Raw genomic sequence first — 57,671 nt, 5'->3', positions numbered from 1 at the left:
TCCGTTACCTTATGCTAATATGGAAGCACTTAGGCAATCCCTGAATTATATGCTACATTAGTTTCGTAATGGTTAGGTACCCTGTTCGACGTTTTTCTCGACTCGAGAATAGTAAGATAGACTTTGCTATAGCTCATGTTCAGGTGATACATGGCTATTCCATCTTCATTGCCATATAACGATCGTAGACAATGGTGCACCCTACACCCTTCCGTCTAGGATTCAAGCAGTCTAGCCTTTACCATACATTACTTGGCCTGAAGAACGGACTCGACTAGATCGTTTTGCCGTCTCTTCTCCTTTTCCCATCATGCTATTGTCCCTTATTTCGTTTCCTCATAAGGTGAGAGGGTAGCCATAGAATCACGCAAAGAATTCTAAATCAATAGATTACTAATGAGGCATATCGTACAGGCGCACACCTGATGGGTGGTTATGCAAGCATATTATAGAAGCTGCTGAGCGTTTAAACGCTTCTTTGAACACCTCTCTTGGGTGCACAATGCTTGCATTCAAGCTACCAATGAAGACCGTTTTACGGAGGAGTACTTCGTTCTTAGTATTAAGGTAGAGACAATCAAAATGCTCTTGTTGAAGAAATCGCATATCTTCCATGACATAATTAGCGACATCTTCAGGAGAACGAATGACATATCGCTCTTCAGTCTTTAAGCAATGAATTCGTCGTCCAAGCTCGATGGCAGCTGCTAGTTCCACTGCCTTCGCTTCACCAATCCCATTAATAAGGCAAAGTTCTTCAATAGCGGCATCTTTTAATTGGACGAGACCATCAAATGAAGTAAGAACTCGCTGTGCTAATTGGAGTACGGATTCATTCTTCGTACCATTACGTAATAATATCGCAATAATCTCTTGATTAGATAGTGAACAAGGACCTAACTTTATCATTCGTTCTCGAGGTCTTTCTTGCCGAGGAACATCTTTGATTAGTAAGGTTGATGGGGGCAAATGGGAACACTCCTCTCAAATATTAGGCTGTCCCTTTGAAGGATGCGTTCGATTATTTTTTTAGGAGGGGAGTGATCGAAAAGGATTGTAATGCGCGTATCGTTTTGGCTAGCGGTAACCCCATTACTGTATAATAGTCACCTTCTATACGTTGCACAAAATAAGCTCCTAAACCTTGAATTCCGTAAGCGCCTGCTTTGTCAAATGGTTCACCACTTGTGATATACCACTCGATTTCTTTTCGGTTCAGCGGATAAAATGTCACATCGGTCTTATCAAAAAACGTCGTCACCATATCACGAGAATATATTGATACACCTGTATAGACTTGATGAGTTATTCCTGATAATTGAGTAAGCATTCTCTTAGCATCTTCTGCACTAGTTGGTTTACCCAGTATGCTTCCTCTGTCAGAAACAACCGTGTCAGCTCCTAATACAACATCTTGCTCGTATCGCCTCCAAACATCTTCTGCTTTTTGTTCGGCCAATTGCATCACAAATTCATGTGGTGGCAATGGATCTACAACTTTCTCTTCTTTTTCACTTGCTTTCACAATAAATGAAAGCTTCATCTGCTCTAGGAGTTCTTGTCGCCTCGGGGAACGTGAGGCTAAAATGAATGGCTTCATGAAGGGTCACCTCGACAATTGTTTTACTCTATTGTACAAGGTATTAATAAGAATACCAAATTATGTGAGAACAAACAATAAAAAATCGCTGAGAGTAACTGATTTCTTTCATAAAATAAAACACGCAGTAGCTTCCTATCTAAGCACTACGTGTTAACAATTTTATGATGTTATTATCCTCATATAATATTATATGCTAGATTAGTATCATCTATCTCATTGCTTGAATAAGTTCCTCATACGTTGTAATTGACTCTAGCAACGTTTGTTGGCCGTTCCATAGTTTCTCTTCATCGGCAGCATTTGTAAAATCCTTCAAATGATCCTTCGCTGTTATTAACTGATCACCGATCGTTAGAGCTAAAGGCTGTACCTCCTCGTTTAATTGAGCAAAAGCTTGATTCCGTTCCTCTTGTAGCGAATCAATTGATGCTGACAACTGCTCTATTCTCTCATTCGTAATCATCGTTCCCCCGTTCAGACCATCAATCGATAACTGCACCATATCGTAATAAAGGGTCAATGCATTTGTAAACCATTCATACACCTCTTGTGCTTGTCCGGTTATATGATCTCCTTCTACCCGATATGATTTCAAATACGTATCTTGACCATATCCTTCATAAATTTCGTTTATTTTCGTTGCTTGAGCACGATCTCCTGCAACCCCAATAAACATATAGATAGGATCAGTACTAGTCGTTATCGTTGCAGCAAATCCTTGTTCTTGAATGGATTGCACACTTTTTTCAGCTTGGTCCAATTCCGTAAATGCTGCGCCTTGTACCACTTCAATCGCTAAATTAGGCATTCCTTCTTTCTCCTCAGAGAAGGTTGGAACAGCACCTGTTGACTGTTCTGACATCTGTGAAACATTCATATCATTTCCTGTAAACATATTTAAAATGACAAGACCGAGGCTTACACCAACGATGATCGCAGATCCTAGTGCAGCAACTAGCATATAAGGGAACGTTTTGGATTGAGAGTGGGGCTTTTTCTTTCTTTTATATGGAATTTTCGGACTTTTCTCGCGATTCCCATCATCCCAATAAGGCTGCTCATTTCGCTGACGTACCTCCTGCTTTTCTCCAAAATCAATGACATTATCTGGGGGCGGAATAAAGGCATATTGGTTATCTTCTTTTTCGTTTGTAGCTGCGACTGTCCTTTCTTGAACATGATGTTCTTTACCGTTTAGACGTACAGAGATTGACCGCTTCTTTTGCTCCAACTTTCTTGCACCCCTTCCTATCATTTGATTAACAGTTATAATTCATTCTATTAATATAATCGAATTGATAGAACTATAATTTAAAATATTTATTGTGATCAGAGAAATATATCGTATGCTTATCGTTTATGTTAAGAGTTTTTTACACAAACAGAGCTAAAACGGATAATCCAAAATAATTGATATACAATTCTAATAGTGAAGAACCGTAAAAATAAGCTAAGATTGTTCCGATTACAATGAATGGTCCAAATGGAAAAGGCTGTCCTTTTTTCACCTTTCCTACTAACATTCCTATTATACCAATGATTGCCCCGATTAAACACGAAAAGAAAAAAGCTACTAATACTTGCTGCCAGCCAAGGACCATACCTATAACACCAAAAAGTTTCACATCCCCTCCTCCCATTCCACCTCTACTAGCGATTGCAATAATCCAAAGCAATAGGAAACCTATTATCCCACCTAAAAGAGGACTCCAATCCGAAGTCAGCGGAGCAATCGTATATCGCAAAATAATGAAAAGAGGAAAGAAAAATAGAAGCACTTGATCTGGAATAATCATATAGCTAATATCACTTACTACTACAATCATGAGAAGGGAAATAAATAAAAGAGCCACAAAAATTTCAGGAGTTAAATGAAAATTCCAATAAGCCAATACAAACAAGAAGCCCGTTAATCCTTCAATAATTGGATAAAGCGATGATATACGTTGCCTACACATTCGGCAACGTCCTTTCGTAAACAAAAAGGAAAACAGAGGAATTAAATCAACAATGATTAAAGGACGTTCACACGTTGGACAATGTGAACGAGGGCTCATGATCGATTCCTTCTTCGGAACACGTAATCCAACAACATTAACAAACGAACCTACCACCATTCCTAGCAGAATCAAGTAACTCATTATTACGATATTCATAGTGTATGTACCTCAAATAATTTTAATTAGGAAACTTTTTACTTGTTACTCTAAAATATTTGTTTGAATTATTACTAAAAAGGAAAAGAGTTAGTCATTCTTTACGAATGGGAGGAAAGGAAAAACGCGAGTTGTATACAATACAGATTCATTTCACGTCACAAAGTGTGACCATTACTGAGGATTCAATTGATGTGATGCTCATACGTTTACATTTAACTTACTATTTTTATTTTATTCTATTATAGAAAGTAATTACAAGCAATATGAGGCCCGATCATATTAGTTATAGAGAGCTTTTTCAACTTTAAGAAGAGGCTGGGACAAAGTGGTTTAACTAAAAGACACGCCGAACAATGATAGATGGTGGACGTAAACCGCTCCTGAAATATACTTCGCTACGTTCATCTTTTGTTCGGGTTTCCAGATAGACACTTTAGTTATGTCCCAGCCTCTGTCCCTTCACCTTTCCATTAACCATTTTCTTACTTCAGCTATGAAGTACAATGAACCACATATGATTAATAAGCTGTTATTATCTACGTCTTTTTCTCTTTCTAGAACGGCTTTTTTCCAATCGTCTTCAGCACGCACATCTCTGCCCATTAATGCAAATGGCTCGTACAAATCCTCTGAACTCGACGCACGAGGAAAAGGAAACGTTGTGAACGTCACATGCATTTGTTCATGAATGAATGGCTTCATTAACGATGTAACATCCTTTTCCTTTGTCATAGCAACAACCATATAACATGTATAGCCTGCATAGTGCTGTTTTAGCGTTTCTGCCAAAGCACGAAATCCTTCTTGATTATGTGCTCCATCCAATATAATCGTTGGATTCTGTTGAATGACCTCGAACCTACCAATCCATGAGGCCGACCTCATTCCGTCCATGATTTCTTGTTCACCAACCGGAAATCCTTTGTCCATTAACCGTTCAATGACTTGTATGGCAACAGCAGCATTATCACGCTGATGAGGACCTTTTAACTGAATCGTGATATCACGTTGACTTTTTCCACTATATTGGATCTGTTGATCGACTGGTGAGCTGTTAATCATCGCAACTGTAAAATGCTCTCCTAGCTCATAATACTTCGCTTCCTTGTCTTTTGCGATTCTTTTTATGACCTTTTTCGCTTCTTCCTGTTTCACACCTGAAACGATCATTCCTGCTTTTTTAATAATTCCTGCTTTTTCTGCAGCGATTTCTTCTAACGTATGACCAAGTACGTGCATATGATCATATCCAATGGATGTGATCACTGAGATGAGTGGTTTCACAACGTTCGTAGAGTCGAGCCTTCCACCTAATCCTACTTCTAGTAATACAAGATCCGTATGAACTCGTTCAGCAAAATAGACAAAGGCTATTAATGTAATCACTTCAAATTCAGTTGGTTGATCATCTGTTTTTGTGACTAACTCTTCGACAAAAGCTTTTACTTTATTCGTACAATAAACAAGATCCTCTTCAGATATCGGCTTCCCATTCATGGCAATTCGCTCTTCAAACCGTTCAATGAATGGCGAAGTGAATGTTCCAACGTTATATCCAGCCTTTTCATACACATGACGCATGAAACTAACGGTTGATCCTTTCCCGTTCGTTCCAGCCACATGAACGATTTGAAGATTTCTTTCTGGATGATCTAACTTCTCCAATAGCCATTCCATCCGCTCTAACCCTGGCCGAACACCAAATTGTAACAGCCCATGTATCCACTTAATCGCTTCTTCTCCTGTTTTCATTCAAGTCATCCTCCCAATGGCGCCTAGCAGAAAGCTTCCTGATAACGATAATATCTTTTTTAGAAAAAGGGATCGCACAACTATACTAGTCAAGACAAAGAGAGCATTGAAAACGTTCGTTTCTTCCTCTTTTTTGAAATCCTTTAAGCAGTGTGCGAAACCGTCATCCATTTTAAAAAGCTTGATACGATTGAGTTTCTCGTATCAAGCGGGTAACAAGTGAAGCCATTGCTAGTAACTCAAAGGCACTGAAAAAGATCGTTTTAATTCTTTCAGTGGTCTCATGACATCACCTTCTCACCTTAAATGATGATTAATCCTTCAATTCCGAAATACGTAATCGCACAGCAGCACGCTTTGCTTCATAATCTTCCTTCTTAGCCTTTTCCTCTTCAATCACTTTCTCAGGTGCTTTAGCTAAAAAGCCTTGGTTGTTCAATTTCTTTTCTACTCGTTCAACTTCTTTATCGAGTTTTTGCAGCTCTTTTTCTAAACGAGCGATTTCGGCATCCAAGTCAAGTAAACCAGCTAACGGCAGGTACAATTCTACTCCCGTTAACACTTGTGACATAGATTTCTCTGGAGCAGATAAGCCAACAGCCATCGTTAATGTTTCAGGATTACAGAACTTCTCAATATAGCTCTTTCCACGATTTAGTTGGTCCATCACTTCATCTGTTGAAGCATGAATAAGAAGCTCAATTTGCTTACTCATTGGAACATTTAGTTCCGCTCGTGTATTACGTACAGAACGGATAATATCTTTTAATAAGTCCATATCCTTTACAGCTTCATCAAAGATCCATTCATCCTTCTTAACAGGCCAAGAACTAACGGTTATAGATTTACCTTTGTGTGGTAGATGTTGCCATATTTCCTCGGTAATAAATGGCATCATCGGATGTAATAATCGCATCGTCTCATCTAAAACATACGCTAATACGGAACGAGTCGTATGCTTGGCTGCTTCATCCTCTCCGTATAATGGTAGCTTCGCCATTTCAATATACCAGTCACAGAAATCATCCCAAATAAAGTTGTAGAGAATTCGGCCCACTTCACCAAATTCATACGCGTCCATTAAACGAGTCACGTCACCAATCGTATGTTGAAGTCGAGTTAGAATCCATTTATCAGCAATTGATTTTTTACCTGTTAGATCAATATCCTCAACTTTTAACCCTTCCATATTCATTAAAGCAAAGCGAGAGGCGTTCCATATTTTGTTGCCGAAATTCCACGTTGATTCAACCTTTTCCCAATAAAAACGCAAATCATTTCCCGGGGAACTGCCTGTCGATAGGAAAAACCTTAATGAATCAGCCCCGTATTTTTCGATAACGTCCATCGGATCGACACCATTCCCTAACGACTTACTCATCTTTCGACCTTCTGAATCTCGTACAAGCCCATGGATTAATACATTCTCAAATGGTTTCTTATCCGTAAATTCTAACCCTTGGAAGATCATACGAGAGACCCAAAAGAAAATAATATCGTAGCCTGTCACAAGGGCGTTGGTTGAATAATAACGGTTATAGTCATTTGAGTCTTCATCAGGCCAACCCATTGTCGAGAATGGCCAGAGCGCAGAGCTGAACCATGTATCTAATACATCTTCATCTTGATCCCAATTTTCACTATCCTCAGGTGCTTCATGTCCAACGTGCACCTCTTCTGTTTCTTTGTGATACCAAGCCGGAATTCGATGCCCCCACCAAAGTTGACGTGAAATACACCAATCACGAATATTTTCCATCCAACGTAAGTACGTTTTCTCAAAACGATTTGGCACAAAGTTCACTTTGTCCTCTTCAGACTGTTGCAAATCGATTGCAGCATCAGCTAATGGTTGCATTTTCACAAACCATTGCGTCGACAAATACGGCTCAACAACCGCACCGCTTCGCTCTGAATGGCCAACCGAATGCATATGCTCTTCAATTTTGAAAAGAACGCCTTGCTCCTGCAAATCACGAACAAGCTGCTTACGACATTCAAAGCGGTCAAGACCTTGATACTGACCAGCATTTTCATTCATCGTTCCATCTTCATTCATGACGAGAATACGTTCTAAGTCATGACGATTGCCAATTTCAAAGTCATTCGGATCATGAGCGGGTGTAATTTTCACTGCACCAGAGCCAAATTCCATATCGACATAATCATCGGCGACAATTGGAATCTCCCTACCTGTAATCGGAAGCGTCGCCGTCTGACCAATAAGGTGTTTATAACGTTCATCTTCTGGATGAACAGCAACTGCTGTATCACCAAGCATCGTTTCAGGTCGTGTCGTCGCTACCTCAATCGAACCTGACCCTTCTGTTAATGGATAACTCATATGATAGAAGGCACCTTGAACATCTTTATAAATAACTTCAATATCTGATAAGGCGGTTCTCGTTTGCGGATCCCAGTTAATAATATATTCTCCACGATAGATTAACCCTTTTTCGTACAATGAAACGAAAACTTCTCGGACAGCCTTGGAAAGTCCTTCATCAAGCGTAAAACGTTCACGTGAATAATCAAGTGAAAGACCTAGCTTCGCCCACTGATTACGGATAAACGTCGCATATTCTTCCTTCCATTCCCATGATTTCTCTAAAAAGGCTTCACGACCAAGCTCATAACGGCTTGTCCCTTGTTCCTTTAGCTTCGCTTCAACCTTTGCCTGTGTGGCAATCCCCGCATGATCCATTCCAGGTAACCATAACGTATCATAGCCTTGCATTCGCTTCATACGAACTAATATATCTTGTAAAGTCGTATCCCATGCATGTCCTAAGTGTAGCTTACCTGTTACATTCGGTGGAGGAATGACAATTGAGTAAGATTCCTTATCTTCTCCTCCTGTTGCTTCAAAGAATTTCCCTTCAAGCCAATAAGAATACCATTTCGCTTCGGTTTCCTGTGGATTGTATTTCGTCGGCATTGAATGTTCTTGATTTTCCATATACACTTACCTCCAACCTTTTTCTATGTAGCTTATACTGAGAAAGCAAAGTGAGCTGAATCAGCATAAAAAAACTCCCTCATCCAAAGGACGAAGAGAGTTTGATTTCGCGGTACCACCTTTGTTTGTAGTCAAAAAACTACACACCTCAAACTGTTAACGGTCAGCTCCGGCTAGCCTACATTTACTTTCAGCATAGCAGCTCCTAGGCGACATTCAACTCATACATCTTAAGAAATCTCACAGCTATTGATTTCTCTCTCTGAAAGGTTCTGAGCTTACTCTTCCTATTCTTTGCAATCATTATATGTGATTATATTTTAGTTGATCTGTTTGTCTACGTCAAGAACAGCTCGATCCACATTATTACTTTCCTATACATCTTAATCACCCAAAGGAAACAAACCACATAATGTAGTAGTATGAGAAAGCTAGAAAGTGGGATGACCATGTTCAATAAACGATACCAACCGTATAAGCCTCCTTACCCTGGACGACCGAATTGGTGGTTAAAATGCAAGCTCATGTTTATGCAAATATTAGTTCCACTCATTATTTTCCAGCTCATTCGAACCTTATTATTTCCAACAACATTCGATGTCATTTTACTAACAATGATGATTGTCTTTTATTGTTCATTAAAGATGAAATTATTTTAGCATAACGCAAATAACGATAGACACAGAAAAGATCACCTTCTTTTCTGTGCCATTTTGTTAAATGAATCACTGCTTTTCTTCATCTGGAACGATGATCAACTTTTGTGTGATTCGCTGCACTCGGCGCATCGACATTAATCGTTTTTCTAAACGTTGAACGTGTTCTAGCTCTTTCATCGATCGATGTGAATGCACATAAGCTTCCACTGCAAAAGCAATCGGCTCTGGAAAGTTCAAATAGGCACACGTTAAGTATTTTTCTTCTTCAAGTAAAGGTAAATGTCCCTCATATCTCATAAACCAGGTCAAAATATCATCATCTGACCAGTACCCCTTTGAAAAGCTATATCGGCAAAAGCTCGCTAATTCTCGTGCTGGTGTGTCAATCGCTGCCCGTTCAAAATTCAATAACAATGGCTCATTTTCATTATTAAAAATCGCATGGGAGCGTTGCATTCTTCCATGACAAAGCACGGTTCGATACGTTTCCTTTTCTAAACATAGTTCATACCATTTCTTTAAGTGCTCCTTCGCTGTTTCAGCCATTTGATCTAACATATATGCATGCGTTAAAAACGTTAATTCAAATGGTGACATATAGGTTCTCTTTTCTGCTTGATCAGCAAATCGAGTTAATTCTAGTCTCCTAAGCTCCCATCGTTGTAATAGTTGATTATATGACTGTTCCACATTCTCTTTTAAAAAGGGCTGTGTTTTCACTGTTAGACGATGAATCGCTCCAAGCTGACTAGCTAGCCTTTCTTCCTTCGATTCTCGTGCTGTATATTCAACAGGCTCAATCCAAGGCATAACATAATAGGTGTGCTGATGTGTTGATACAGTGTATTCTCCATATTTTGTTGGTAAAACAGGAACAAGCTTGTTATAACCATGCTTCGTTAGCTTCTTTAAGGAATGTATAAATTCATCTGCCTGATGCCTTGAAATGTTTGATTCCTTTAAAGCGAACACTCCACGATTTGTAGTCACTTTTTTTATTTTTCCTAGCTCTTCAATTTCTTGTGGATATAAATCATAATAATACAAAATTGATTCGTAGCTCATGTTACAGACACCTTCTTTTTATCGATCATCTTACTCATCATACGAACTAGCTGTTTCGAAATATCCCATTCCTTCTTTACAAGCTGAAACCTTTCCTCAAACGACTCTCGATCGATCGCTCCATCTCCCACATTTATTTGCCAGTCGTTTAATTCATACGGTCTGAGCATTTCTGCAAGAATTTGAATCGATTGCTCTCTCTCAAGCTGATTGACTATTCCCTGCATTAGTTTCTTACAGGATTGCTCACCCTCTTCGACATACCAATTACGGAGGAATCGAGCTATATGTTCATATCCAACAACAGGTACTTCCATCGTACCAACCCAATATAGAACCTGGGCAACAGACCTCATTTGATCGGTGGACATCATTGGATCAAGATAAGGCAATGGGGTTGAATCTGTTAGTTCCATTAAGGCATTCGCTTTTTTCTCTCTCATTTCTCCTTCTCGGATGAGGAATTCACACTCCATTCGCCTATTTTCCTCTAAATGAGGAACATAAGAATCCCCATTTTCATAGAAGCATTTTGATACCGGTTGAGGAATAATGTTCGTCTCTGTTCTTAATCCATATTGAATGAATGAAACAATGGCTTTTGCAATGATTGGTTCTTGTCCGCTTATCGGATAGCGAGCAACCACTTCATCATGAGCCGTTATATAACCGTCTTCATGCTCAGCATATGGCTTGTGATTCCTCGTTCTTAGCATTCGATCCATTAGAATATAAGGCGTGTCACTGCAGTGATCACGCCAAGAAATATGCCATTCTAATAGTTGTTTATCTTCCCAATATCGAATTCGTTTTAAGCCTTTATCTGTTTTAATAAGCTCGTTATTAATGTACGAGACGTCTCCCCAGTTATAGTTTTCTTGTAAAAAGTCGATCAGCATGTTAAACGACCCCTTTATGATTCAACCGATATCGGAATATACAGAATCTGTCCTTCCTCTACTTGCTCTCCTTGAAGACGATTCATTCGAATCAATTGACTCATACTAATATCATAGCGTTGGGCAATCATTTCCAACGATTCATTCTCTTGAATGATACACATCTTCCACTTTGAAAATCGCTCCTCTCCCTTAGATAACATTTTCGTTAAGTAAAGAGCATTTTCCTCACGAGGCTTTTTTTCGTCGACTTCCTCAACATGACCATGATCTAATTCTTGCTCATTACTCGAAGTTGGTTGGTCGACCGTTTTTGGTTTCGCCAGCTCTTTCAATGGCGAGATGTGAATATTCATTTCCTTCTCTTGTTCAACCTCTTGCCATTCTTCTACAGGTTCTTCTAATTCATCATTAGAACGATCCACTTCTTCCACTTCTGCTTCACTAGCCAACTTGAGGTCATTTTCTGATTCACCCACGACTGAGCTGTTACTTTCTGAAGACGTTTCTTCTTCCTCCTGTAACTCATTGCCTTCCTCTTGATAAGCTTGCTCTGCAACCTGTTGTCTCACTTCCATTTCCTTTTCGATGCTTTGCTCCTTTTTCGCTTCAAACGAAAAAGCAGTCGTTGTCGCTTCCTCTTTTTCTTGCTCATCTTCCTTGACTCTATCAACTGCATCATCTTGTTTATACGTCATACCACTAATAGCAATATCAGCTGTTAACTGGATGCAACTCGGCTCAGGTAAATCGTAATCAAATGATTCAACTTGAACATAAACATCATCTAAATTTTGAATTCGATTACTTGGAATCGTTACGTCTATTGGGAAATAATGTTTAATTTCACCAACTCCGTTAGAAGACACCCTCACATCTCCTACTGATCGAAACGAAACCTGCTCTTCTAACGAACCTTGCTCAAGATCTACCTGTTCCTTTTCCGAAGAACGATATTCACCTAGCAGGCGTAACCCCCCTCGAATATAAACATGGGCATCGCGCTCTTCAATCATAATTTCGGGTTCTAATGACATCCCAATCACTTCTTCTACTTCTTCCCCTTTATTCAACCAAACGGATTCCTCAATTGAAAACGATAGTTTAGATGGATGTTCTAATGACACGCTTCATTCCTCCTTGTCATAATCATCTCGTGCACAGTATGATTCGTTCCCAGTCAGTACAATACCACTCTATGACAAGTCCCTTTCGTTTATGCTAACAAACGATATTTTTTATGAATAACCTTTTCAGAATGAAGCATTTCCAAGAAATTAATAAGCAGGTTTCTTACAGACAAACGTGTAACATACGAAGCAGATGGTACCCACAAATCCATTTCCAAATCCCATGTCTAAGCACCCATCTTATAAATTCTGAATCAAAAAAAAAGCGCATAAAAAGACCATTCATCTTTTCATGCACTCTTCTCATCTAGTTATTTTTCCAATAAAGCAAATGCCTTTCTTGCAGCTTCGATCGTCTGATCAATATCTGCTTCCGTATGCTTCGTTGATAAGAACATTCCTTCAAATTGTGAAGGTGGAAGGGAAATTCCTTGCTTCAGCATTTCTTGAAAGTAAGCAGTAAAATAGTCTAAATTAGACATTGATGCTTTTTCGAAATTCGTAACTTCTTCATCCGTAAAGAAAAAGCCAACCATCGAGCCAGCTCGATTAATTGTATGCGGTATCTCAGAGGCAGTCGCAGCTTCTGATAGACCGTCAGCTAGTCGTTTCCCCAATCGATCAAATTGAACGTAATCATCCTCCGTTAATTGCGATAGCGTTTCATAGCCCGCACACATCGCCAATGGATTCCCAGACAAGGTTCCCGCTTGATAAATCGGACCGCTCGGAGCAATCCGCTCCATTATTTCTCGTTTACCACCATAGGCACCAACAGGTAATCCACCACCGATCACTTTTCCAAGACACGTTAAGTCTGGTGTAATACCAAAGCGACCTTGAGCGCAATGATAACCGACTCGAAAGCCAGTCATCACTTCATCAAAAATTAGCAGCGTTCCATTTTCTTCTGTCATTTTTCTTAACTCTTCTAAAAATCCTTGCTGCGGAGGAACGACACCCATATTACCTGCTACAGGCTCAATAATCACACCAGCTAAATCGTCGCCAAATTGCTCAAATACATAACGAACACTTTCAAGATCATTATACGGGACGGTAATTGTATTTTTCGCTACCTCTTCTGGGACACCAGGGCTATCTGGTAGCCCTAACGTCGCTACACCGGAGCCAGCCTTAATTAATAACGAATCACCATGACCATGGTAGCAGCCTTCAAATTTCAAAATTTTACTTCTCCCTGTATAACCACGAGCTAATCTTAATGCACTCATCGTCGCTTCTGTACCTGAATTCACCATTCGAACGACTTCAATAGAAGGGACTCGTTCAATGACTAACTTCGCAAGCTTCGTTTCAAGCTCATTCGGTGCTCCAAAGCTTGTCCCTTTCTCAGCCGTTTCTTTTAATGCTGAAATGACTTGAGGGTCGGCATGACCAAGTATTAACGGACCCCATGATAACACATAATCAATGTATTCATTTCCATCCACATCATAAATACGAGTACCTTCACCTTTTTCCATAAAAACAGGATCCATTTTGACCGATTTAAAAGCCCGGACAGGACTGTTTACCCCTCCTGGCATTAACGGCTTCGCTTCTTCAAACGCTTGCTTTGATTTTTCAAAACTAGGCATGTTCATGACCTCCTCGCTCTTCACGCAACCAATGAGCTACATCTTTCGCATGATACGTTAAAATTAAGTCCGCTCCAGCTCTCTTCATACTAACGAGCTTCTCTAATACAATCTCTTTCTCATTAATCCAGCCTTGCTTGCTGGCTGCTTTTACCATCGAATATTCACCACTTACATTATAGGCAACGACAGGTGCACCAACATGATTCTTCACTTCTCGAATAATATCCAAATAAGATAAAGCCGGCTTCACAATGAAGAAGTCTGCCCCCTCTTCCAAATCTGATTGTGCTTCACGAATCGCTTCAAGACGGTTAGCAGGGTCCATTTGATACGTTTTACGGTCACCAAACTTCGGTGAACTATGTGCAGCATCACGGAAAGGGCCGTAGAAAGCAGATGAATACTTAACAGCATACGACATAATCGGAATGTCTTCGTATCCAGCTTGATCAAGACCTGTTCGAATGGCCACAACGAAACCATCCATCATATTAGAAGGTGCGATAATATCCGCTCCTGCCTTAGCTTGTGAAATCGCTGTTTTCGCTAATAAATTTAATGTTGTATCATTCAAAACGTTTCCATCTTCAATGACTCCACAATGGCCATGGTCCGTAAACTGACAAAGACATGTATCAGCTATAACCGTCAGTTCAGGATGATTTTGTTTGATTTGGCGGATCGCACGCTGAACAATGCCTTCCTCATGGTAAGCAGATGAACCGACATCATCCTTCTCATTTGGAACACCAAAGACAATAATCGCTTCAATTTGTAGATTCACAGCTGACTGTACTTCCTCATCAAGTAAATCCAATGACCATTGGAATACATTCGGCATTGATGGGACTTCATTTTTTACATTTGTACCTTCTGTTACAAAAATCGGATAAATAAGATCTTCGGTATGCAAATGGGTTTCTCTTACTAAATTGCGAATCGCTTTCGATTTCCGTAAACGGCGATGACGTTTAAATGATAAATCCATTGTTTTTCTCCTCCTTTACGTGAGCAATAATCGCTTCGATTAGTGCATCAATCGTATAGTTAGTTGGCATGATATCGACTTTCATCCCTTCCATAAGCGCTGTCTGTTTCGCAATCGGACCAATACAAGCAATTTGACTACTCATGTTTGGTAGGTCAATATACCGTTCTTGACATAATTGACTAAAATGACGAACAGTAGAAGAGCTTGTAAACGTTAAAATCGTTGGTGACTTTTGTAAGGCCCTTTCTACGTCTTCTCCATTAACAGGGCAATACGTCTCATAGACGATAATTTCCTTAGCGTCCACTCCTAAATCAGCTAATCCTTCTAGTAATGTCGCACGCCCTAATTGACCGCGAGTAACGAGCACTTTGTCATTCGGCTTTAATTCATCTTTCAATACTTGTAGCAAGCTTTCTGCGATGAACTCACTAGGAAGTAAGTCTGCCTTTAATCCATATGACTGTAAAGCATCTTCTGTCTTTTCACCTACAACAGCAATGTTAAAATGCTCACGCTGTTCTCTAATTTGTTCCTCATAAGCGTGTATTGTATAGTGAACACCATTTGCACTCGTGAAAATGAGCCAATTCACTTCATTAAGCTGTTTGATCGCTTTACTTAATTCATCTTGATTTGTAGCTCGAAATGCGATGAGTGGTAATTCGATCGAAATACCACCCTCATTTTCAATTCGGTCGACCAAGCTTTGAGACTGTCCCTCTGCACGTGTCACTAAAATTCGCTGACCACTTAAAGGCCGTTTAGTCATTCTTGCTCAAGCTCTTTCTTTACTTGATCTAAAATATCCTTAGCTCCTTGATCTAACAGCTTTTCCGAAGCCGCCATACCAACTGCAACTGGATCAGAGCCAGAAACCGTTTCCTTTAAAAGAATACGACCATCAGGTGAGCCTACTAAGGCAGTCAAGGTGACATCATTATTGCTCACCGTTGCATAGCCTGCAATCGGAACTTGACAACCACCTTCCATTCGATGAAGAAATGTTCGTTCAGCTGTCACAGCCTTTGCTGTCTCATCATCCTGAATGCGTTGGAGCAAATCAATCAGCTCTTGGTCATCAGCACGACATTCTAAACCTAGTGCCCCTTGTCCTACAGCAGGTACACAAACAGATGGCTCCAAAAATTCCGTCACTAAGCTCTCTGGAAAATCGAGTCTTTTTATGCCAGCAGCTGCTAGTACAATTGCATCAAAACTCTCTTCACGGAGCTTACGCAAACGCGTTTCGACGTTACCGCGAATCCATTTTACTCTTAAGTCCGGCCGTTCTGCTAATATTTGCGCTGAACGTCGCAAGCTACTCGTACCGACAATGGCTCCAGCACGTAAATCAGCCAGCTTAATGTGGTTATTCGAAATGAATGCATCACGAGGATCCTCACGTTCCGTAATGGATGCTAACGTAAAAGAGTCCTGCAATACAGATGGGACATCCTTCATACTATGAACCGCTAAATCAATTTCCCCATCAATGAGTGCTTGTTCAATTTCCTTGACAAATAACCCTTTGCCACCGACCTTTGAAAGAGTGACGTCAAGAATTCGATCTCCTTTTGTCACAATTTTCTTTACTTCAAAATCAAAAGGAACATTTAATGCCTTCAAACGTTCGATCACCCAGTTCGTTTGGGTTAACGCTAAATTACTTTTTCGTGAACCAATGACGATTTTCCTCATGCTCAACCTCCAATTACCAAGATTAATACCAAATATGAAAATTTGAGTATTGACCTGATAAGAAATAATTAATTAACAATATAAGAAAGCTAGCAATCGCAAGCAATGCCATATTATAGCCTCTTATCAATCTGACCACTCGTAAATATAAATAAACCCCATATATGAACAATACAAACAAGGAGCTAATCACCTTTGCATCAAGTAATGGGATTTGACCTAATTGACTATATCCCCAAACAAAGCCAAGAATTAGACCAATTAAGAGAAGCGGCCAAGCCCCTAATATCGCAAAGAATGAAATCGAATCTAGCTTTGACAAGGCTCCAAATCTGCCTAATTGCTTACCCCATTTTTTCTTTTTAAGCATATGATGCTGGATTACATACAGCAATTGGCAAGCAAATGCCACTGTAAAACCTGCATATGACAACATTATAATTGAAATATGTATAATAAGTAATTCAGAAGCAAGCAGCTCCGATAATGCTGGTGGAACATCCTGATCCGGTGTGAATAAGCTAAAGGTCATCATGCTAAATCCAATCACATTTGTAAAAAAAACAAGAAAATCGACTCGGAAATACCAATTAATGACTAATGACAACGTGACGATCAACCAAGCATAAAAAAATAACCCTTCAAATGGCGTTAGTAGCGGCACTCGTCCTAACTCAAATAGCCTTACGATAAAAAAGGTTGTTTGGAGAACCCAAACAATAGAAAGCAACCAGAAGGCCATCCGATTGACCTTCCGGTTGTTCTGTAAAAAATCAATAAAATAACCAAACACACTGAAGCTATATAAAACAATCGTAATAGGATAAATCCAGTTCATATATCAGTCCTTCTTTCTTAAGAACGGACAACCGCTTTATGCTTCGTTGCTGCTACATGCTCCTTCTTAGTTGCTTCCCATTGCTTTTCTACTTTCAGAATACGCTCTTCCTCCTCTTGTGACGCTAATTCATCTTCAAGAGCAAAGATCGTCGTAAATAATTCTAATGCTTGATCTGCATCCTCTTCTCCAGCCAACTCCTTCACTCTCGTAATCGGATCACGAAGTAGTTGATTGACAATGCTTTTTGTATGCTTACGCAATACTTTCTTCTCTCGATCTGATAGATGAGGCAGCTTACGTTCTATGCTTTCCATCGTTTCAGCTTGTACGTTCAAAGCCTTTGTGCGCAAAGCCGTAATAATAGGTACGACTCCTAGCGTCGTTAACCATTGACTAAAATCCGCTAACTCGAGTTCGATCATCAATTCGATCTTTTCAGCTTCACGTTTTCGTTCCGATAAGTTCGCTTCAACAATATGCTGTAAATCATCAATATCATATAAATACACATCGTCAATTTCAGCTATACGCGGGTCTAAATCTCTAGGAACGGCGATATCGACCATAAATAATGGTCGGCCTTTACGTTGCTTTAACGTTTGGCTAACCATCTCTTTCGTCACAACAAAGTCGCGCGAACCTGTTGAGCTAATAAATACATCCGCCTCAATTAAAGATTGCTCTAATTGTGAGAACGACTTCGCTGCTCCTCGGAACTGTTCAGCGAGCACTTGAGCCTTTTCAAGCGTACGATTAATGACTGTAATCGCTTGAGCCCCGTTATCGTGCAAATGCTTTGCCGTTAATTCACTCATCTTTCCAGCACCAAGCAAAGAAACTTGCTTCCCTTGAAATTGTCCAAAGATCTTCTTCGCAAGTTCAACCGCGGCATAGCTAACCGAAACGGCATGCTCGCTAATTTCTGTCTCTGTATGAGCTCGTTTTCCAAGAGTAATGGCCTGCTTAAACACTTGGTTAAAAATCGTTCCAGTTGCTGCTTCTGATTGAGCTAATAGAAAACTCGATTTCACCTGGCCTAATATTTGTGTTTCGCCAAGAATCATCGAGTCCAACCCGCAAGCTACACGAAACAAATGTTCAACGGCATGTTCATTTTCACGAATATCTAAATAAGGAGTGAAGTCTTCCTTCGGTAATTGAAACCAATCCGCTAAAAATGTCTTTGTATAATGACGACCTGTATGTAGCTGGTCTGCCACAACGTATACTTCTGTACGGTTACAAGTCGAAACAATTGTGCATTCTAAAATACTTTTCATTTGTCTTAGCTGTAATAACGCCGTAGGAAGCTCAGATTGTTGAAAAGCGAATTTCTCTCTCATTTCAACTGGTGCCGTTTTATAGTTAAATCCAACAACAATAATATGCATCCTGACGTTCACCCCCTTCATTCATGTCCATACAATATCTCATATATGCTTATTTCTATATTCGCTCGCAAATTGCTCTCTTCTTCTCTCTATATCACTCATATATTATAACATGTCTATGTCTAAGCTCAAAAAAATTTTGTGAACAGTTCATGAATCTATTCTTTTATAATAATCATTACAATTTAATAATTCAACCATATTGCTTATATTTTTAGTTTGGTCTAATTATTGGAAAATATTACGTTATCTTTTTAAATACCTAACATAAATTGACCTCACCGCTTTTAGCAGCAGCTCATGATAAAAAAGAACCTACGATCATGTCGTAAGTCCTTGACGTCATTTTGAACAATAATATAATATCGTTTTCCACACTTGCTCTTTCCCATATGCCGTTTCAGAAGAAAATAACAGTAACGGATCAGCGTCTTCTTTTTCCAAATCCTTTTCAATGATTTTGAGATGCTTTTGCCATTTCCCTTTTGGAATCTTATCACATTTTGTCGCAATAACGATAACGGGAATGTCAAAATGCTTTAACCAATTGTACATCATTTTGTCATCTGTAGACGGAGGGTGACGGACATCGATAATTTGGACAACTGCCTTGAGTAGTTCCCTACTTTCAATATACGTCTCAATCATTCTCCCCCATGCTTCTCGCTCAGTCTTCGGAGCCTTCGCATATCCGTAACCAGGTACATCAACAAAGTAAAGTTGTTCATTAATTTCATAAAAATTCAATGTTTGTGTTTTACCAGGCCGCTGTGATGTTCGCGCTAACGCTTTACGATTAATCATCTTATTAATAAATGAAGATTTCCCAACATTTGAACGACCTGATAGAGCAATTTCTGGCAATCTCGTCGTCGGGTATTGCTCTGGCTTCACTGCTACATGAGCTAAATCAGCTTTCGTTACTTTCATCTTTTTCTCCTAACGCATGCTCTAACACTTCGTCTAAGTGGGAAACAGGGATATATGTTAAATCTTCTCGAACACTTTTTGGTACATCCTCTAGATCCTTTTCATTATCTTTTGGAATAATGATCGTCCGTAACCCAGCACGATGAGCACTCATTGACTTTTCTTTTAAACCACCAATCGGAAGCACACGACCACGCAATGTCATTTCCCCAGTCATTCCTACTTCCTTTTTCACTTTACGTCCTGTTAATGCTGAAATAAGAGCTGTTGCCATTGTAATGCCAGCAGACGGACCATCTTTTGGTGTCGCACCTTCAGGAACATGAATATGAATATCATTCCGTTCATGAAAACTTGGATCAATTTCCAATTCATTTGAGCGTGAACGAATATAACTAAAGGCCGCTTCAGCAGATTCCTTCATCACATCTCCTAATTGTCCTGTTAACGATAGCTTTCCTTTTCCTGGTGCAACAGACACTTCGATTGAAAGGGTATCTCCCCCAGCTGATGTGTAAGCTAATCCAGTCACAGCCCCGACTTGATCCTCAACCTCCGCCATACCGTAGCGAAATCTCGGCTTCCCTAAATAAGCTTCAATTGTATTTTCAGTTAAAATAACTCGCTTCTTTTCCTTTGAAACGATTTTCTTTGCAGCTTTTCTACATAATGTAGCTAATTGTCTCTCTAGGCTACGAACGCCAGCTTCACGTGTATAATAACGCACGACCTTCTTAATCGCTTCTTCCTTCATTTGAAGCATTCCTTTTGTTAACCCATGATCCTTCATTTGTCTAGGAAGCAAGTAGTTCTTGGCTATTTGAATCTTTTCAACTTCTGTATAACCAGCAATTGAAATAATCTCCATTCGATCTAACAACGGACCAGGAATCGTCGAAATATTATTAGCTGTCGTAACAAACATGACTTTAGACAAGTCATACGGTTCTTCCACATAATGATCACTAAATGTATTATTCTGTTCCGGATCAAGTACCTCTAGTAAAGCAGCAGAAGGATCACCACGGAAATCATTAGCCATCTTATCAATCTCATCTAATAAAAAGACTGGGTTAATCGACTGAGCTTTCTTCATCCCTTGAATAATCCGACCTGGCATTGCACCGACATATGTTCGACGATGACCACGAATTTCCGCTTCATCACGAACACCACCAAGTGAAATACGCACGAACTTTCGATCAAGTGAACGAGCAATCGAACGCGCTAACGATGTTTTACCGACACCAGGTGGCCCCGCTAAACAAAGAATCGGTCCTTTGAGCTCTCGTGTTAGTTGCTGGACTGCTAAATATTCAAGCACCCGTTCCTTCACTTTCTCAAGACCATGGTGATCTTCGTTTAAGATTTCTTCAGCACGAATGACATCGAGCTGATCCTCGGTTTCATACGACCAAGGTAATTGGATGAGCCAGTCGAGATACGTTCGAAGTACAGAGCTTTCAGCAGAATTAGCTGGCATTTTTTCAAAACGATCTAATTCCTTTAAAGCCTTCTCTTTCACATTGTCAGGCATGTCGCCTTCGCTAATTTTATCACGAATTGTTGCGACCTCACCTGATCGTCCTTCCTTATCACCAAGCTCCTTTTGTATCGCCTTTAATTGTTCACGCAAATAATATTCTTTTTGCGTCTTTTCCATTGATTTCTTTACGCGCTGTCCGATTTTCTTTTCGAGTCCGAGCACTTCTTGTTCATTATTTAAAATTTCTATGAGCTTAACAAGACGTTGCTTTACGTTTGTTAACTCTAACATAGTCTGTTTCTGCATAAGCTTCAAAGGGAGATTCGCAGCGATGACATCAGCAAAGCGCCCAGGTTCTTGAATATCCTTTACAATCGTCACCGTTTCATTAGACACCTTTTTAGAAACTTTCGTGTATTGCTCAAACATCGTTAATATGTTTCTCATTAATGCTTGAGCCTCAGTTGTCGCATATGGCTCCTCATCTTCTAGTACAACGGCTTCAACATGTAAAAATTCACTCTTATCAATATACTTTTTAATACGTGCTCGCTTCAGTCCTTCTACGTGAACACGCACTGTTCCATTCGGTAATTTTAGTAGGCTTTTCACTTGTGCGATCGTTCCTACATGATAAATTTCGTCTTCTTTTGGATCATCAATGGAGATTTCCTTTTGTGTTGATAACAAAATCTCTCTATCTTCTTCCATAACCTGCTCTATCGCTTGAACTGATTTACGTCTTCCAACATCTAAATGTAACACCATAGCAGGAAAAACGAGTAAACCACGTAACGGTAGCAGCGGAATTCGTCGGATCGAATCGACCATCCGCAAACACCTCCATCCTATTCCGATAACTAATCCTAGAATATAATTCAGCTTTCAAAAAAGCATGATCATATACTCTTGTATAATTCTATCGTACCTTAGCACGTTTTGTCTAACGTTTACACTGGAGCAATAGTCGGGTTTAACCCGATACTCGCTGGGCGAACCGCTGCTTCCTCTATATCTAGAGCTAGTTCCAACACTTCATCTAAGTGTTCAACAGCGATAACCTCAATTTCTGTTATTTTCTTTATAAGTGCTTGTTCGTTTTCTTTCGGTATAATGACTTTCGTTGCTCCTGCTAATTTGGCAGCTTCAACCTTGGCTACAACGCCTCCAATTGGTTTGACTTTACCATGAATCCCCAGCTCTCCTGTCATTGCTACTGTATTCTTCACTTTATCTCCTTGGATCGCCGAATAAATTCCTGTTGCAATGGCAATACCCGCAGATGGCCCATCAACAGGTCCACCACCTGGAAAGTTCACATGAATATCGTAATCATATGTAGGAATTCCCATACGGCGAAGCACAGTTACAACATTCTCCACAGACCCTTTCGCCATACTTTTCCTTCTAATTGAACGCATTTGATTACCTGTACTTTCTTCCTCGGCAATTCCTGTTATATTAACCGAGCCTTTGCCGATATTTTCAATTACATTTACTTCAATTTCTAATAAAGCACCTAAATTAGGTCCATAAACAGCAAGACCATTGACGAGTCCTATCGTTGCATTCGCATGAATTTTTCGTTCTGGACGAGGTGTAAGCTGGCTCGCATGTAAAACCCATTCAACGTCTGATAATTGAATCTCCTTACGTCCATCTGAAGTTGCCACCCCTGCTGCGATTTGAACAATGTTAACAGCTTCACGCCCATTTGTTGCATATTTTGATATACGTTCAATTGCTCCATCTTCAACTTGAGCATTTATTTTATCCGCAGCTTTTTGTGCAATTGCTACAATTTCCTGTGGGTGTAAAGCTCTGAAATACACTTCTAAACAACGGGAACGAATCGCGGGTGGTAATTCACTAGGTGTCCTTGTTGTAGCTCCAATTAGTCGAAAATCAGCAGGTAATCCTTTTTGAAAGATTTCATGGATATGACGAGGAATCTGTTGGTTTTCAGGATTATAATAAGCACTTTCTAGAAATACTTTACGGTCTTCGAGGACTTTTAACAATTTATTCAATTGAATGGAATGTAGTTCCCCAATTTCATCAATAAATAGCACGCCACCATGAGCCTTTGTTACTGCACCATGCTTCGGCTGAGGAATGCCGGCTTGACCCATCGCACCTGCACCTTGGTAAATCGGATCATGAACGGAACCTATCAAAGGATCAGCAATCCCTCGCTCATCGAAACGTGCTGTCGTACCATCTAACTCAACGAAAACAGCATCTCTAGCAAAAGGAGAGTCGGCATGCTTTTTAGCCTCCTCTAATACGAGACGAGCAGCCGCTGTTTTCCCAACTCCAGGTGGACCATAAATAATGACATGCTGAGGATTTGGGCCACATAAAGCTGCACGTAATGAACGTATCCCTTCCTCCTGTCCAATAATATCATGAAAAGAAGAAGGACGAACCTTTTCGGCTAGTGGCTCACTTAAAGAGACCGAGCGCATCTTTCGTAATTGTTCCATCTCTTTTTTTGACTCCCTATCAACCGAAACCTTTTGATTGCGTTGGCTTTTTAATAAATTCCAAAAGTAAACCCCAATGACAACACCAAAAAACAACTGAATAAGCAAAGCTATACCTGTCCAATTCATAAAATAACCTCCCAGAAGTTTCATTGTTCCATTAGTATGACCGGGAAAAACATCCCTAAACAAAGAAACTTCTGTAAGAAAACGCTAAGAATTGATTTTCTTTCATGATTAGCGTAATAAGATAAGCTAGTCTGGAACCTACTTAAAAAAGCGCTTCGGATTAAGTCCGAAGCGCTTAACATGCTATTCTTTTATGCACTTTCCTTTGGTTCTGTCTTCGATAACGTCATTTCAGTACCATCCTCAGTTAAGAGAGTTGGGGCTTTGTGCTCTGTAATACATTTATCATGAATGACACATTTAACAATGTCATCTCGCGATGGTAGATCAAACATAACATCAAGCATAAGTGTTTCAATAATGGAACGTAATCCACGTGCACCCGTTTTTCGTTCAATCGCTTCATTCGCAATTTCACGTAGAGCTTGTTCAGTAAATTCTAATTCAACATCATCCAATTCAAGTAACTTCTTATACTGCTTCACGAGCGCATTTTTCGGTTTTGTCAAAATTTCAACTAGAGTATCGACATCAAGTGGCTCTAAGCTTGAAATAACTGGAAGGCGGCCGATAAATTCTGGTATAAGACCGAAGCGTAATAAGTCCTCTGGCAACACTTTTGCTAAATACTCTCCTGGCTTTAAGTCTTCTTGCCTCACTTCTGAACCAAAGCCAATGACTTTCTTGCCGAGTCTTCGCTTAATAATCGTTTCAATGCCATCAAAGGCTCCACCACAAACAAACAGGACATTCGTCGTGTCTATTTGAATAAATTCTTGATGAGGATGCTTACGTCCTCCTTGCGGTGGTACACTAGCTGTTGTCCCTTCAAGAATTTTCAGTAAGGCTTGTTGAACCCCTTCACCTGAAACATCACGTGTAATTGAAGGATTTTCTGACTTTCGTGCTACTTTATCGATTTCATCAATATAAATAATTCCCTTTTCCGCTTTTTCAACATCATAATCTGCTGCTTGTATAAGCTTCAAAAGAATATTCTCAACATCTTCCCCTACGTAACCCGCTTCCGTTAAAGAAGTCGCATCTGCGATCGCAAATGGAACATTTAGAATACGCGCCAGCGTTTGTGCAAGTAACGTTTTCCCACTACCTGTTGGTCCAATCATACAAATATTACTCTTAGCTAGCTCAACCTCATCTGCTCGACTTAACGAATTAATTCTTTTGTAGTGGTTATAGACAGCAACAGATAGTGACTTTTTGGCACGATCCTGACCAATGACATAATCATCTAAAATTTGGCGAATTTCACTCGGCTTTGGAACCTCTTGAAATTCAACTTCTTCTTCTGTACCTAATTCCTCTTCTACAATCTCCGTACATAATTCAATACATTCATCACATATATAAACACCAGGACCAGCAACAAGCTTACGGACTTGGTCTTGAGTTTTCCCACAGAAAGAGCATTTTAACTGCCCCTTTTCCTCGTTAAATTTAAACATGCAATCACCCCTCAAAAAATATTGTACCATCCTCACGCATAAAATGCTTTTATGAAGACTTATATATACAAATGGACATATAGCTCATATATTTGTAAGCTTCAGTTAAGTTTGATGTCAATAACCGTTTATTTCCTATATGCCTCCTTACCGTTATTTCATTACTCTTTAACATAAGCATCGTTCATTTGGAACAGCTTATGCTAAAACAAATATTATGTATGGATTGATTATACATTCAATATTCACATCAAAAAACCCTTTTTCTTGGATGAAATTATCAGCTAATTTCTATGCTTTTTTCATCTATGTCCGTTTGTTCTAATTAGCTTTCACCATTATGACAAAGCTCATACATCATTCAATGTTTGAAGCAAGGCAGTATTGAAAAACAAGGCACGAAGAATCGCGCCTTGTGTATGAACTTTATTCACTTTAAGCTCATTATATTCTTACTTTTTGTTTTCCACTAAGAATTCTACAGCTTTTTGTACCTTCAAGTCAGCTTTCAAACTATCTACTCCACCTTGTGCAGCAAGAAGACCTTTAATCTCATCAGCAGAACGTTTATACATTTCCGCCATTTTCTCGATTTCCTTATCCACATCTTCATCAGATGCTTCTAAGCTCTCTGCTTCGCTAATCGCTTCTAGCGTCAGGTTCATACGCACACGCTTTCCGGCATCCTCTTGGAATTGCTGACGCATAGCAGCTTCATCTTGACCAGAGAATTGGAAGTACATCTCTAGGTTCATGCCTTGTGCTTGAAGACGTTGCTCAAATTCTTGAAGCATACGATCAACCTCAGAGTTAACCATAGCCTCTGGGACATCAATCGTTGCATTTTCACTCGCTTGTTGTACAAGTGCATCACGAACTTGGTGATCAGCTTGGTGCTCTTTATCCTTTTGTAGCTTTTCTTTTAAAGAAGCCTTTAATTCATCAAGTGTTTCCACTTCTTCATTCGCATCTTTTGCAAACTCATCATCTAATTCTGGTAACTGCTTACGCTTAATATCATGAACCTTCACTTTGAACGTAGCTGGCTTTCCTGCAAGATTTTCAGCATGGTACTCTTCAGGGAATGTTACTTCAACATCCTTCTCATCACCAGCTTTTAAGCCAATCATTTGCTCCTCAAAACCTGGAATAAACTGACCAGAACCAATTTCAAGTGAATAGTTATCTGCTTGTCCACCTTCAAATGGCTCTCCATCAACAAAGCCTTCAAAATCAAAGACAACTGTATCACCTTCTGCAATTTCGCCATCTTCTAGTACAACTAGCTCTGCTTGACGCTCTTGAAGTGTTGTTAATTCAGCTTCAACATCCTCATCTGTTACGTTCGTGTCAGGTTCTTCAACTTCTAAGCCTTTATAGTCACCAAGTTCAACCTCAGGCTTCACGGTCACTTTCGCTGTGAAAGTTAAGTTGCTTCCCTTTTCCATCGTTTCAATATCAATTTCTGGACGATCGACTGGCTCAATTCCTGCTTCTTCTACAGCTTGAGCATACTCTCCTGGTAGAAGGATATCTAGAGCATCTTGATATAGTGACTCTACACCAAATTGCTTTTCAAATAATGAACGAGGTACTTTTCCTTTACGGAATCCTGGTACATTAACCTTCTTAACAACTTTCTTAAAAGCTTGATCTAGTGCATCATTCACTTTTTCAGCTTCTACTTCAACTGTTAATACTCCTTCGTTTCCCTCTTGCTTTTCCCATTTTACAGTCATATTCTATTCCCTCCAACTTAATTACATCTGCTACATTTCCGAACCATTCATTCGTTCTATAGTCTTTGACAACCACTCTAGTATACCATAACGTTTGCTCAATTCAAATATTACTATTTTTCCAACAAATATCTCTATTAGTATAAGAAATCAGTAATGGCATAGTATGATACTCATTCTTGTAAAGGAACTCACTGATAGCAGATTCCCTTTAAAATGCCCAAACCCCAAATCAGTTCGTGAAGAAGGAACATCTATTATTAAACCTGGTAGACAGAAGCTTCCATTTCCATGACCTCTTCCATCTTTTCGAGCAATCGTTCTTGGTCGATACCTTCCATTTGCATGACCTCTAGACATTCTAAGCCTATTCGTTCTGCAGCGCAAGCATAAAATACACATCCCCAAAATAAATCCGCTTTTGGTTCTGGATAGTGAGGATAAATCGCTAGCATATAAGTAACACAGAGTTGCCTCGCTATCTCTAATAAAATCGGGTCTTCACTTTCAACTAACTGTTCTAACTTCTTTACCACATCTCTTTGAAACGCTTCTAATCCATCCTGGTCAATTTCACTTGGGTTCACTTCGAGCGTTTGTGTTCCCTTTTTATATGTAATCTTAGTATGTAAACCCTTATCTCTTAACGATTGTAAAGCTAACGAGACAAGAACTGGATCATTGTTTTCTTTCCCTATGTATTCAATAAGCAATGAAATAGCATCTGGTGCATCCGATTCTCGTAGCATCCAAATCGCTGAAGCTTGAAGTTCAACCGATTCTGCAAAAAGCATAGGCTGAACCTTTTCTGAAATAGAATCCTCTTCCTTAGCAGATGGTGCCCATTCTCGGTCTTCAATCATTTGTCTGCTAAAATGAAGTAATTGATAAAATGACTCCGCATACTGAGAAGGCAACTTCTCCTCAGTTAATACCGCTTCTAATAGCTGTACGACTTCATTATAGTCACCTAGTTGAACGAGTAAAGAGATATGAACTTGTAAGACTTCATAATAATCACTCTCACCTGCGTGTAATAATTGTTTAGAATGAATAAGTGCTTCCTGAAGCCTACCTAATTCAATTAAGCTGAGCATTTTACCGAAAACGACTTGTTGATTTTCGCTCTCATATGATTCCGCATCGACAAAATATTGAAGCGCTTTTTGTCCGTCTTTATCTTTCAATGCATCCATCCCTTTTTCAATTAACCGCTTAACTAAGCCAGGATACAATATAACATTGGCCTTTCTTTCTCGCTTATCCACTTTGGAACCGCTCCACTCTAGCTCATGATTTTTTATTAGTGTATCAGCTACTACTGCAAATCACAATGACTACTTATGTATTCATCTTCTTCCCCAAATACCGATTATTCAAACCCAATCCTATGCTATTGATTAGAGTAACCGAACAATTAGCGAAATATGATAATAGAAAGAAAACCACTGAAAAGGGAAACCCTCCCAAATTCAGTGGCTTAAGTGTATGCTACTTAGCCTGCTCAAATGCTGTAATCTTTTCTTCATATTTTAATGTTAATCCAATCTCATCCCAGCCGTTTAAAAGCATTTCTTTCCAATAAGGGTCAATTTCAAATGACGCTTTCACGTTTTCACCACTAATTGTCTGTTCTCTTAAGTCAACTGTTAATTTAAACCGGCTTGATCCTTTTCCTAATAACTTATAGACAATTTCCTCGTCTAATCGAATAGGCAGCATCCCATTTTTCACACAGTTATTATAAAAAATATCAGCAAAACTAGGAGCAATAATAACCTTAAAGCCATAGTCAGCTAACGCCCAAGGTGCGTGCTCACGAGATGAACCACAGCCGAAATTGTGTGCGGCCACTAAAATACTCGCGTCTTCGGTATGGGATTGATTTAATTCAAACGTAGGGTCAGGTGAACCATCGTCCAAAAAGCGCCAATCATAAAATAAAAATTGGCCAAACCCTGTTCGTTCTACACGTTTCAAAAATTGTTTCGGAATAATTTGATCCGTGTCGACATTGACACGATCCATCGTTGCGACAAATCCTTCATGCTTAATGATTGGTTCCATCACTATCCCCTCCTATCGTGAAACCTTCTCAGATTTCCACTTGCGAATATCAACAAAGTGTCCAGCAATCGCCGCCGCTGCTGCCATTTCAGGACTAACTAAATGAGTACGAGCCCCTCTGCCTTGACGACCTTCAAAATTTCGGTTAGACGTGGACGCACAACGCTCTCCTTCAGGAACAACGTCCGGATTCATACTTAAGCACATGCTACAGCCAGAATGTCGCCATTCAAAGCCTGCTTCAATAAATATTTGATCCAAGCCTTCCTCTTCCGCACGCTTTTTCACTTTTTGTGAACCAGGTACAACAAGAGCACGAACGTGGTCAGCTACTTGATGACCTTTCACGATTTCAGCTGCAGCACGAATATCGCTCAATCGCGAGTTCGTACATGAGCCAATGAAAACATGCTCAATGTTTATATCTGCTACACTCGTTCCTGACTTAAGATCCATATATTCAAGCGCCTGCTCAATCGCACGGCGTTCAGAATCACTTTTCGCATCCTCTGGAAAAGGAACCGTTTGACTAATTCCTACACCTTGGGAAGGATTTGTTCCCCATGTCACCATCGGTTCAATTTCTGAGGCATCAATCGTCACGACACGATCATAGCTCGCTCCCTCATCCGAGGCAAGCTCTTTCCACTCTGCAACAAGCGCATCATACTCTTCACCTTTTGGCACGTATTGGCGTCCTTCTAAGTAATCAAATGTCACTTGATCTGGACTAATTAACCCTGCTTTTGCACCAGCTTCAATCGACATATTACAGATCGTCATCCGTTCTTCCATCGTTAAGCCACGAATCGCTTCACCTGTAAATTCTGCGACTGATCCATTGCCGACATCAACACCAAACTTTGAAATAATAGCTAGAATAATATCCTTCGCTGAAAGGTCTGAATCTAGCTTGCCAGTAACGCGAATTTCAAGTGTTTTAGGTTTCGATTGCCATATCGTTTGTGTTGCTAGAACATGCTCTACTTCACTCGTTCCAATCCCAAATGCTAATGCTCCAAAGGCACCATGTGTAGATGTATGACTATCACCACATACAATCGTTTTACCAGGCTGCGTCAACCCTAGCTCGGGTCCAATAACGTGAACAATCCCATTCTCAGGATGCTCTAAGTCAGCAAGCTCAATATTAAACTCTTCGCAATTCTTCTTCAAAGTATCCATTTGTGTACGTGCAATTTGGTCATTAATATCATAACGATTAACAGTTGGCACATTATGATCCATCGTCGCAAATGTGCGATCAGGCCTGCGAACGGTGCGATCGGCTAAACGTAGACCTTCAAATGCTTGTGGGGATGTGACTTCATGTACCATATGCAAATCAATATAGAGTAAGCTTGGCTTCCCCTCTTCTGCTAGTACTTCATGCTTCTCCCAAATCTTTTCTATAATTGTCTTCGCCATTATCGATTCCCCCTATCTCTTCATTTTTTTCCTTTTACAAAACCCGCTATGAAGGTTTAGATCATAACGGGCAGCCTACTCATACATTACTGAATCTTTGTACGTAATGCATCAATGACTTTTTCAGTCATTTCAGTTGTCGAGAGAGCAGATTCTCGTTCATTTGTTAGATCAGCTGTACGGTAACCATCATTGAGTACTTGATTAATCGCACTTTGTAGTGCATTCGCTTCATTATGCATACTAAAAGAATAAGCTAACATGAGCGCAATCGATGACAAAGTTGCCAAAGGATTCGCACTATTTTGACCAGCAATGTCTGGAGCTGAACCGTGAATCGGTTCAAATAATCCCGGTCCATCAGCACTTAAACTAGATGAAGGTAGCATGCCTAGCGAGCCTGTAATCATTGAAGCTTCATCGCTGAGTATATCGCCAAACATATTCTCCGTGACCATCACATCGAATTGACGAGGATTACGCACTAGTTGCATAGCTGCGTTATCAACTAGCATATGCGCATAATCAACATCTCGATAATCCTTTGCAACTTCATCAACAACTTCACGCCAAAGTCGACTTGATTCTAATACATTCGCCTTATCAACTGAAGTTAGTTGCTTGCGACGCTCCCTTGCTAGCTCAAAACCTTTTCTAACGATACGTTCAATCTCAGAGCGAGAATATTGAAGAGTATCGATCGCCACTGTATCACCATCGATTTCACGACGTTCACGTGGTTCACCAAAGTAAAGCCCACCTGTTAGCTCCCTGACGATCATAACATCAACACCTTGAATAATGTCATCCTTCAAAGGTGATGACTCTGCTAGAGCATCAAAAATCGTAACTGGACGAAGGTTGGCAAATAACTGAAGTTCCTTTCTTAAACCTAAAAGGCCTTTTTCTGGACGTTGGTCACCTGGAAGCTGATCCCATTTCGGACCGCCAACCGCTCCTAACAACACAGCATCACTTTGCCGACAAGTCGTCAATGTTTCTTCTGGTAAAGGTGTTCCAAACTTATCGATGGAGGACCCACCAATTTCTCCATATGCATATTCAAATTGATGGTCATACAGCTTCTCAATTTCCTTTAAAACTTGAACGGCAGCTTCACAAACTTCTGGTCCAATACCATCACCAGGTAGAATCGCAATACGCTTTTCCATTCTTTCTTCATCCCCTAGACATTATTTACACACACTTATTTAGAGTACCTGACCCTGTTGCTGCTTCTTAAATAACCTCGATTCGTACGAATTAACGCTTTATCGGTTAGAAGAGACACCAACAAGCTCAGGTATCATTTGTTCATTTTAGGAGAGGAGGCCGGAATTCCAGCCCCCAATCTGTATCCAATTCATCCTACAATTAGATGTTGGACTTCGCTTTAACAAATGGCATCATTTCGCGTAGCTCACGACCAACTACTTCAAGTGGATGCTTGCTCTCAGCACGAGTAATTGCTGTAAATTCTGGACGATTCGCTTGGTTTTCTAGAATCCAACCTTTTGCAAATTTACCTGTTTGAATATCTTTAAGTACTTTACGCATTGCATCTTTTGTATCGTCTGTAATGATTTGAGGACCCGCTACGTAGTCACCCCATTGTGCTGTATCAGAAATCGAATAGCGCATTGTTTCTAATCCACCTTCATACATAAGGTCAACAATAAGCTTTAATTCATGCAGGCATTCAAAGTATGCAACTTCTGGCTGGTAACCTGCTTCTACAAGTGTTTCAAACCCAGCTTTCACCAATGCAGAAGCTCCTCCACAAAGGACAGCTTGCTCACCGAATAAGTCTGTTTCTGTTTCTTCTTGGAACGTTGTTTCAAGTACACCTGCACGTGCAGAACCAATTTGCTTTGCATAAGCTAAAGCGATCTCTTTTGCTTGACCTGATGCATCTTGGAATACAGCGATTAATCCTGGAACACCGCCACCTTCTTGGAACACACGACGAACTAGGTGCCCTGGACCTTTAGGTGCTGCAAGGAATACATCTACATTTTCAGGTGGTACGATTTGATTGAAATGAATGTTAAATCCATGAGCGAATGCTAATACTTTCCCGTCATTTAGCTCTGGCTCAATTTCATTTTTATAAACTGTCGGTTGAAGCTCATCCGGAAGTAGAACCATGATGACATCCGCTTTTGCAGCAGCCTCACGAACAGAGTATACGTCAAAACCATCATTCACTGCTTTATCCCAAGATTTACCTGGACGTAGGCCAATGATAACATCTTGGCCACTTTCACGCATATTTAGTGAGTGGGCATGCCCTTGTGAACCATATCCAATAACCGCTACTTTCTTTTCCTTCAATACTGCCTCATTTACATCTGAATTGTAATATACTTTTGCCATATTTACTCTCTCCTCTTTCATCAATGTTTTTTATATGAATTTTCAAAATTCAACAATAGTTAGTTAATCAGCGTTAATCGATGTGGATCAATAGATGGTTTCTTCGTGCTACGATTAAATGCTGTTATTCCTGTTCTCGCTAGTTCTTTAATGCCGTAAGGGCGAATTAAATCAATAAATGCTTCGATCTTTTGATGATCACCCGTTATTTGAACCGTTAAGCTCTCTCTTCCTACATCAATTGTAGAAGCACGGAACGTATTGACTAGAGCGACCACTTCCCCTCTTTGTTGAGGGGAAACGAGAATTTTAATTAAAGCAAGCTCACGAGCAACAATCGATTCATCGGTAATATCCTTTACCTTCAAAACATCGATTTGTTTATTTAATTGCTTAATCACTTGCTCCACATTTTGCATGCTATCAACAGCAACAACAAATGTCATTCGTGACACAGCAGGGTTTTCCGTCATACCGACCGTAATGCTTTCAATATTATAATGACGTCTTGCAAATAAACCTGTAATCCGATTTAACACACCTGACGTGTTATTAACTGTTGCCGTTATGATTCGTTGCATGGTTTAACCCCCTCCATTTGATGCTGTCCTTTGCCAGGAGAAATCATTGGATATACATTCTCTTCTTTGGCAACACGAATATCCATTAAGACTGGACCTGGATGTGCCATCATTTCTTCCAATGCATTCTTCAAATCAGATAAGTGATCAACTCTCACTCCCTTAATGTCATAAGCTTCAGCTAACTTTGTAAAGTTGGGCTGAATTGGGAACAAAGAGTTTGAATAGCGTTCACCGTGGAACAGCTGCTGCCATTGACGAACCATCCCTAGTGATGCATTGTTTACAATCACAATTTTTACCGGCAAATTTAATTCTTGCAAGATTGATAATTCTTGTGCAGTCATCTGGAAACCAGCATCACCGAGAACAGCGACAACAGGAGACTTCGGTTCAGCAAATTGTGCACCAATTGCTGCCGGAAAGCCAAAGCCCATTGTTCCAAGACCACCTGATGTGACCCAACGGTTAGGCTTATTAAAGCGATAGAACTGAGCTGACCACATTTGATGTTGACCTACATCCGTCGTAACAATGGCATCACCATTTGTCACTTCATGAATCATTTCAATTAAGTTCTGTGGCTTAATCGTTTCGCCATCCTCCTCATACCATAGAGGAAATTCATTCTTCATTTCCGTTAGCTTAGTAACCCAAGCCGTTGTATCACCTTGTTGACTCTCTTCTTCATTTAACATTTCAAGAGCCTGCTTCGCACAGCCAACAACTGGAATTTCCGTTGGGATATTCTTGCCGATCTCAGCCGGATCAATATCGATATGAGCAACCTTAGCATTTGGTGCAAAGAATTCTAAATTTCCTGTTAAGCGATCATCAAAGCGCGCACCGATATTAATAAGCAAATCCGAATCGTGAATGGCCATATTAGCTGTATACGTTCCGTGCATTCCTGCCATTCCAAAAAACAATTCATCGTCTCCAGGAAAACCACCTAAACCAAGCAACGTGTTGACAACAGGGATTCGCTGTTCCTTCGCAAATGCGTATAGCTCTTCAGCTGCATGAGCGTGGAGGATACCCGCACCAGCTAAAATAACTGGCTTTTTCGCTTCTTTTAATGAATCAATAACCTTTTTAATTTGCAGGCGATTCGGTACAATCGTCGGCTGATACCCTGGTAAATTCACTTCTTTTTCATAATCAAACATTCCCGTTGTAAGCGACACGTCCTTTGGCAAATCAATAAGTACTGGACCCGGACGTCCCGTTGTAGCAATATGGAACGCTTCCTTGATCATTCGCGGTAATTCCTCAACATTACGCACTTGAAAGTTATGCTTTGTAATCGGCATCGTAATACCAATCATATCTGCTTCTTGGAAAGCATCCGTTCCAATCACTGTTGATGCAACTTGCCCTGTAATGACAACAAGTGGTAATGAATCCATCATCGCATCGGCAATTCCTGTTACAACATTCGTTGCTCCTGGGCCAGAGGTTACGACACAAACACCTGGCTTCCCAGATACTCTTGCGTATCCTTCAGCTGCATGGATCGCACCTTGCTCATGTCTTGCAAGCACATGATGGATACCGGTCTTATAAATCTCATCGTACGTTGGAAGAATAGCACCACCGGGATATCCGAAAATGACATCAACGCCTTCCCTTCTTAGCGCCTCAATGACCATCCCTGACCCTGATAGTTCACGTTTCATCTCTTCCTCTGATTGATGGGTCTGTTCGTTTTGCTTATTAGCCTTCGATTTTGTATTCATCACTCATGCCTCCCTATTTGTATGATGTCATTCCCAATAGAACTCACTTTTCGTATATTAAACTTTTGATTATACGAAAAAAACCTTCTCACCCCATATAAAGCCACTTACTACCTGTAGCTAAAAGGGGCGAAAAGATTTTCTTTCCACGGTACCACCCTTATTCATCAAACAGTCCGTTTGATCTTATGGATAAGCTTATAACTTATCACGTTTTGATAACGAGTGCTGTGTTACACCCGATTAACCCTACTAAATGTTTCAGGCTAATACTCTGAGGTGAGTTTCATTAGCAACGACAACACCGCTTCTCAGCATTTACGGTTCTCTGTAGGAGTCTGTTACTAACTACTTTCCTCTTCTACGCTTTCAATCATTATATTTTCATTACTCCGCCCGTATTCGCAGATGTCACGAGCTTCGAATATCTTGCTAAATAACCTTTTTTCACTTTTGGTTCTGGTTCAACCCAATCTGTCTTGCGTTTTGCAAGCTCTTCATCAGAAATGAGTAGTTCCAATGTACGGTTAGGTAAGTCTATCTTTATTTTATCACCATTCTCGACGAATGCAATAGGCCCGCCTTCTGCTGCTTCAGGTGAAATGTGTCCGATTGAAATCCCTCTAGAAGCTCCGGAGAAACGACCATCTGTTATAAGAGCAACCTCTTTACCAAGACCTCGTCCAACAATTGATGACGTTGGGGCTAACATTTCTGGCATTCCAGGTCCACCTTTAGGTCCTTCATAACGAATGACGACAACATGACCAGCCTTTACCGTCCCAGCATCAATTTCCTTCTGTGCTTCTTCTTGTGATTCAAAGACAATCGCTTCACCTTCAAATACGCTAATCGAAGGATCAACGGCTCCAACTTTAATTACAGCGCCATCAGGTGCTAAGTTACCATAAAGGATTGATAAGCCACCTACTGGACTATACGGGTTATCTTTCCGACGAATCACTTCATCGTTTGTTATCTCAGCATGCTTATGTGTATCATATAAGCTCTTTCCAGTTATCGTAATCCGATCTGGGTTAATCGCTCCTTCAATAGAACAGAGCTCCTTAATAATTGCACTGACGCCACCTGCCTGATGGACATCATCCATCGAATAATCAGAAGCCGGGCTAATCTTACATAAATAAGGTACTCGCTCAGCTACTTCATTAATACGATTTAAGTCATATTCAATTTCTGCTTCATTAGCAATGGCTAACGTGTGCAACACCGTATTCGTTGATCCACCCATTGCCATATCTAGCGCAAATGCATCGTCAATAGTATCTTTTGTTACGATATCGCGTGGACGGATATCTTTTTCAATTAGTGTCATTAAATGCTTAGCTGCGTCTTTGATAAGTTGGTGTCGACCTTCAGACGTAGCAACCATCGTCCCGTTTCCAGGTAACGCTAGTCCAAGCATTTCCATTAGAGAATTCATTGAATTCGCTGTGAACATCCCCGAACATGATCCACAGGTTGGACAGGCAGACTGCTCAATTTCAAGTAACTCTTCTCTTGTCATTTTCCCAGATGAAAAGGCACCGACGCCTTCAAACACTGAAGCTAGAGATAAGCTTTGTCCATCCTTTGTACGACCAGCCTCCATCGGTCCACCTGACACAAACACAGATGGGACATTCGTGCGAACAGATGCCATCAGCATCCCAGGTGTAATTTTATCACAGTTTGGGATAAAAAACACGCCATCAAACCAGTGTGCATTAATAACAGTTTCTGCTGCATCACAAATGATTTCACGACTTGGAAGTGAATAACGCATACCAATATGCCCCATTGCAATTCCATCATCTACACCTATTGTATTAAACTCAAATGGAATACCACCCGCTTCACGAATAGCTTCCTTAGCTACTTCAGCAAACTTATTTAAATGCATATGACCAGGAATGATATCTATATATGAATTACAGACACCAATAAATGGTTTATCCATCTCATGTTCTTGTACTCCTGCTGCACGTAGTAAACTACGGTGTGGGGCACGGTCGATCCCCTTTTTTATCATATCACTTCTCATTTTTTACTCGCTCCCTATTCGTTTGCTTCTTTCTATTTCTCTAACTATTGTAAGCATCCGAAACACTTAAAAGAGGATGTAGAAATTTATCTCTAATAGTTGTTGTTTGAGGTTTATCATACGCTCATTCATGGTTATGGTCAACCACTTTTTCAAAAATAATTTGACTATTTTGATTAATCTTCACTATTGAAAACGCTTACCATACTATCAACTCGTCATTCAAGTTATCTAACTTCCACAAATTCCTATTTGAAGCATATGGTTTTCATTTCTAGGACATGATAATAAATGGGTGATGAAGCATGTTAAAATTCATAAGAAAATATATGAGAAAACAGAAATCTTTTCCATTCCTTAAAATAAACAGATCTCCACAACCTTCATTTGTGATTGTCGAAGAGCTTGAACATACGTGTCAAACAGAAGCCGAAAGAGCGCTATACCAAAAACTACGAATAATGATGTATTACCCTACTCCTCATTACCGTATTAATCGGTTTGTTGTCAATATCGCTCTTATTCCATATCGCATTGCACTTATCGAACAAAAAAAAGGGCTTAATGAGAAAAAGATCATCAAATCTTTCAATCGAAAAGGATGGTCGGTCATTTTCTACCAACCTCATCAAATCTTACAAGAAGAACATAAATATGTGAATCGCATCGTTGCACTAACAGAGGAGCAAACACCACGAAGCTTGTAACTTAGACTTCTCCTATCACGTAAAAGCTACATGGATCTCTTTATATTGAAGATACATGTAGCTTTATTACGATCTAAATAGCTCGTTTTCCTGCCCTCTCGATCCGAGTCGACAACGACACATCAATATCCAACTCCGAAAACATCTGTTGCCAATTTTCTTTCGTTTTAATACAATTATCCCAGTATTTCGAATGATGACCTCTGACAACTTCACCGACACCTATAATGTCTGATCCATCTTCCTGTAATTTTTCTAGCAATTTGGTCATCACCAATTTTCCTTCTTTTGAAAACTCTTCTTCGAGCTTGCGTATATCGCTAGCATTCATCTGCCGATCCGTATCTGTTTTCTCTTCAAGTACTCCAAAAATATTTACGTCTAATTGTGCTTTTAATTTTCCACCAGAATTTACAACTGTTATATTAGATTTTCTTTTTTCGACTCGAACGATTCCCGTTTCATTATATTGTTCTGGTAATGGGATCGCAAAACTATACCCTGAGGGATTCTCTCCTCTCATCGCCATGAAAATACCAATTTCAATTGGTAGCGTTCTACCGACCATTCTATCGCCTTTAAAATATGCAACACCTTCAAGTAAAATGTTCTCACCTTCGACAACTTTAATATATGGTAAGAAACCCTCTCTCCCTTTTCTTGAGCTCGCAATCCAAAAATGCCCAATATATTGCTTCGGAAGCTTTCCTAATCGAACAGCATTATCCAATGTTTGTGATAGAAATAATGATGGGATCTGAGATACTGGAGGTGCCGCCTTCAGCGTTGCTCCTGCATCCTCTCCATTCACTAGTAGCCAAGCTGTTCTTCTCACCTCATGATTGCGATGAAGATAGTCATTAATTTCCCCTAACCCTTTTCGTGCGATTTCTTCTGACATGATGACTAATTGCAAATGACCTAAATACAGTTTCTGTGATAACTTTTGCTGCAAATTATGCATCGCATCAGCTATTGTCTTACCTAGTACCTCTACGACCCAAACCGTATCCTCCGAATTCAGTTGACCATTAGCAATAGGACCTAATGGAATTCCACCAGGTAGCGCAATTTGCGTCGTCACTCGTATCATATCCTTATCTGATGGAAACTCCTCCAAATGTGTCGCTTTGGGGTTTAATAAGCCTTCAAACTCTTCTTTTTCTAAATCTTCAACCAAATCAATCGCAATCCCTAATATATTTGCTCGATCTTCTATTTCAAAACGATCCCAACAGCCTGATAATAACAATAATAAGCACATTAAAATCAAAATCACTTTAAGAGCTTTCATTAATAGGATCACTTCCCTTCACCTTTCGAATGAATAGAAGAAACAAAGGATAACCAATAATTAAAAACAAACCAATACTTGAAACAACCTTAATAACCTCATACATTTCATAGACATCTTTTGGCAGTAAAGAAATGGCTAATATAATCCCAAAAAGGAGTGCTGCGACGATTCGTTGTCTAAAGCCAAGAAAAAGCTCTGTAGAAGCGCGTACCGAAAAATAAAATGTTGAATATAAAGTTGTAAAAACAGCAAACATCCATGCGACGAGTAACAAAGCATCTAATCGTTGAAAAACTTCTGCTGGGATTCGAACAAGCCTTCCTAATACTAGAATCGGCCACATCAAATTCTCCAATTCTGTACTACCAAACACAGCTAATGTGAAGAACATCGCCAATGTATAAAGAATGGTTACAATGATCCAACCAACAAAACTGGCCAATACCGCCTTATTCGGTTGCCTCATGAACGGAATAACCATTGAGATCACAAAGAAATTTAGCAATACCTTCGTGACTACGAATCCTCCTGTCATAAACCCATCCCATGTCGTTTCATTCCCCAGAAGCGGTTGGATGTATATCCAATCAATCTCTGTTGTTGCTACAAGCAAAATAAAGATAATCGGTGCAACTGTAAAAGCAATATAAAATAAATGAATATAAGCAAATACATTCACTGAATGCAAGCTAGCTAGCATACAGATGAAAGCAATCATCATCATCGGAACATAGATCGGTGTTTTAGGAAGTAATGATCCAATGATCACCTCACCAAACTGACGTAATTCCAATCCAGTTATAATAATAAAAAACAAAATTATTATTATAATGAAGAAAGCACCTAGCTTTTCACCAAGAATTTCTCTACTATAGCCTACAAAGGTTTTGTTATCGTAAACTTTCCCTAAATAAGCAATCGACATAATTCCAATGAGAGCGATCATAGAGCCAAATACTGTTGCTGAAATCGAAGCTGTTTCAGCTTTAAGTGCTACAAAACGAGGGAAAGCTAACATTCCCACTCCGATATTCGTACTAACTAAAATAACAATTAACTGTAAAACCGTTAGTTCACGATTTTCCATTACGATCATCCTCCTTCGGTAACAGAGGTTCTTTTGGTTTTCGTTTCACCTTAGGATCAACCCTTATTGTGTTATAAGAATGTAATTCTTCTGGCCTTTTACTTAGCCATCTTAATGGAAAGCGAATGAAGGAGTCACGTAAGCTCTGCCAATCGACAGGAGAAAAAGGACTTAAGTAAGGAACTCCGAATGAACGTAAACTAAGCATATGATTGAAAATTAGCAGCAGGGCAACCACTAATCCAAATAAACCAAACATTCCTGAAAGAAATAAAATAGGAAACCTAAGCATCCGAAAAGCAATCGCGACATTATAGGCTGGCGTAGCAAAGGAACCAATTGTGGATAATGCAATGATTACGACCGTTACAGGTGAAACAAAGCCTGCTTCAACAGCTGCTTGTCCGATAACGAGCACACCAACAATCGATATGGCTCCCCCAACTTGTTGAGGCATTCTTACTGTCGCTTCACGAAGGATTTCCATCGCTACTTCCATTATTAATACTTCAACTACGACAGGGAAAGGAACGCCACCCCTACCACTCGTTACAGCGACTGCAAATTCAGCGGGAATTAATTCTGGATGAAAGGATAAAACAGCAACATATAACGAAGGGAACAAAAGGGAAGATCCTAAAGCTAGCAAGCGAATCATTCTCACAAGGCTCGACATCAACGCACGTTCATTATAATCTTCCGATGTTTGAAAGAATTGATTGAACGTAGCTGGACATATAAGCGTAAGAGGAGTCCCTTCAATCAAGATGACAACTCGACCTTCCACTAAATTCCCGACAGCTTTGTCAGGCCGTTCGGTGTATTGAATTTGAGGGAAAGGGGATCTTGGATTATCTTCAATCAATTGCTCAATATAGCCAGTATCCAATACCCGATCAATATGAATATGTTGAAGCCGTTTCTCAACTTCCTCCACTAACTTCTCGTTAGCAATGTGATCAATATAACAAATAACAACAGTTGATTTAGTCACCTCGCCAATTTCTAGAGGCTTCACTCGAAATTCTTCAATTGGAAGACGATTCCTCAACAAAGAAATATTTGTTTGTAGGTGTTCGATGAAGCCATCCCTCGGACCGCGAATGACCTGTTCACCTTGAGGTTGTTCAATCCCCCTTTTATCAACTTCCTTCGTCTCAAATAAGATCGCTTCGCTAAGTCCATCAACAATTACCGCGCACTTCCCTCTTAATACACCGTGTAATATGTCGTCAATATGAGTAACGATTTGTCCTTCTGTATGATAGATCACTTCTTCAAATAAAAATCTCTTTAATTCCTTATCTTTCAATTCAACATCCATTGATTGTGAACGAATATAAATCATTGGCTTTAAAATAGTTTCATTAATGCTATCCTTATTAACTAAGCTTCCAAAATAAAGAACAACGACCTTCCGATTACCTACTATCCTAATCTCACGCTCGTTATAATCATGATCGTCCCCTATCACAGACTGAATGTCTTTGATGTTTTTCGATAAGGTAGGGTGGACGGGTCTTTTAGGTTTATCTCCTTTGCCATTAATTGATGAATAGTTGACGGTTTTCCACTGCCTCTTTCTTCTAAACATATTTAAAAACCCCTCATAACATAATCAATCATTTTTAATCTATATAAAGAATCCAGTCGTATTTTGCTATAGTTTAGTTAAATTATGCGTGTTCTAAAAAATCTTTCAATATCGAACCATTATTTTAAAATAATTACATAAAAAGGATATAATCAATAACGTTTTTATTGTATCAAGCAACACTAATAAATCACGCATCTTTAGCTGCAAAAATAAAAGAGGGTGTCTCAAAAGATCAGAAATTGATCTTTGAGACACCCTTCCATAAATTGTAGAGTTAGATAGGGACAAAAATACACTTAATAGAATAATGAACATAAATAGATATTCTGAAAATAAAATGCTCTTAATTTATATAAAATTTTGCCGATATAGTAAGTAACACATCCTTTCAAGGAAAAATTTTCTGCGAAGATAACATAATAAATTTAAAGGAAAAGAAGGTCTTAACATGAAAGAAAAAATAAGGAAGTTAATGGATTCTGATATTAAATCCTACATTATAAGTAAAGAGACCGGTATTCAGCAAAGTACCATTTCTAGGTTAAGAAAAGGGAACATTAAAATTGGAAGGCTTACATTAGATACGGCATTAAAACTAGTTGAATTTTATGATCAACACAAAGATAAAGTAAAGCCCCCACAAGCGTGAGGGCTATTTTGTTTCTCACAGACCTTTTGAATGTTTTTCGGAAACATGTTGGCCATCTTGAGTCAGCATCCAATCCATTCAAACCTCAAAAAACAAAAAACACCGCTAAACGCATATATATCAACGTTTTAACAGTGTTCCTAAAAAGTCTATTCTGACTTATTTTAAGTTAATGGCGTCCCAGGAGAGATTCGAACTCCCGACCGACGGCTTAGAAGGCCGTTGCTCTATCCTGCTGAGCTACTGGGACAAAAAGCGGGTGATGGGAATCGAACCCACGACATCAGCTTGGAAGGCTGAGGTTTTACCACTAAACTACACCCGCACATTCATTTTTAGTTTTTCGATGTTTTTTCATGTCTCTTCCTCTGCTCGTAACGCTACGAAGGTAGCTGTGTCGAGACAACTCGTCGCTTTGCCAATGATGAATTGCTCGTGGCTGAGGTTTTACCACTAAACTACACCCGCATATCACTTCATTTTTTCAGCGACATCTATAAATATACAGACAGATCGCTAAAAAGTCAACCATATTTGTATGATTTTTCGTGTTTATTATGATAGAGAAGCTATATAGAGAAGACCTTCTCTTATAGCTCTCTCCACTCTTATTTATAAAGTTGATCTGTACTTTTCTGTGACCTCATTTATAAACAGCTGTCAACTCTTCTACGACCTCACCATTATCCTGATGATGGAAGGTGACTTTGCTTTCATCATTAGCAGATTCGAAAATCGCATATGTTCTCGTTCGTCTCCCAAGCGGTAGCTTAATACTACCTGGGTTAATATAAATGACCCCATTTTGTTCAAACGACGTAGCGATATGAGTGTGACCAAAACAGGCTACATTCGCCCCTACCTCTTCTGCCCGATAAGAAAGAGGGTCGGTGGTCATTTTAACATTGTACAAATGACCGTGTGTCACATAAAAGAAGATACCCTCCACCTCTTCTTGTATTTCATCTGGAAAGTCTGCTCCAAAGTCACAGTTTCCTTTCACCACTTTAGCTCCTGCAAGTGCAGGGTGCTCTAACTCTAGCTCTGAGTCACCACAATGGAAAATGATATCAACCTCTGTGCGATGTCGATCAAGAATCTCTTTGACTTCATTTGTCCATCCGTGGCTATCACTTAAAATCAATGCTTTCATCTTTACACCTACTCTTTATTCCATTCATTTTCATGAGCAAATAATTGAGCGATAGCTTTTGCTCGATGACTTCGTTCGTTCTTTTCTTGTGGTGTCAACTCGGCCATTGTCCGTTGTAAATTAGGCACATAAAAAATAGGGTCATATCCAAACCCATTCGTTCCCGACTTTTCCCGTGCAATATAGCCTTCACAAGCTCCTTCATATACTAATGTCTGCTCATTAGGTCTCGCCACGGCTATCGAGCAAAAGAAGCGAGCAGCACGATCTTCGCTTGGAACATCCTTTAATTCCTGAAGAACCTTTCTCATGTTCGCCTCATCATCTTTTTCCTCTCCTGCATAACGAGCAGAATAAATTCCGGGACGGCCGTCGAGAGCATCAATGATGAGCCCAGAATCATCAGCAATCACCATTCTACCTAATTCCTTGCTTAACGTTTCAGCTTTAACTGTAGCATTTTCCGCAAATGTTTGACCATCCTCCTTAATATCTGTCATTTTCGGAAAGTCCTTTAATGAGCGCACAATCCATTTATCTACTGAAAAAAGCTGTTTAAACTCATATACTTTTCCCTCATTTAATGTCGCAATGATCACTTCTTGTTTCATCTAGAATCTCCTTTATTTAAAACGTTCTGCTATCGTCCCTAATGCTTCCTCTTGAAGTAGCACTAATTCAGTAATTCCATCTTCTGAAAGCTCAAGCATTTTATGTAATTGATCCTTTGAATACGTTGCTTCTTCACCCGTTCCTTGCAATTCAACAAATTCATTAGAGCCGGTCATAACAACGTTCATATCGACTTTTGCCGTTGAGTCCTCCTTATAATTCAGGTCGAGGATTTCCCCATGCTTTTCATCAATCCCAACTGATATCGCAGCTAAAAAATCAGTAATCGGCCATTCCTTTATTTTTTTTACTGTAAATGCCTTTTCCATTGCCAGTGACAGTGCAACGAATGCGCCTGTAATCGATGCCGTTCTCGTTCCACCATCAGCTTGTATAACATCACAATCAATCCAAACCGTTCGTTCCCCTAATTTGCTTAAGTCGATAACGGATCGTAACGCCCTTCCAATTAACCGTTGAATTTCCATCGTTCTTCCAGATACCTTACCCTTTGAAGATTCACGAATCGTTCGCTGTTCTGTTGCTCTCGGTAGCATGGAATATTCAGCTGTCACCCAGCCCTTCCCTTGTCCACGTAAAAAGGGTGGAACACGGTCTTCAATGCTTGCTGAACAAATAACCTTCGTATCGCCCATTGAAATTAATACCGATCCCTCTGGATGCTTGATGTAATTTGTCTCAATGACAACCTTTCTCAGCTCATTTATTTGTCTACCATCATTTCTCACAGCCGAACCTCCTATAAATTCAAACTCTCACCTAGTATGACATAATGGCAAAGAGGTGATTCAATCGAATCACCTTCACTGTATCCATTATTTCCTTTTTTTATTATAAAGCAGTTTTCATACCTCGTCCAATATCTCAACTAATTAATAAGCCCCAATATTATATTCCTCAGGTCTTACAACCTCTTCAATCCATTGACCGGATTCATTTAGAACCTCAGCATCTCCCTCTACCTCAATTGCGACTTTCTCAATACCTTCTTGCTCTGTTAACGTAAGAGCAAGCATATCGAGAACCGTAGCTGATATAGCCGTTGATTGTAGCTGACTTAAGATTCCTTCATTAAAATTTAATGTGACCACACCGTTTTGATATTGAGGTTCCTCTATTAGTTTAACACCTTGACGAAAATCAGTAAGTAAAGATGTTTCAATGGAAGGGCCTTTTATCAATTGTGAAACAGCTGCTTCAATTGAGTCCTCCTCCACATTCACCCTTCTTGTCACTGGTACATAATAGGTGTTGTCCCCATTTTGAGCGAGGAAGTAAAGGGTTACCCCTTTACTATTCACCATGTCTGCTAGACCACCTGACTCCATATTAATTCCATTATCCCGACTAACGCCATCACCAATCGGTGTACTGCTGACAGGCATTGTCTCTTGTAAGTAGCCATTCACCTTAATTTGCACTTTATCGACATTATCAAATTCTGTTAACGTCCACGTAATAGCTTGAAGTATTTGTTGCTCCATATCAGGATTATACTCTTTAAATTCATTTGAGAAGTCAGCAACGGCTACTCCTTCTGTTAAATGTACATCAACCTCTGTTCCCGCTGGAATGACCGCACTAAAGCCATTTGGCAACATTTCAGTGATGGGACCACCATCAACTAAATATTCCAACGACTGCCTTAAGACACTTTCTGTCTTCGGTAAATCCATCGTTTGAGGTACAACCATCCCATTTGTGTCAATTAAATAGAGCTTTCGCTGAACTTGTTCAGTCGCTTCGTTTTCATTTGCGTTCTCATCTCCTGATTCTTCATCTCCTTCTCCCATATCAGGATCCAATTCTTCTTTTCCCTCCTGATCAAGGTCACTATATTCAGTCGGTGGTGTATCCATTTCATCGACAACATCGTCTGCTCCAAATGAGCACGCCGTCATTATTAATATAAGTAAGATGCTACATATCCCTAAAAAGAATCCTTTTCGCATTGTTTTCCCTCCTAAGATAGTTTGTACTACATGTATACGAGCTAGTTCGTACTTTAGACCAAATTTATAAGAAAAATCTTATAACCGTCGTATGCGTCGATACATGTGACAAGAAGGGAGCATATATGACTCTATTTCACTTTTTATCTATAGGGATATCCTTATTCACAAAATTTTTTAAGCCTTTAATCGTCGAACGTATCCAGTTCAGTTCTGCTTGGTACGTGGATATTCCATTCTTTAATATGGACTCCCACAAAAATTTTTCTTTTGCCGTCCTACTCCAATTAGGCATTTTTTGTTGCTCATCACTATCATATAAAGCCAATCTCTCTTCAAGCTTTTCACCATACTGATTGAGCTGTTTAATAATTTCTTCCGTCGGTAACCGATCCGCCCATGAAAGCTGCACTAAGAGTTTATGTCTAATCGGAGGAATTTCACTCGGCTCCATAATCCAGTTATAAAGTGCCTCTTTCCCCCTTTCAGTTGCATGAAAGACCTTTTTATTAGGAAGGTCTTTCTGATAAATAAACTCTTCCATAATCCATTCGTCTTTTTTCATTTCATCAAGCGTTCGATAAATTTGACTATGCGTTGCACTCCAATAAAAATTCACACTTGTCTCAAACATTTTTTTCAAATCATAACCTGTCATAGGCTTCATATCAATAAAACCTAGCATCGCAAACTTTAAAGACATCCGTTCATCTCATCCTTCCTTTTTCGCCACGTCTTGAAGACGATCATTACTCACGAATCAATACTAGTACGTAATCAATTTCTTAGCAATGAGCTTCTTCAAGCCTTCCTGCTCCTCCATACAGTGTTTTTTCCATGGAGAAAGACCACCTGACAATGTGGAAAATAATTTCTCGAATTTACTATAAAACTGCACACCGATCGTTAATCGAATTTTCGTTTTATTCGAAGCTACTTTATCAAAATCAAAGAAGCAATGCGTATTGCTTTTACTATCAATCTCCTTCCAAGGTAGTTTAATTTTAATATGAGATGGTGTTGAATGGTAACGAATTCTCTCATTGTGAATAATTTCTGAGACAACATATTCATGAACTGCGGTTTGGTTACTCACCGATTCCAAACAATCCAAAATCGAACCTACCTCTAACCGATTTCCTTCCCTTAATGTAAGGTATTCATGATCCTTTGAAATCTCCCGATAATACGTTGATAAATGATTACTAATGAAAAATTCAAATACTTGATCAATGTTAACAGGAACACAAATAGCATGCTGGATAAACACCGTATTTTCTAAATCAGGTAATACTCTCACGATTGATCGTCTCCTTTTTATAATCTATTTATGGACTATTCATCAAGTGAATTATATCAACTATTTTAAAATCCCACAATAAAATCTTCTAAAAAACACGACGATAACAGTTGTTAACATTCTTCTTCCAGGTCACCATGTAACGTACAAAAACGACATTACTCGCGAATCTATTTACACTCTCCTTGATGAAAAAAAGCCGCTGCATGAAGGATAAAATGATCCTTCTACAGCGGCTTTTTTTACATATTATTTTGAGCCAAGAGTAATCGACTCCACACGTTCTATACTCACCTCTAACCATTGATCTGCTAATACTTTAAAACGTTCAGCATTCCCTGTAGTAAAAAAATGATGGACAGGAAGGCGTTCAGACGTATAGAGCAAATTTTTATGATAAAGTAAACTACTAACCTCCCGCGCTGTTTCATCCCCAGATGAAATAATGTGCACACGTTCACCAATTGATTGACTAATCACTTCCCGTAATAAAGGATAATGAGTACACCCTAAAATTAACGTATCAAAGTCGCGGCCTTTTAATTCTCGTAATGTCTCATCTACCGTTCGTTGTGCTTCTTCGCCAGAAAATACCCCTCTTTCCACTAAAGGGACAAACCTCGGACATGCTAGGCTATCGATCGTAATCGTACTTTTAATGGAATGGAGCGCCATTTCATAAGCCCTACTCTTTATCGTGCCTTCTGTACCCAAAACAGCTACGTGATCATTTTTCGTTACCTTTAACGCACTAATCGCTCCAGGATGAACAACACCAATTACTGGAATCGACAGCTTTTGCTTCACTTCTTCTAGTACAACGGCAGCTGCTGTATTACAAGCAATAACAAGCATTTTCATTTTTTCAGCTTCAAGCCGGTTGATCATCTCCCATGTGAATGCTCGAACTTCATCTGTCGTTCGCGGTCCGTACGGACACCTCGCTGAATCACCTATGTAGACAATCTCTTCCTTTGGCAATTGTCGCATGAGTTCTTTCGCAACAGTTAAGCCACCTAATCCAGAATCTATAACTCCAATCGGTCTTTCCAACGATCTTCCCTCAATTTCTATATTATCGTGATTCTTTCATTTTTTCGTGTAGGACATCTAAGCTTTTCTCTAAGAAATCGACTTCATCTTGTGTAAATTGAGACAGTACAGCCTCTAAATAATCTTGCCTTTTTTTGATTACTTCCTTAATAATAACGCGACCTCGTTCTAAAAGGTGTATTCGAACAACTCGCCGATCCTGTGTGTCTTTTACTCGTTCAACAAGTTGGTTTTTTTCCATTCGGTCAATCAAATCAGTTGTCGTACTACAAGCTAAATAGATTTTTTGCGATAACTCACCTATCGTCATATCGCCATATTCATTTAACCATTGCAGTGCGATGAATTGCGGTGGGGTAATAGGAAATTGCGTTAAGATTTCGCGACCTTTTTGTTTAACAATTTCAGAAACTCTACGTAATGAGCGTTCAATGTCCTCAATTTGATGATCGTCCACCTTACGCACCTCCTTAATAAATGACGAAGCCTCCATTAGACATGGATAACAAAGGATTACATACTTTTTACAGCCTACCTTTCATTTTCGCCTTTTTTCATCTTATTTTCAATAGATTTTTCAACTATAGTTTGAATCATTTTTGAACATATTGAAACATTAGATGAATATGAGACTAGGACTATCTTCTCCCCACGAATTCTATTCTATTAAAGCTCTTTAATTCTACACTAAGAATTTTATACATTCTTATCTTTTTTCTAAAGAAAGGGACAAAAGCTTTTCACTTTTGTCCCTTTCTTAATAACTTGTTATTTAGCAGTTTCTAATAATTCATTTACCTTTTGTTCAACCTCATCTGCTGTATCTAAATAGAGCATATCATTAGCAAATGATTGCAAGTCTGCTTTTGACAACGTTCGGAGTTGACTTCTTGCTGGTAAAATAGACGTTGCGCTCATACTAAATTCATCTAGCCCTAAGCCTAATAATAATGGAATCGCCACTTCATCACCAGCCATTTCGCCACACATTCCAGCCCATTTTCCATGTTTGTGAGCTGCGTCAATGACCATTTTTACTAAACGAAGAATAGCAGGGTGGTATGGTTGATACAAATAGGAAACACGTTCGTTCATGCGGTCAGCTGCCATCGTATATTGAATAAGATCATTCGTACCAATGCTAAAGAAGTCGACCTCTTTCGCAAATAGCTCAGCAGCGACAGCTGTTGACGGAATTTCCACCATCATACCCACTTCAATCTCTTCTGAAACTTGTATATTCTCAGCAATAAGCTTGTCTTTTTCTTCAGCGAGCATCGCTTTAGCTGCGCGTAATTCTTCAAGTGTAGCAATCATTGGGAACATAATCTTCAAATTCCCAAATACACTTGCCCGCAATAGGGCACGAAGCTGAGTACGGAATATGTCTTTTTCTTCCAAACAGAGTCGAATAGCACGGAAACCAAGGAAAGGGTTCATTTCCTTTGGCAAATCTAAATAAGAAAGCTCTTTGTCACCACCAATATCTAACGTTCGAATGACAACAGGCTTACCTTCCATCTTTTCAACCACTTCTTTATATGCTTCGAATTGTTCTTCTTCTGTTGGAAGCTCCGTTCGATCCATATACAAAAATTCCGTACGATATAGGCCAACACCTTCACCACCATTACGTAATACGCCTTCAACATCTTTAGGCGTTCCGATATTAGCAGCTAACTCGACATGCTGACCGTCCTTCGTTGTTGTTTTCTCATTTACTAATTTAGCCCATTGCTCTTTTTGTTTTAAGAAGTCTTCTCGCTTCTTTTCATATTGACGAAGTTCATCACCGGTTGGATTCACAATAATATGACCATCAAGCCCATCAACAATGACAACGTCCCCTTGTGTCGCTTGTTCCGTAATAGACTTCGCTCCTACAACTGCTGGAATCTCTAATGAACGCGACATAATGGCTGAATGAGATGTACGACCACCGATATTCGTCGCAAACCCTTTAACAAATTCAGGGTTAAGCTGCGCTGTGTCTGAAGGAGTTAAATCTTCTGCAATAATAATGGTTTCTTCAGCAATCGTTGCAAGTGATTGAACTTGAACGTTTAATAAAATTCCTAATACGCGCTTTGATACATCACGGATATCAGCAGCACGTTCTTTCATATATTCATTATCCATACCTTCAAACATTGTAACGAACATCGATGATACTTCATCCATCGCATATTCAGCATTTTGCTTGTCTGTCTGAATCTTCTCTTTCACCGCGTCAACAAGCTCTGGGTCACTCAATACAAGAATATGTGCAGCAAAGATCTCAGCTTTATCAGGACCAAGATCTCTCTCTGTCTTATCCTTTATAACCGTTAATTCAGCAATAGCTTGTTTCAACGCATCATCAAAACGTTGTAATTCCTCTTCTACGTTCTCAATTTGACGCAGCTCAACTGATAAATCTGGTTCTTGGTGTATAAATGCCTTAGCAATCGCAACACCCGAAGATGCTGCGATGCCAGTTAGTTTTGCATGCATTTGTTATTCTCCTAACCCTTCCTTGATCACTTCTTCAATCGCTTGTAGTGCTTCAGCTTCATCTGAACCTTCAGCTTTAATGGTTACCTCTGCTCCTTGACCAACTCCAAGAGACATTACACCCATAATGGATTTTAAATTTACAGATTTCCCTTTATATTCTAATGTAAGATCAGATGAGAATTGACCTGCCTTATTTACTAATTGTGTTGCTGGTCTTGCGTGAATTCCTGTTTCTGCTGTGATTTTAAAAGACTTTTCTGCCATCGTTAATCAACCTCTCTTTTTCATTTTTGTCATTTTCCTTAACAGTATGTGCAAATTGTTTAAAGTTCTCTCTCATTTCATGATGAAAGGCCCACTTTAGTTTTGATCCTAAAAAATAGGCACAAGTAAGAATATGATGCATAAAGAGGGATACACTTATCCCGTTATTTGCTCATACACTGTCTCTTACTCATGCCTGATCTCATCAGTAACACGTAAATAAAGTGTAACCATCTATGTAGGTATATAACCTTTTTGCACTACTATTAAAAGCGAATGTTAAAAGTAGTATAGCATAATAAAAAAATAAATTTCAACTGTTTCGCTTAAAATCAGTTGAAATTAGGCTACAAATACACATTTACGCACACGTCATATTTAATGATGACATATACTATCGAGACTAAAACCCTTCATACCGTGGGACTACACCCACATGCTCTCAGCCCGAGCAAGAAGGAGTGAACTCATTGAAAGGAGCAGAATTCGGACCTAAACCCTTGCTTACAAAAAGAGAACGCGAAGTATTCGAGCTGCTTGTCCAAGACAAGACAACAAGGGAAATCGCACAGCAACTCTTTATAAGTGAGAAAACAGTAAGAAACCACATATCAAATACAATGCAGAAGCTAGGAGTCAAGGGGCGCTCTCAAGCTGTTATTGAACTCATTCGACTAGGGGAACTTGAAATATAAGCACGATTCACCTTTCTCATTCTGTTTTAGTCTTAACAGATACTCTCTCTAATATGAGGGGTGTCTGTTTTTTCTTCATATCAAATCAAAAAAGGGTGTCCCAAAAGGCTATTTTATAGCCTATTGAGACGCCCTTATAGCAATTTATGCTCCAAAGAAATTCTTAAATGATTGGAGCGTCGTTGAACGGTTTAATGCAGCAATCGATGTTGTTAAAGGAATTCCTTTTGGGCATGATTGAACACAGTTTTGTGAATTACCACAGTTTGCTAGTCCACCGTCCCCCATAATTGTTTCTAGTCGTTCCTCTTTATTCATCTCACCTGTTGGATGAGCATTAAACAGTCGAACTTGGGATAGCGGAGCTGGTCCGATGAAATCAGACTTACTATTGACATTAGGACAAGCTTCTAAACAGACACCACATGTCATACATTTTGAAAGCTCATAAGCCCACTGGCGTTTAGACTCAGCCATACGTGGTCCTGGTCCAAGGTCATACGTACCGTCAATTGGAATCCATGCCTTTACTTTTTTCAAAGAATCAAACATTCTACTACGGTCGACCATTAAATCTCGAACAACCGGGAAAGTTTTCATTGGCTCTAAATGGATTGGCTGTGTTAATTGATCAACAAGCGCTGTACAGGATTGGCGCGGTTTTCCGTTAATAACCATTGAACATGCTCCACAAACTTCCTCTAAGCAGTTCATATCCCAAGTAATCGGTGTAGTCTGTTCACCCTTCGTATTAACAGGATTACGACGGAACTCCATAAGCGCCGAAATAACATTCATATTCGGACGATAAGGCACTTCAAATTCCTCTACATAAGGAGTGCTGTTTGGGTCATCTTGTCTCGTTACTTTAAAATGGATTGTTTTTTCACTCATGATTTAACAGCTCCTTGCTTCTTTTGAGAGTAGTCACGTTTACGTGGTTCGATTAATGATGTGTCCACTTCTTCATATGTGAATTCAGGATTTTTCGTCTTAGGATTAAATTTAGCCTTCGTCGTCTTTAAAAATTCTTCATCATTACGCTCTGGGAAGTCAGGCTTGTAATGAGCACCACGACTTTCATTACGATTATAAGCTCCTAATGTAATCACCCGTCCAAGATTAAGCATTCCTTGTAATTGACGAGTAAAGGATGCACCTTGGTTACTCCATTTCGCTGTATCATTAATATTTATATTCTGATATCGCTCTAATAACTCTTGAATTTTCTCATCGGTTTGTAGCAGTTTATCGTTGTAACGAACAACTGTTACATTATCTGTCATCCATTCACCTAATTCTTTATGAAGCATGTAGGCATTTTCTGTTCCATCCATACTCATAATGTCATCGAAGGTTTGTTGCTCTTTCTTCACCTCATCTTCAAATAGCGATGATGGCATAGAATCTGCGGATTTTTCTAAGCCGTTCATATATTCAACAGCTTTCGGTCCAGCAACCATTCCTCCGTAAATAGCAGACAATAACGAATTCGCCCCTAATCGGTTAGCACCATGTTGAGAGTAATCACACTCACCAGCAGCAAATAGTCCAGGAATATTTGTCATTTGATCATAGTCAATCCACATGCCGCCCATAGAATAGTGAACAGCAGGGAAAATTTTCATCGGCACTTTACGTGGGTCATCACCCATGAATTTTTCATAGATTTCAATAATTCCACCCAATTTAATATCTAACTCTTTCGGATCTTTATGAGAAAGGTCTAGATATACCATGTTCTCACCATTAATACCTAACTTCTGATTGACACAAACATCGAAAATTTCACGAGTTGCAATATCACGTGGCACGAGGTTTCCATAAGCAGGGTACTTCTCTTCTAAGAAATACCATGGCTTACCATCCTTATACGTCCAAACTCGTCCACCTTCACCACGAGCAGACTCACTCATTAGTCGAAGTTTATCATCACCAGGGATCGCCGTTGGGTGAATTTGAATAAATTCTCCATTCGCGTAATAAACCCCTTGCTCATATAGCTTAGCAGCAGCATAACCCGTGTTAATAACCGAATTCGTTGATTTACCGAAAATAATTCCCGGTCCACCTGTTGCCATAATGACCGCATCTGCTACAAAACTACGAATTTCAGAAGTTCGCAAGTCTTGTGCCGTAACCCCACGGCAAACTTGGTCATCATCAATTACCGCCGAAAGAAACTCCCAACCTTCATACTTCGTTACAAGTCCACTTACTTCAAATCTTCGTACCTGCTCATCCAAAGCATATAATAGCTGTTGACCTGTTGTTGCACCTGCAAATGCCGTACGATGGTGCTGCGTCCCACCAAAACGTCTAAAATCTAATAGCCCTTCTGGTGTACGATTAAACATAACACCCATTCGATCCATTAGATGAATAATTCCTGGTGCTGCTTCTGTCATCGCTTTAACAGGAGGCTGGTTCGCTAAGAAGTCCCCTCCATAAACTGTATCATCAAAATGTTCATATGGTGAATCCCCTTCACCTTTTGTATTAACGGCTCCATTAATTCCACCCTGTGCACAGACCGAGTGTGAACGTTTTACGGGTACGAGCGAAAAAAGATCAACTGGCACTCCCTTTTCTGCCGCTTTGATTGTGGCCATTAAACCTGCTAGTCCACCACCAACAACGATGATTCTCCCTTGACTCATGATTGACCCACTCCTTATCTCTTAAATGTTTGCTAAATCTGGATTAACGAACGCAAGAATTGCGCGAATACCAACAAATGTTAATGCGAAGAAAATCCCCATCGTTACATAAGTGGCAATTTTCTGTGAACGTGGAGTAACTGTGATCCCCCATGATACAGCAAAAGACCAAAGTCCGTTTGCAAAATGGAAGGTCGCAGCAAGTACCCCCACTATATAAAACGCAATCATAAACGGATTGCTAAAAATGTTTGCCATCATATCAAAATTAACTTCTGCTCCAAGTGCTGCTTGAATTCTTGTTTCCCAAACATGCCATGTAATCCAAATAAGTAAAAACACACCAGACCATCGTTGAATTCGGAACATCCAATTTCGGAAAAAGCCATAATGTGAGGTGTTATTCTTCGCTTGAAATGCAATATAAACACCGTAAATAGCATGATAAAGTAATGGTACGAAAATAACAAAGATTTCAAGAAAATAGCGAAAAGGCAAATTCTCCATAAAATGTGCGGCTTGGTTAAACGCACTAGCACCTCGAGTTGCAAAATGATTAACAACAAAGTGCTGAATTAAAAAGATACCGATCGGAATAACTCCAAGCAACGAATGAAGCTTACGATTAAAATACTCTCGATTACCTGACATACTTGATCCCCCCAAAGATTCCTATCCATGTCGTATTATGTTTTGTTTTCTCTGATTTACTCTCCTATAAATCATACATATTATGAATCTAATCCGAGAAAACTGACAGGTTAATTGTACTCTTATCCCCGTCATTGGTCAAGAAAACGGATACAACTTTTCGACAATTTCAGTTCGTGCGAATAGCGACATTCGTAAACGATAAAAACAAAGAAAGGTCACCGAAAAAGTTTGGTTTTTAACTTTTTCGGTGGCCTTATTCATTAGCGATGAGTTTAAGACGGATTCTTTCTTATCCAATGATAATTCTTTCAGTAGGGTATTTATAATAGCTCTTTTGTTCTTTTCTTCGAATAGAGAATAGAAAGGCAATTAAACCTACACGACCAATAAACATGAGCACCATTAGCACTCCTTGGCTTGCAAAGGATAAATCTGCTGTAATCCCCATAGATAAGCCACACGTTCCAAACGCAGATGCCGTCTCAAATATAATTGCCATTAAAGACAATTTCTCTGTCCCTTCAAACGCGACGATTAACGTGACTGCAGCAAACAGCATCACAAGAAACACAGATAGCACGATAAAAGCCTTTTGTTTGTCCTCAGGGTGAATTTGTCGTCCAAATACTTTCACATCGCCTTTCCCTTGCGCGAAGCTTCGGATCGTCAAAAACATAACCGCAATTGTTGTGGTCCGAATTCCTCCACCTACACTAGAGGGACTAGCTCCAATAATCATTAAAAATGAAATAAATAGAAGAGTCGCCATATGCAATTCAGACACGTCCATTGTTGCTAAACCACCACTCCGTGCTGTAGCTGAATTAAATACCGCATTAAATAGCTGTTCATGCCATTGGAGTCCGACATAGTAATGACCACTTTCTAATGCCCAAATCCCTATTACACCAATTACAAAAACAGCAAAATAAGTGGCCGTCGTTATTTTAGTAAATAAACTAAATTTAAAATTAGGGTTTTTATTTGATAAGTATTCACGTAATTCCATTAAGACTGGAAAGCCAATTGCACCAGCAAATATGAGCAGTATGACAACTAGCTGTACGTAATAATCATTAGCGAATGGGATTAGTGATTGACCTGTAACGTCAAAACCAGCATTCGTAAATGCACTTAAACTGGCGAACGCACCTTGATAATAAGCTTCAGCTGTCGTATCGAAATACCGCAGAAAATAAGTCCCAAGTATGAGCGCTCCGACTAATTCAATGAGTAAAGCAACGACTAAAATCCCTCGCATTAAGCTAACCAATCCAGAGAAGCGATTTTGATTTTGATCAACCATGATCAGCATTCGTTGGGAGAAGTTAATCTTTCGTCCGAAAAGCATCCAAACAAAGGTCCCCATGGTCATAATTCCAATTCCACCAAGTTGAATGGCTAATGCGAGAAAAATAATACCAACATAATTAAACGTTTCAGATACATTAATAACCGTTAACCCAGTTACACTAACAGCACTGACAGAAGTGAACAAAGCCTCTGAATACGAAAGCTCTACTCCAGGTAAATGGGAAATAGGCAAATACAATAAAATACTAAATAAAATCATTGCAGCCACATAGGATATAAGAATGACACGAAACGGTGACAAGAATTGATTTAAACCTGACTTCATAGTTTTTCCCTCCGTCAATATACGCGAATAAGTATACCACTTTAGAAAAAAGCGTGCTAGAAATGCTAGAGAAAAATTTCATTACAACATATAATAAAAAAGGAGAGAGGTGCTTATTAGATGAATAATATAAATGAATTCGGATACAGTTTGATTCGCAACGACGTGCTAAAGGATGTGTTAGGAAGGGAACACGATCACATTTTATATTGGGTCGGCAAATCATTAGCACGAAAGTATCCGTTATCGAGCTTAGAAGAACTTCCTGAATTCTTTTTGAAAGCTAATTGGGGAAACCTCACATTAGAAAAAGAAAAAAGAAATCATTACATATACCTTTTATCTGGAGAATGGATGGGCAAAGAAGATCAACGTTGCTATCAGCTTGAATCAGGTTTTTTAGCGCAGCAATTCGAGTCATGGAAAAACCGTGGGATTGGTGTCACTTCAAATGTGCACCGGTCAACAGTAACGTTCGATGTGCAAATTGACCGACTATAAGAATGAATACTAGTTAGATAAGAAAGGAAATATCTCTTTCTACTAGTACCACATGGGAAACGTAATCATCAAAAAAGAACAACTAAGAAGCTCTTAAGCTTCTTAGTTG

Annotated in this window: 50 protein-coding genes, 2 tRNA genes and 2 other annotated features; of the genes, 5 read left to right on the top strand and 47 right to left on the bottom strand. The window is 39.5% G+C overall.

Annotated elements, in window-relative coordinates:
- Positions 1-393 precede the first annotated feature (393 nt).
- From radC to ACERJO_RS16085, 6 genes are all read right to left on the bottom strand, one after another.
- Entirely contained in the window at positions 394-969 is a 576-nt protein-coding gene (gene radC / locus ACERJO_RS16110; protein ID WP_373648129.1) for a RadC family protein, read from the bottom strand.
- Positions 970-1,021: 52 nt separating this feature from the next.
- Entirely contained in the window at positions 1,022-1,600 is a 579-nt protein-coding gene (locus tag ACERJO_RS16105) for a Maf family protein (protein ID WP_247107180.1), read from the bottom strand.
- A 211-nt stretch (positions 1,601-1,811) separates the two neighbouring features.
- Positions 1,812-2,834: an SPOR domain-containing protein gene (locus tag ACERJO_RS16100; protein WP_373648128.1), complete on the bottom strand. Its 1,023-nt coding sequence runs from the start codon at positions 2,832-2,834 to the stop codon at positions 1,812-1,814.
- Positions 2,835-2,976: 142 nt separating this feature from the next.
- Positions 2,977-3,759 (bottom strand): prepilin peptidase, encoded by a 783-nt coding sequence (locus ACERJO_RS16095; protein WP_373648127.1) that lies wholly within the window; start codon positions 3,757-3,759, stop codon positions 2,977-2,979.
- Between the two features lie 462 nt (positions 3,760-4,221).
- The gene (locus ACERJO_RS16090; RefSeq protein ID WP_373648126.1) at positions 4,222-5,514 is read right to left on the bottom strand and encodes a bifunctional folylpolyglutamate synthase/dihydrofolate synthase; all 1,293 of its coding nucleotides are present in this window, start codon (positions 5,512-5,514) and stop codon (positions 4,222-4,224) included.
- A gap of 313 nt (positions 5,515-5,827) precedes the next feature.
- Positions 5,828-8,473: a valine--tRNA ligase gene (locus tag ACERJO_RS16085; protein ID WP_373648125.1), complete on the bottom strand. Its 2,646-nt coding sequence runs from the start codon at positions 8,471-8,473 to the stop codon at positions 5,828-5,830.
- A gap of 83 nt (positions 8,474-8,556) precedes the next feature.
- Positions 8,557-8,777: a binding site (T-box leader), on the bottom strand.
- A gap of 145 nt (positions 8,778-8,922) precedes the next feature.
- Between ACERJO_RS16085 and ACERJO_RS16080 the strand changes: the two genes are divergently transcribed.
- The gene (locus ACERJO_RS16080; protein ID WP_373648124.1) at positions 8,923-9,132 is read left to right on the top strand and encodes a hypothetical protein; all 210 of its coding nucleotides are present in this window, start codon (positions 8,923-8,925) and stop codon (positions 9,130-9,132) included.
- A 66-nt stretch (positions 9,133-9,198) separates the two neighbouring features.
- On the opposite strand, the gene ysxE is transcribed toward ACERJO_RS16080, so the two are convergent.
- From ysxE to ilvD, 22 genes are all read right to left on the bottom strand, one after another.
- Entirely contained in the window at positions 9,199-10,197 is a 999-nt protein-coding gene (gene ysxE / locus ACERJO_RS16075; RefSeq protein ID WP_247107186.1) for a spore coat protein YsxE, read from the bottom strand.
- A complete protein-coding gene (locus ACERJO_RS16070; RefSeq protein ID WP_373648123.1) occupies positions 10,194-11,096 on the bottom strand; it encodes a hypothetical protein in 903 nt (300 codons plus the stop codon). Before ACERJO_RS16070 ends, ysxE begins: the two co-directional genes overlap by 4 nt.
- Before the next feature lie 14 nt (positions 11,097-11,110).
- The gene (gene spoVID / locus ACERJO_RS16065) at positions 11,111-12,223 is read right to left on the bottom strand and encodes a stage VI sporulation protein D (protein WP_373648122.1); all 1,113 of its coding nucleotides are present in this window, start codon (positions 12,221-12,223) and stop codon (positions 11,111-11,113) included.
- A 314-nt stretch (positions 12,224-12,537) separates the two neighbouring features.
- Positions 12,538-13,827: a glutamate-1-semialdehyde 2,1-aminomutase gene (hemL, locus tag ACERJO_RS16060; protein WP_373648121.1), complete on the bottom strand. Its 1,290-nt coding sequence runs from the start codon at positions 13,825-13,827 to the stop codon at positions 12,538-12,540.
- The gene (gene hemB / locus ACERJO_RS16055) at positions 13,820-14,818 is read right to left on the bottom strand and encodes a porphobilinogen synthase (protein WP_373648120.1); all 999 of its coding nucleotides are present in this window, start codon (positions 14,816-14,818) and stop codon (positions 13,820-13,822) included. Before hemB ends, hemL begins: the two co-directional genes overlap by 8 nt.
- Positions 14,802-15,593 carry a uroporphyrinogen-III synthase gene (locus tag ACERJO_RS16050; RefSeq protein WP_373648119.1) on the bottom strand — a complete coding sequence of 264 codons (792 nt, stop codon included), beginning with the start codon at positions 15,591-15,593 and terminating at the stop codon, positions 14,802-14,804. The genes hemB and ACERJO_RS16050 overlap by 17 nt, the downstream gene beginning before the upstream one ends.
- The gene (gene hemC, locus ACERJO_RS16045; RefSeq protein ID WP_373648118.1) at positions 15,590-16,522 is read right to left on the bottom strand and encodes a hydroxymethylbilane synthase; all 933 of its coding nucleotides are present in this window, start codon (positions 16,520-16,522) and stop codon (positions 15,590-15,592) included. The genes ACERJO_RS16050 and hemC overlap by 4 nt, the downstream gene beginning before the upstream one ends.
- Positions 16,523-16,544: 22 nt before the next feature.
- Positions 16,545-17,360, bottom strand: coding sequence for a cytochrome C assembly family protein (locus ACERJO_RS16040; protein ID WP_373648117.1), 816 nt, complete (start codon positions 17,358-17,360; stop codon positions 16,545-16,547).
- 17 nt (positions 17,361-17,377) lie between these two features.
- Entirely contained in the window at positions 17,378-18,754 is a 1,377-nt protein-coding gene (hemA, locus tag ACERJO_RS16035; RefSeq protein ID WP_247107194.1) for a glutamyl-tRNA reductase, read from the bottom strand.
- 342 nt (positions 18,755-19,096) lie between these two features.
- The gene (gene yihA / locus ACERJO_RS16030; RefSeq protein ID WP_247107195.1) at positions 19,097-19,684 is read right to left on the bottom strand and encodes a ribosome biogenesis GTP-binding protein YihA/YsxC; all 588 of its coding nucleotides are present in this window, start codon (positions 19,682-19,684) and stop codon (positions 19,097-19,099) included.
- Positions 19,665-22,001: an endopeptidase La gene (lon, locus tag ACERJO_RS16025; protein WP_247107196.1), complete on the bottom strand. Its 2,337-nt coding sequence runs from the start codon at positions 21,999-22,001 to the stop codon at positions 19,665-19,667. The genes yihA and lon overlap by 20 nt, the downstream gene beginning before the upstream one ends.
- 119 nt (positions 22,002-22,120) lie before the next feature.
- Positions 22,121-23,785 (bottom strand): ATP-dependent protease LonB, encoded by a 1,665-nt coding sequence (lonB, locus tag ACERJO_RS16020; RefSeq protein WP_247107197.1) that lies wholly within the window; start codon positions 23,783-23,785, stop codon positions 22,121-22,123.
- 191 nt (positions 23,786-23,976) lie between these two features.
- Positions 23,977-25,251 (bottom strand): ATP-dependent protease ATP-binding subunit ClpX, encoded by a 1,275-nt coding sequence (gene clpX, locus ACERJO_RS16015; protein ID WP_247107198.1) that lies wholly within the window; start codon positions 25,249-25,251, stop codon positions 23,977-23,979.
- Positions 25,252-25,703: 452 nt separating this feature from the next.
- Positions 25,704-26,990 (bottom strand): trigger factor, encoded by a 1,287-nt coding sequence (gene tig, locus ACERJO_RS16010; RefSeq protein WP_247107199.1) that lies wholly within the window; start codon positions 26,988-26,990, stop codon positions 25,704-25,706.
- A 260-nt stretch (positions 26,991-27,250) separates the two neighbouring features.
- The gene (locus ACERJO_RS16005; RefSeq protein WP_247107200.1) at positions 27,251-28,258 is read right to left on the bottom strand and encodes a tetratricopeptide repeat protein; all 1,008 of its coding nucleotides are present in this window, start codon (positions 28,256-28,258) and stop codon (positions 27,251-27,253) included.
- A 223-nt stretch (positions 28,259-28,481) separates the two neighbouring features.
- On the bottom strand, positions 28,482-29,057 hold the full coding sequence (leuD, locus tag ACERJO_RS16000) for a 3-isopropylmalate dehydratase small subunit (protein ID WP_247107201.1): 576 nt from the start codon (positions 29,055-29,057) through the stop codon (positions 28,482-28,484).
- 12 nt (positions 29,058-29,069) lie between these two features.
- On the bottom strand, positions 29,070-30,488 hold the full coding sequence (gene leuC, locus ACERJO_RS15995) for a 3-isopropylmalate dehydratase large subunit (RefSeq protein ID WP_247107227.1): 1,419 nt from the start codon (positions 30,486-30,488) through the stop codon (positions 29,070-29,072).
- Positions 30,489-30,571: 83 nt separating this feature from the next.
- Positions 30,572-31,657 (bottom strand): 3-isopropylmalate dehydrogenase, encoded by a 1,086-nt coding sequence (leuB, locus tag ACERJO_RS15990; RefSeq protein ID WP_247107202.1) that lies wholly within the window; start codon positions 31,655-31,657, stop codon positions 30,572-30,574.
- A gap of 202 nt (positions 31,658-31,859) precedes the next feature.
- Positions 31,860-32,861 carry a ketol-acid reductoisomerase gene (gene ilvC, locus ACERJO_RS15985; RefSeq protein WP_247107203.1) on the bottom strand — a complete coding sequence of 334 codons (1,002 nt, stop codon included), beginning with the start codon at positions 32,859-32,861 and terminating at the stop codon, positions 31,860-31,862.
- Between the two features lie 59 nt (positions 32,862-32,920).
- On the bottom strand, positions 32,921-33,442 hold the full coding sequence (ilvN, locus tag ACERJO_RS15980) for an acetolactate synthase small subunit (RefSeq protein WP_247107204.1): 522 nt from the start codon (positions 33,440-33,442) through the stop codon (positions 32,921-32,923).
- Entirely contained in the window at positions 33,427-35,121 is a 1,695-nt protein-coding gene (gene ilvB / locus ACERJO_RS15975; protein ID WP_373648139.1) for an acetolactate synthase large subunit, read from the bottom strand. Before ilvB ends, ilvN begins: the two co-directional genes overlap by 16 nt.
- Before the next feature lie 182 nt (positions 35,122-35,303).
- Positions 35,304-35,554 (bottom strand) — a binding site (T-box leader).
- A gap of 3 nt (positions 35,555-35,557) precedes the next feature.
- Positions 35,558-37,225 carry a dihydroxy-acid dehydratase gene (gene ilvD / locus ACERJO_RS15970; protein ID WP_247107205.1) on the bottom strand — a complete coding sequence of 556 codons (1,668 nt, stop codon included), beginning with the start codon at positions 37,223-37,225 and terminating at the stop codon, positions 35,558-35,560.
- A gap of 305 nt (positions 37,226-37,530) precedes the next feature.
- On the opposite strand from ilvD, the gene ACERJO_RS15965 reads away from it, so the two are divergent.
- On the top strand, positions 37,531-37,932 hold the full coding sequence (locus ACERJO_RS15965) for a hypothetical protein (protein WP_373648116.1): 402 nt from the start codon (positions 37,531-37,533) through the stop codon (positions 37,930-37,932).
- 73 nt (positions 37,933-38,005) lie between these two features.
- On the opposite strand, the gene ACERJO_RS15960 is transcribed toward ACERJO_RS15965, so the two are convergent.
- The 3 genes from ACERJO_RS15960 to ACERJO_RS15950 are packed head-to-tail and all read right to left on the bottom strand — an operon-like array spanning position 38,006 to position 41,910.
- Complete coding sequence (locus ACERJO_RS15960; RefSeq protein ID WP_373648115.1) at positions 38,006-39,238, bottom strand: Ger(x)C family spore germination protein; 1,233 nt, start codon at positions 39,236-39,238, stop codon at positions 38,006-38,008.
- Positions 39,213-40,316 carry a GerAB/ArcD/ProY family transporter gene (locus ACERJO_RS15955; RefSeq protein ID WP_373648114.1) on the bottom strand — a complete coding sequence of 368 codons (1,104 nt, stop codon included), beginning with the start codon at positions 40,314-40,316 and terminating at the stop codon, positions 39,213-39,215. Before ACERJO_RS15955 ends, ACERJO_RS15960 begins: the two co-directional genes overlap by 26 nt.
- A complete protein-coding gene (locus ACERJO_RS15950) occupies positions 40,303-41,910 on the bottom strand; it encodes a spore germination protein (RefSeq protein ID WP_373648113.1) in 1,608 nt (535 codons plus the stop codon). Before ACERJO_RS15950 ends, ACERJO_RS15955 begins: the two co-directional genes overlap by 14 nt.
- 451 nt (positions 41,911-42,361) lie before the next feature.
- On the opposite strand from ACERJO_RS15950, the gene ACERJO_RS15945 reads away from it, so the two are divergent.
- Positions 42,362-42,562: a helix-turn-helix domain-containing protein gene (locus ACERJO_RS15945; protein WP_247107210.1), complete on the top strand. Its 201-nt coding sequence runs from the start codon at positions 42,362-42,364 to the stop codon at positions 42,560-42,562.
- A gap of 173 nt (positions 42,563-42,735) precedes the next feature.
- On the opposite strand, the gene ACERJO_RS15940 is transcribed toward ACERJO_RS15945, so the two are convergent.
- The 12 genes from ACERJO_RS15940 to ACERJO_RS15885 form a co-directional block, all read right to left on the bottom strand.
- Positions 42,736-42,812: transfer RNA gene (locus ACERJO_RS15940), tRNA-Arg, on the bottom strand.
- Positions 42,813-42,816: 4 nt separating this feature from the next.
- Positions 42,817-42,887 (bottom strand) — tRNA-Gly (locus tag ACERJO_RS15935).
- Positions 42,888-43,205: 318 nt separating this feature from the next.
- Positions 43,206-43,715, bottom strand: a complete 510-nt coding sequence (locus ACERJO_RS15930; RefSeq protein ID WP_373648112.1) for a metallophosphoesterase family protein — start codon at positions 43,713-43,715, stop codon at positions 43,206-43,208.
- Between the two features lie 8 nt (positions 43,716-43,723).
- On the bottom strand, positions 43,724-44,326 hold the full coding sequence (locus ACERJO_RS15925; RefSeq protein WP_373648111.1) for an XTP/dITP diphosphatase: 603 nt from the start codon (positions 44,324-44,326) through the stop codon (positions 43,724-43,726).
- 12 nt (positions 44,327-44,338) lie between these two features.
- Positions 44,339-45,076 carry a ribonuclease PH gene (gene rph / locus ACERJO_RS15920; protein WP_247107213.1) on the bottom strand — a complete coding sequence of 246 codons (738 nt, stop codon included), beginning with the start codon at positions 45,074-45,076 and terminating at the stop codon, positions 44,339-44,341.
- Positions 45,077-45,220: 144 nt separating this feature from the next.
- Positions 45,221-46,300 carry a GerMN domain-containing protein gene (locus tag ACERJO_RS15915; RefSeq protein WP_247107214.1) on the bottom strand — a complete coding sequence of 360 codons (1,080 nt, stop codon included), beginning with the start codon at positions 46,298-46,300 and terminating at the stop codon, positions 45,221-45,223.
- 136 nt (positions 46,301-46,436) lie between these two features.
- Positions 46,437-47,003 (bottom strand): PadR family transcriptional regulator, encoded by a 567-nt coding sequence (locus ACERJO_RS15910; RefSeq protein WP_247107215.1) that lies wholly within the window; start codon positions 47,001-47,003, stop codon positions 46,437-46,439.
- Positions 47,004-47,066: 63 nt separating this feature from the next.
- Entirely contained in the window at positions 47,067-47,600 is a 534-nt protein-coding gene (locus ACERJO_RS15905; RefSeq protein ID WP_247107216.1) for a hypothetical protein, read from the bottom strand.
- Positions 47,601-47,849: 249 nt separating this feature from the next.
- Positions 47,850-48,653: a glutamate racemase gene (gene racE / locus ACERJO_RS15900; protein WP_247107217.1), complete on the bottom strand. Its 804-nt coding sequence runs from the start codon at positions 48,651-48,653 to the stop codon at positions 47,850-47,852.
- A 22-nt stretch (positions 48,654-48,675) separates the two neighbouring features.
- A complete protein-coding gene (locus ACERJO_RS15895; protein ID WP_373648110.1) occupies positions 48,676-49,110 on the bottom strand; it encodes a MarR family winged helix-turn-helix transcriptional regulator in 435 nt (144 codons plus the stop codon).
- A 311-nt stretch (positions 49,111-49,421) separates the two neighbouring features.
- Entirely contained in the window at positions 49,422-51,146 is a 1,725-nt protein-coding gene (gene ptsP, locus ACERJO_RS15890) for a phosphoenolpyruvate--protein phosphotransferase (RefSeq protein WP_247107219.1), read from the bottom strand.
- A gap of 3 nt (positions 51,147-51,149) precedes the next feature.
- On the bottom strand, positions 51,150-51,413 hold the full coding sequence (locus ACERJO_RS15885; RefSeq protein ID WP_035342585.1) for a phosphocarrier protein HPr: 264 nt from the start codon (positions 51,411-51,413) through the stop codon (positions 51,150-51,152).
- A gap of 470 nt (positions 51,414-51,883) precedes the next feature.
- On the opposite strand from ACERJO_RS15885, the gene ACERJO_RS15880 reads away from it, so the two are divergent.
- The gene (locus ACERJO_RS15880; protein ID WP_035342583.1) at positions 51,884-52,108 is read left to right on the top strand and encodes a helix-turn-helix domain-containing protein; all 225 of its coding nucleotides are present in this window, start codon (positions 51,884-51,886) and stop codon (positions 52,106-52,108) included.
- A gap of 144 nt (positions 52,109-52,252) precedes the next feature.
- On the opposite strand, the gene sdhB is transcribed toward ACERJO_RS15880, so the two are convergent.
- The 4 genes from sdhB to ACERJO_RS15860 all read right to left on the bottom strand — a co-directional run bounded on the left by sdhB (position 52,253) and on the right by ACERJO_RS15860 (position 57,061).
- On the bottom strand, positions 52,253-53,002 hold the full coding sequence (sdhB, locus tag ACERJO_RS15875) for a succinate dehydrogenase iron-sulfur subunit (protein ID WP_035342581.1): 750 nt from the start codon (positions 53,000-53,002) through the stop codon (positions 52,253-52,255).
- Positions 52,999-54,768 carry a succinate dehydrogenase flavoprotein subunit gene (gene sdhA / locus ACERJO_RS15870; RefSeq protein ID WP_247107220.1) on the bottom strand — a complete coding sequence of 590 codons (1,770 nt, stop codon included), beginning with the start codon at positions 54,766-54,768 and terminating at the stop codon, positions 52,999-53,001. The genes sdhB and sdhA overlap by 4 nt, the downstream gene beginning before the upstream one ends.
- Before the next feature lie 21 nt (positions 54,769-54,789).
- Positions 54,790-55,419 carry a succinate dehydrogenase cytochrome b558 subunit gene (locus tag ACERJO_RS15865; protein ID WP_247107221.1) on the bottom strand — a complete coding sequence of 210 codons (630 nt, stop codon included), beginning with the start codon at positions 55,417-55,419 and terminating at the stop codon, positions 54,790-54,792.
- A gap of 292 nt (positions 55,420-55,711) precedes the next feature.
- Positions 55,712-57,061, bottom strand: coding sequence for a TrkH family potassium uptake protein (locus ACERJO_RS15860; RefSeq protein WP_247107222.1), 1,350 nt, complete (start codon positions 57,059-57,061; stop codon positions 55,712-55,714).
- Positions 57,062-57,181: 120 nt separating this feature from the next.
- Between ACERJO_RS15860 and ACERJO_RS15855 the strand changes: the two genes are divergently transcribed.
- Positions 57,182-57,562 (top strand): YslB family protein, encoded by a 381-nt coding sequence (locus ACERJO_RS15855; protein ID WP_247107223.1) that lies wholly within the window; start codon positions 57,182-57,184, stop codon positions 57,560-57,562.
- Positions 57,563-57,671 lie beyond the last annotated feature (109 nt).

It is taken from the genome of Halalkalibacter sp. AB-rgal2 (assembly GCF_041821005.1).
In the GTDB taxonomy this organism is placed as follows: Bacteria; Bacillota; Bacilli; order Bacillales; family Bacillaceae_D; genus Halalkalibacter.
This window is presented reverse-complemented; position numbering and strand designations above follow the sequence as displayed.

Coding starts and splice junctions, on each gene's coding strand:
- clpX (WP_247107198.1), bottom strand. CDS start 25,251: ATGTTTAAATTTAACGAGGAAAAGGGGCAGTTAAAATGCTCTTTCTGT.
- ACERJO_RS15965 (WP_373648116.1), top strand. CDS start 37,531: ATGTTAAAATTCATAAGAAAATATATGAGAAAACAGAAATCTTTTCCA.
- ysxE (WP_247107186.1), bottom strand. CDS start 10,197: ATGAGCTACGAATCAATTTTGTATTATTATGATTTATATCCACAAGAA.
- lon (WP_247107196.1), bottom strand. CDS start 22,001: ATGGTCGATTCGATCCGACGAATTCCGCTGCTACCGTTACGTGGTTTA.
- ilvB (WP_373648139.1), bottom strand. CDS start 35,121: ATGAAACGTGAACTATCAGGGTCAGGGATGGTCATTGAGGCGCTAAGA.
- ACERJO_RS15955 (WP_373648114.1), bottom strand. CDS start 40,316: ATGGAAAATCGTGAACTAACGGTTTTACAGTTAATTGTTATTTTAGTT.
- lonB (WP_247107197.1), bottom strand. CDS start 23,785: ATGAATTGGACAGGTATAGCTTTGCTTATTCAGTTGTTTTTTGGTGTT.
- ACERJO_RS15855 (WP_247107223.1), top strand. CDS start 57,182: ATGAATAATATAAATGAATTCGGATACAGTTTGATTCGCAACGACGTG.
- ACERJO_RS16050 (WP_373648119.1), bottom strand. CDS start 15,593: ATGACTAAACGGCCTTTAAGTGGTCAGCGAATTTTAGTGACACGTGCA.
- ilvD (WP_247107205.1), bottom strand. CDS start 37,225: ATGAGAAGTGATATGATAAAAAAGGGGATCGACCGTGCCCCACACCGT.
- leuD (WP_247107201.1), bottom strand. CDS start 29,057: ATGGAACCAATCATTAAGCATGAAGGATTTGTCGCAACGATGGATCGT.
- ACERJO_RS16095 (WP_373648127.1), bottom strand. CDS start 3,759: ATGAATATCGTAATAATGAGTTACTTGATTCTGCTAGGAATGGTGGTA.
- ACERJO_RS16085 (WP_373648125.1), bottom strand. CDS start 8,473: ATGGAAAATCAAGAACATTCAATGCCGACGAAATACAATCCACAGGAA.
- ACERJO_RS16040 (WP_373648117.1), bottom strand. CDS start 17,360: ATGAACTGGATTTATCCTATTACGATTGTTTTATATAGCTTCAGTGTG.
- leuB (WP_247107202.1), bottom strand. CDS start 31,657: ATGGAAAAGCGTATTGCGATTCTACCTGGTGATGGTATTGGACCAGAA.
- ilvC (WP_247107203.1), bottom strand. CDS start 32,861: ATGGCAAAAGTATATTACAATTCAGATGTAAATGAGGCAGTATTGAAG.
- ACERJO_RS15860 (WP_247107222.1), bottom strand. CDS start 57,061: ATGAAGTCAGGTTTAAATCAATTCTTGTCACCGTTTCGTGTCATTCTT.
- ptsP (WP_247107219.1), bottom strand. CDS start 51,146: ATGCATGCAAAACTAACTGGCATCGCAGCATCTTCGGGTGTTGCGATT.
- ACERJO_RS16105 (WP_247107180.1), bottom strand. CDS start 1,600: ATGAAGCCATTCATTTTAGCCTCACGTTCCCCGAGGCGACAAGAACTC.
- sdhA (WP_247107220.1), bottom strand. CDS start 54,768: ATGAGTCAAGGGAGAATCATCGTTGTTGGTGGTGGACTAGCAGGTTTA.
- yihA (WP_247107195.1), bottom strand. CDS start 19,684: ATGAAAGTAACGAAAGCTGATTTAGCTCATGTAGCAGTGAAGCCAGAG.
- ACERJO_RS16080 (WP_373648124.1), top strand. CDS start 8,923: ATGTTCAATAAACGATACCAACCGTATAAGCCTCCTTACCCTGGACGA.
- ilvN (WP_247107204.1), bottom strand. CDS start 33,442: ATGCAACGAATCATAACGGCAACAGTTAATAACACGTCAGGTGTGTTA.
- hemA (WP_247107194.1), bottom strand. CDS start 18,754: ATGCATATTATTGTTGTTGGATTTAACTATAAAACGGCACCAGTTGAA.
- ACERJO_RS15945 (WP_247107210.1), top strand. CDS start 42,362: ATGAAAGAAAAAATAAGGAAGTTAATGGATTCTGATATTAAATCCTAC.
- ACERJO_RS15950 (WP_373648113.1), bottom strand. CDS start 41,910: ATGTTTAGAAGAAAGAGGCAGTGGAAAACCGTCAACTATTCATCAATT.
- ACERJO_RS16070 (WP_373648123.1), bottom strand. CDS start 11,096: ATGCTGATCGACTTTTTACAAGAAAACTATAACTGGGGAGACGTCTCG.
- ACERJO_RS16090 (WP_373648126.1), bottom strand. CDS start 5,514: ATGAAAACAGGAGAAGAAGCGATTAAGTGGATACATGGGCTGTTACAA.
- ACERJO_RS15885 (WP_035342585.1), bottom strand. CDS start 51,413: ATGGCAGAAAAGTCTTTTAAAATCACAGCAGAAACAGGAATTCACGCA.
- hemC (WP_373648118.1), bottom strand. CDS start 16,522: ATGAGGAAAATCGTCATTGGTTCACGAAAAAGTAATTTAGCGTTAACC.
- ACERJO_RS15915 (WP_247107214.1), bottom strand. CDS start 46,300: ATGCGAAAAGGATTCTTTTTAGGGATATGTAGCATCTTACTTATATTA.
- hemL (WP_373648121.1), bottom strand. CDS start 13,827: ATGCCTAGTTTTGAAAAATCAAAGCAAGCGTTTGAAGAAGCGAAGCCG.
- tig (WP_247107199.1), bottom strand. CDS start 26,990: ATGACTGTAAAATGGGAAAAGCAAGAGGGAAACGAAGGAGTATTAACA.
- ACERJO_RS15925 (WP_373648111.1), bottom strand. CDS start 44,326: ATGAAACAAGAAGTGATCATTGCGACATTAAATGAGGGAAAAGTATAT.
- sdhB (WP_035342581.1), bottom strand. CDS start 53,002: ATGAGTGAAAAAACAATCCATTTTAAAGTAACGAGACAAGATGACCCA.
- ACERJO_RS15910 (WP_247107215.1), bottom strand. CDS start 47,003: ATGTCTTTAAAGTTTGCGATGCTAGGTTTTATTGATATGAAGCCTATG.
- ACERJO_RS15930 (WP_373648112.1), bottom strand. CDS start 43,715: ATGAAAGCATTGATTTTAAGTGATAGCCACGGATGGACAAATGAAGTC.
- hemB (WP_373648120.1), bottom strand. CDS start 14,818: ATGGATTTATCATTTAAACGTCATCGCCGTTTACGGAAATCGAAAGCG.
- ACERJO_RS15865 (WP_247107221.1), bottom strand. CDS start 55,419: ATGTCAGGTAATCGAGAGTATTTTAATCGTAAGCTTCATTCGTTGCTT.